Origin of the sequence: Streptomyces purpurascens (genome assembly GCF_045040895.1) — a bacterium.
Lineage (GTDB): Bacteria > Actinomycetota > Actinomycetes > Streptomycetales > Streptomycetaceae > Streptomyces > Streptomyces purpurascens.
Genome location: NZ_CP108341.1, coordinates 1,137,330 through 1,195,000 on the forward strand (window position 1 = coordinate 1,137,330; position 57,671 = coordinate 1,195,000).

At 70.8% G+C, this 57,671-nt stretch carries 45 protein-coding genes and 1 pseudogene (2 of these 46 cut by a window edge); 26 read left to right on the forward strand and 20 right to left on the reverse strand.

What is annotated here, in order from left to right; translation table 11 throughout:
• The 3 genes from OHU35_RS05180 to OHU35_RS05190 form a co-directional block, all read left to right on the forward strand.
• Positions 1-2,770, forward strand: partial view of a glycoside hydrolase family 48 protein gene (locus tag OHU35_RS05180; RefSeq protein WP_189724214.1) — the 3' portion only. 149 nt of this gene lie to the left of the window's left edge; only the last 2,770 of its 2,919 coding nucleotides appear in the window; its start codon lies off the left edge, out of view; the stop codon is at positions 2,768-2,770.
• Between the two features lie 310 nt (positions 2,771-3,080).
• Positions 3,081-4,103: a LacI family DNA-binding transcriptional regulator gene (locus tag OHU35_RS05185; protein WP_189724215.1), complete on the forward strand. Its 1,023-nt coding sequence runs from the start codon at positions 3,081-3,083 to the stop codon at positions 4,101-4,103.
• Positions 4,104-4,332: 229 nt separating this feature from the next.
• Positions 4,333-5,463 (forward strand): GH12 family glycosyl hydrolase domain-containing protein, encoded by a 1,131-nt coding sequence (locus OHU35_RS05190; RefSeq protein ID WP_189724216.1) that lies wholly within the window; start codon positions 4,333-4,335, stop codon positions 5,461-5,463.
• A 95-nt stretch (positions 5,464-5,558) separates the two neighbouring features.
• On the opposite strand, the gene OHU35_RS05195 is transcribed toward OHU35_RS05190, so the two are convergent.
• Positions 5,559-6,512 carry an expansin EXLX1 family cellulose-binding protein gene (locus tag OHU35_RS05195; protein WP_189724217.1) on the reverse strand — a complete coding sequence of 318 codons (954 nt, stop codon included), beginning with the start codon at positions 6,510-6,512 and terminating at the stop codon, positions 5,559-5,561.
• Between the two features lie 405 nt (positions 6,513-6,917).
• Here OHU35_RS05195 and OHU35_RS05200 point away from each other — a divergent pair, with 405 nt between their 5' ends.
• Positions 6,918-7,991, forward strand: a complete 1,074-nt coding sequence (locus tag OHU35_RS05200; RefSeq protein ID WP_189724218.1) for an AraC family transcriptional regulator — start codon at positions 6,918-6,920, stop codon at positions 7,989-7,991.
• Between the two features lie 14 nt (positions 7,992-8,005).
• Here the strand turns inward: OHU35_RS05200 and OHU35_RS05205 are convergent, their stop codons facing one another.
• From OHU35_RS05205 to OHU35_RS05215, 3 genes are read right to left on the reverse strand one after another with little or no spacing between them, the layout of a single operon-like run.
• Positions 8,006-9,418 (reverse strand): aldehyde dehydrogenase family protein, encoded by a 1,413-nt coding sequence (locus tag OHU35_RS05205; RefSeq protein WP_189724219.1) that lies wholly within the window; start codon positions 9,416-9,418, stop codon positions 8,006-8,008.
• Positions 9,415-10,293 (reverse strand): SDR family oxidoreductase, encoded by an 879-nt coding sequence (locus tag OHU35_RS05210; RefSeq protein ID WP_189724220.1) that lies wholly within the window; start codon positions 10,291-10,293, stop codon positions 9,415-9,417. Before OHU35_RS05210 ends, OHU35_RS05205 begins: the two co-directional genes overlap by 4 nt.
• Entirely contained in the window at positions 10,290-11,636 is a 1,347-nt protein-coding gene (locus tag OHU35_RS05215) for an NAD(P)/FAD-dependent oxidoreductase (protein WP_189724221.1), read from the reverse strand. Before OHU35_RS05215 ends, OHU35_RS05210 begins: the two co-directional genes overlap by 4 nt.
• Before the next feature lie 735 nt (positions 11,637-12,371).
• Here OHU35_RS05215 and OHU35_RS05220 point away from each other — a divergent pair.
• Positions 12,372-13,997: a glycoside hydrolase 43 family protein gene (locus OHU35_RS05220; RefSeq protein WP_189724222.1), complete on the forward strand. Its 1,626-nt coding sequence runs from the start codon at positions 12,372-12,374 to the stop codon at positions 13,995-13,997.
• Between the two features lie 52 nt (positions 13,998-14,049).
• Complete coding sequence (locus OHU35_RS05225; protein WP_189724223.1) at positions 14,050-16,083, forward strand: non-reducing end alpha-L-arabinofuranosidase family hydrolase; 2,034 nt, start codon at positions 14,050-14,052, stop codon at positions 16,081-16,083.
• A 43-nt stretch (positions 16,084-16,126) separates the two neighbouring features.
• Here OHU35_RS05225 and OHU35_RS05230 read toward each other — a convergent pair whose 3' ends face one another.
• A complete protein-coding gene (locus OHU35_RS05230) occupies positions 16,127-18,553 on the reverse strand; it encodes a SpoIIE family protein phosphatase (RefSeq protein ID WP_189724224.1) in 2,427 nt (808 codons plus the stop codon).
• A 172-nt stretch (positions 18,554-18,725) separates the two neighbouring features.
• Here OHU35_RS05230 and OHU35_RS05235 point away from each other — a divergent pair, with 172 nt between their 5' ends.
• Positions 18,726-20,198: an aldehyde dehydrogenase family protein gene (locus OHU35_RS05235; protein ID WP_189724225.1), complete on the forward strand. Its 1,473-nt coding sequence runs from the start codon at positions 18,726-18,728 to the stop codon at positions 20,196-20,198.
• A 7-nt stretch (positions 20,199-20,205) separates the two neighbouring features.
• Here OHU35_RS05235 and OHU35_RS05240 read toward each other — a convergent pair.
• The 5 genes and pseudogenes from OHU35_RS05240 to OHU35_RS05260 form a co-directional block, all read right to left on the reverse strand.
• Positions 20,206-20,317, reverse strand: a pseudogene (locus tag OHU35_RS05240) (transposase); the annotation flags it as partial.
• The gene (locus tag OHU35_RS05245) at positions 20,311-21,912 is read right to left on the reverse strand and encodes an ATP-binding protein (RefSeq protein WP_189724226.1); all 1,602 of its coding nucleotides are present in this window, start codon (positions 21,910-21,912) and stop codon (positions 20,311-20,313) included. The pseudogene OHU35_RS05240 and the gene OHU35_RS05245, both read right to left, overlap by 7 nt.
• Positions 21,909-22,661, reverse strand: coding sequence for a response regulator transcription factor (locus OHU35_RS05250; protein ID WP_189724227.1), 753 nt, complete (start codon positions 22,659-22,661; stop codon positions 21,909-21,911). Before OHU35_RS05250 ends, OHU35_RS05245 begins: the two co-directional genes overlap by 4 nt.
• A gap of 30 nt (positions 22,662-22,691) precedes the next feature.
• A complete protein-coding gene (locus tag OHU35_RS05255) occupies positions 22,692-24,863 on the reverse strand; it encodes a glycosyltransferase family 39 protein (protein ID WP_189724228.1) in 2,172 nt (723 codons plus the stop codon).
• A gap of 50 nt (positions 24,864-24,913) precedes the next feature.
• Positions 24,914-26,191: a bifunctional glycosyltransferase family 2/GtrA family protein gene (locus tag OHU35_RS05260; protein WP_189724229.1), complete on the reverse strand. Its 1,278-nt coding sequence runs from the start codon at positions 26,189-26,191 to the stop codon at positions 24,914-24,916.
• Positions 26,192-26,600: 409 nt separating this feature from the next.
• On the opposite strand from OHU35_RS05260, the gene OHU35_RS05265 reads away from it, so the two are divergent.
• The 9 genes from OHU35_RS05265 to OHU35_RS05305 all read left to right on the forward strand — a co-directional run bounded on the left by OHU35_RS05265 (position 26,601) and on the right by OHU35_RS05305 (position 36,534).
• Complete coding sequence (locus tag OHU35_RS05265; protein ID WP_372498773.1) at positions 26,601-26,687, forward strand: putative leader peptide; 87 nt, start codon at positions 26,601-26,603, stop codon at positions 26,685-26,687.
• A gap of 240 nt (positions 26,688-26,927) precedes the next feature.
• The gene (locus OHU35_RS05270) at positions 26,928-27,911 is read left to right on the forward strand and encodes an acyl-CoA dehydrogenase family protein (RefSeq protein ID WP_189724230.1); all 984 of its coding nucleotides are present in this window, start codon (positions 26,928-26,930) and stop codon (positions 27,909-27,911) included.
• Between the two features lie 6 nt (positions 27,912-27,917).
• Entirely contained in the window at positions 27,918-28,124 is a 207-nt protein-coding gene (locus OHU35_RS05275) for a hypothetical protein (RefSeq protein ID WP_372498774.1), read from the forward strand.
• Positions 28,125-28,172: 48 nt separating this feature from the next.
• A complete protein-coding gene (locus tag OHU35_RS05280; protein ID WP_189724232.1) occupies positions 28,173-29,804 on the forward strand; it encodes an ABC transporter substrate-binding protein in 1,632 nt (543 codons plus the stop codon).
• The gene (locus tag OHU35_RS05285) at positions 29,801-30,754 is read left to right on the forward strand and encodes an ABC transporter permease (RefSeq protein ID WP_189724233.1); all 954 of its coding nucleotides are present in this window, start codon (positions 29,801-29,803) and stop codon (positions 30,752-30,754) included. The genes OHU35_RS05280 and OHU35_RS05285 overlap by 4 nt, the downstream gene beginning before the upstream one ends.
• A 2-nt stretch (positions 30,755-30,756) precedes the next feature.
• Entirely contained in the window at positions 30,757-31,605 is an 849-nt protein-coding gene (locus tag OHU35_RS05290; protein WP_189724234.1) for an ABC transporter permease, read from the forward strand.
• Positions 31,605-33,323 (forward strand): ABC transporter ATP-binding protein, encoded by a 1,719-nt coding sequence (locus OHU35_RS05295; RefSeq protein WP_189724235.1) that lies wholly within the window; start codon positions 31,605-31,607, stop codon positions 33,321-33,323. The genes OHU35_RS05290 and OHU35_RS05295 overlap by 1 nt, the downstream gene beginning before the upstream one ends.
• Complete coding sequence (locus tag OHU35_RS05300; RefSeq protein ID WP_189724236.1) at positions 33,320-34,687, forward strand: LLM class flavin-dependent oxidoreductase; 1,368 nt, start codon at positions 33,320-33,322, stop codon at positions 34,685-34,687. Before OHU35_RS05295 ends, OHU35_RS05300 begins: the two co-directional genes overlap by 4 nt.
• Before the next feature lie 197 nt (positions 34,688-34,884).
• Entirely contained in the window at positions 34,885-36,534 is a 1,650-nt protein-coding gene (locus OHU35_RS05305) for an alpha/beta hydrolase (RefSeq protein ID WP_189724237.1), read from the forward strand.
• A 54-nt stretch (positions 36,535-36,588) separates the two neighbouring features.
• Here OHU35_RS05305 and OHU35_RS05310 read toward each other — a convergent pair whose 3' ends face one another.
• A complete protein-coding gene (locus tag OHU35_RS05310; protein ID WP_189724238.1) occupies positions 36,589-36,999 on the reverse strand; it encodes an MmpS family transport accessory protein in 411 nt (136 codons plus the stop codon).
• Between the two features lie 154 nt (positions 37,000-37,153).
• On the opposite strand from OHU35_RS05310, the gene OHU35_RS05315 reads away from it, so the two are divergent.
• Positions 37,154-38,341: a spermidine/putrescine ABC transporter substrate-binding protein gene (locus OHU35_RS05315; RefSeq protein ID WP_189724239.1), complete on the forward strand. Its 1,188-nt coding sequence runs from the start codon at positions 37,154-37,156 to the stop codon at positions 38,339-38,341.
• Between the two features lie 139 nt (positions 38,342-38,480).
• On the opposite strand, the gene OHU35_RS05320 is transcribed toward OHU35_RS05315, so the two are convergent.
• Positions 38,481-38,942, reverse strand: a complete 462-nt coding sequence (locus OHU35_RS05320) for a hypothetical protein (protein WP_189724240.1) — start codon at positions 38,940-38,942, stop codon at positions 38,481-38,483.
• Between the two features lie 508 nt (positions 38,943-39,450).
• A complete protein-coding gene (locus OHU35_RS05325; RefSeq protein ID WP_268249324.1) occupies positions 39,451-39,795 on the reverse strand; it encodes a Hint domain-containing protein in 345 nt (114 codons plus the stop codon).
• 334 nt (positions 39,796-40,129) lie between these two features.
• Between OHU35_RS05325 and OHU35_RS05330 the strand changes: the two genes are divergently transcribed.
• Both OHU35_RS05330 and OHU35_RS05335 read left to right on the forward strand, forming a co-directional pair.
• Positions 40,130-41,002, forward strand: a complete 873-nt coding sequence (locus tag OHU35_RS05330) for an alpha/beta fold hydrolase (protein WP_189724242.1) — start codon at positions 40,130-40,132, stop codon at positions 41,000-41,002.
• Between the two features lie 198 nt (positions 41,003-41,200).
• Complete coding sequence (locus OHU35_RS05335) at positions 41,201-41,926, forward strand: hypothetical protein (protein ID WP_359895234.1); 726 nt, start codon at positions 41,201-41,203, stop codon at positions 41,924-41,926.
• Positions 41,927-42,159: 233 nt separating this feature from the next.
• Here OHU35_RS05335 and OHU35_RS05340 read toward each other — a convergent pair whose 3' ends face one another.
• The 3 genes from OHU35_RS05340 to OHU35_RS05350 all read right to left on the reverse strand — a co-directional run bounded on the left by OHU35_RS05340 (position 42,160) and on the right by OHU35_RS05350 (position 45,672).
• Positions 42,160-42,420 carry an RNA-binding protein gene (locus OHU35_RS05340; RefSeq protein ID WP_308400957.1) on the reverse strand — a complete coding sequence of 87 codons (261 nt, stop codon included), beginning with the start codon at positions 42,418-42,420 and terminating at the stop codon, positions 42,160-42,162.
• Complete coding sequence (locus tag OHU35_RS05345) at positions 42,417-42,899, reverse strand: hypothetical protein (RefSeq protein ID WP_267943538.1); 483 nt, start codon at positions 42,897-42,899, stop codon at positions 42,417-42,419. Before OHU35_RS05345 ends, OHU35_RS05340 begins: the two co-directional genes overlap by 4 nt.
• A gap of 316 nt (positions 42,900-43,215) precedes the next feature.
• Complete coding sequence (locus OHU35_RS05350) at positions 43,216-45,672, reverse strand: SpoIIE family protein phosphatase (protein WP_189724243.1); 2,457 nt, start codon at positions 45,670-45,672, stop codon at positions 43,216-43,218.
• 249 nt (positions 45,673-45,921) lie between these two features.
• Here OHU35_RS05350 and OHU35_RS05355 point away from each other — a divergent pair, with 249 nt between their 5' ends.
• The 6 genes from OHU35_RS05355 to OHU35_RS05380 all read left to right on the forward strand — a co-directional run bounded on the left by OHU35_RS05355 (position 45,922) and on the right by OHU35_RS05380 (position 52,684).
• On the forward strand, positions 45,922-47,271 hold the full coding sequence (locus tag OHU35_RS05355) for an MFS transporter (RefSeq protein ID WP_189724244.1): 1,350 nt from the start codon (positions 45,922-45,924) through the stop codon (positions 47,269-47,271).
• Positions 47,272-47,293: 22 nt separating this feature from the next.
• Positions 47,294-47,953, forward strand: a complete 660-nt coding sequence (locus OHU35_RS05360; RefSeq protein ID WP_189724245.1) for a response regulator transcription factor — start codon at positions 47,294-47,296, stop codon at positions 47,951-47,953.
• Between the two features lie 26 nt (positions 47,954-47,979).
• Positions 47,980-49,371, forward strand: coding sequence for a HAMP domain-containing sensor histidine kinase (locus OHU35_RS05365; protein WP_233878629.1), 1,392 nt, complete (start codon positions 47,980-47,982; stop codon positions 49,369-49,371).
• A complete protein-coding gene (locus OHU35_RS05370) occupies positions 49,368-50,372 on the forward strand; it encodes a TAXI family TRAP transporter solute-binding subunit (RefSeq protein ID WP_189724247.1) in 1,005 nt (334 codons plus the stop codon). The genes OHU35_RS05365 and OHU35_RS05370 overlap by 4 nt, the downstream gene beginning before the upstream one ends.
• 54 nt (positions 50,373-50,426) lie before the next feature.
• On the forward strand, positions 50,427-51,371 hold the full coding sequence (gene sigJ / locus OHU35_RS05375; protein ID WP_189724248.1) for an RNA polymerase sigma factor SigJ: 945 nt from the start codon (positions 50,427-50,429) through the stop codon (positions 51,369-51,371).
• A gap of 101 nt (positions 51,372-51,472) precedes the next feature.
• Positions 51,473-52,684: an NAD(P)/FAD-dependent oxidoreductase gene (locus OHU35_RS05380; RefSeq protein WP_405504878.1), complete on the forward strand. Its 1,212-nt coding sequence runs from the start codon at positions 51,473-51,475 to the stop codon at positions 52,682-52,684.
• 50 nt (positions 52,685-52,734) lie between these two features.
• Here OHU35_RS05380 and OHU35_RS05385 read toward each other — a convergent pair whose 3' ends face one another.
• Positions 52,735-54,108, reverse strand: coding sequence for a hypothetical protein (locus tag OHU35_RS05385; protein WP_405504880.1), 1,374 nt, complete (start codon positions 54,106-54,108; stop codon positions 52,735-52,737).
• An 81-nt stretch (positions 54,109-54,189) separates the two neighbouring features.
• On the opposite strand from OHU35_RS05385, the gene OHU35_RS05390 reads away from it, so the two are divergent.
• Positions 54,190-55,422, forward strand: a complete 1,233-nt coding sequence (locus tag OHU35_RS05390) for a molybdopterin-dependent oxidoreductase (RefSeq protein WP_405504881.1) — start codon at positions 54,190-54,192, stop codon at positions 55,420-55,422.
• Positions 55,423-55,738: 316 nt separating this feature from the next.
• Here OHU35_RS05390 and OHU35_RS05395 read toward each other — a convergent pair whose 3' ends face one another.
• The 3 genes in view from OHU35_RS05395 to OHU35_RS05405 are tightly spaced (each overlapping or abutting the next) and all read right to left on the reverse strand, a layout consistent with a single transcriptional unit that may run on beyond the window.
• Positions 55,739-56,503, reverse strand: a complete 765-nt coding sequence (locus OHU35_RS05395) for a class I SAM-dependent methyltransferase (protein ID WP_405504883.1) — start codon at positions 56,501-56,503, stop codon at positions 55,739-55,741.
• Complete coding sequence (locus OHU35_RS05400; RefSeq protein WP_359895223.1) at positions 56,500-57,117, reverse strand: DUF2064 domain-containing protein; 618 nt, start codon at positions 57,115-57,117, stop codon at positions 56,500-56,502. The genes OHU35_RS05395 and OHU35_RS05400 overlap by 4 nt, the downstream gene beginning before the upstream one ends.
• Positions 57,114-57,671: the 3' portion of a glycosyltransferase family 2 protein gene (locus OHU35_RS05405; RefSeq protein ID WP_189724254.1), read on the reverse strand. Its footprint extends 147 nt past the window's final position; only the last 558 of its 705 coding nucleotides appear in the window; its start codon lies beyond the right edge, outside the window — the gene reads right to left on this strand; its stop codon occupies positions 57,114-57,116. The genes OHU35_RS05400 and OHU35_RS05405 overlap by 4 nt, the downstream gene beginning before the upstream one ends.

Genomic DNA, 57,671 nt, shown 5'->3' on the forward strand with positions numbered 1-57,671 from the left:
CTGGGGTTCCGGTTTCACCGCCGACCTCACCCTCACCAACCGTGGCACGACCGCGATCGACGGCTGGACCCTGACCTACGGGTACACGGGCAACCAGAAGCTCGCGAACGGGTGGAACGGCAGCTGGGCGCAGGCCGGTCAGACCATCACCGTCAAGAACGCCTCGTACAACGGCACCATCGCCCCGGGCGCAGCCGTCTCCGCGGGAGCACAGTTCAGCTACAGCGGCAGCAATGCCGCGCCGACCGACTTCGCCGTCAACGGCACCAGGTGCATCGGCGCCCACCAGCCGCCCATCACCGTGCTGACGAGCCCGGCCGCCGGCGCGGTCTACTCGCGGGGTGACGCGGTGCCGCTCGCGGCGACCGCCGGGGCCGCGGACGGCGCGACGATCAGCAAGGTGGAGTTCTACGACGACACCACACTGCTGGGCACGGACTCGAGCGCGCCCTACACGCACTCCGCCTCTGGTTTGACCGCGGGCAGTCATTCCCTGCTGGCGAAGGCGTACGACAGTCAGGGCGCGTCGGCGGAGTCCACCCCGGTCGGCATCACGGTCGCCGCGGGTCCCGCCGTGGTGGCCTCGATCACCCAACTCGCCGTCCAGCAGGGCGAGACGGCGACGTACGACGTGAAACTCTCGACCCAGCCGTCGGCCGCCGTGACCGTGACGACCGCACGGACGGGCGGCAACACGGGGCTGTCCGTGACCGGTGGGGCGTCACTCACCTTCACCCCGTCGAACTGGAGCACCGCGCAGAAGGTGACCGTCACGGCGGACTCCTCCGGCACGGGGGCGGCGACCTTCGAGTCGACAGCCACCGGGCACGGCAAAGCGACGGTGACGGTCACCCAGATCGCGGCGTCCAAGGCGTACGACGCCCGTTTCCTGGAGCTCTACGGGAAGATCACCAACCCGGCCAACGGCTACTTCTCCCCCGAGGGCATCCCCTACCACTCGGTCGAGACGCTGATCGTCGAGGCCCCGGACCACGGGCACGAGACCACCTCGGAGGCGTACAGCTATCTCCTCTGGCTGCAGGCCATGTACGGGAAGGTCACCGGCGACTGGACCAAGTTCAACGGCGCCTGGGAGATCATGGAGAAGTACATGATCCCCACCCACGCCGACCAGCCGACCAACTCGTTCTACACCGCCTCCAAACCGGCGACGTACGGGCCGGAGGAGGACACGCCGCAGCAGTATCCGACGCCGCTCGACCCGTCCGTGTCCGTCGGCTCGGACCCGCTCGCCGGTGAGCTGAAGTCGGCCTACGACACCGACGACGTCTACGGCATGCACTGGATCCAGGACGTCGACAACACCTACGGTTTCGGCAACACCCCGGGCGGCAAGTGCGAGGCCGGCCCGACGGAGACCGGACCGTCGTACATGAACACCTTCCAGCGCGGCCCGCAGGAATCGGTGTGGGAGACGGTGCCGCAGCCGACCTGCGACGCCTTCAAGTACGGCGGCAAGAACGGCTACCTGGACCTGTTCACCGGGGACAAGTCGTATGCCAGGCAGTGGAAGTACACCACCGCCCCGGACGCCGACGCGCGTGCGGTCCAGGCCGCCTACTGGGCGGACCTGTGGGCGAAGCAGCAGGGCAAGGGATCGGCCGTGTCGGGCACGGTCGCCAAGGCGGCCAAGATGGGCGACTACCTGCGCTACGCGATGTACGACAAGTACTTCAAGAAGATCGGCAACTGCGTGGGGCCCGCGTCCTGCCCGGCCGGCACCGGCAAGGACGCCTCGCACTACCTGATGTCCTGGTACTACGCCTGGGGCGGCTCCACCGACACCAGCGGAGGCTGGGCCTGGAGGATCGGATCCAGCTTCGCCCACAGCGGCTACCAGAACCCGCTGGCCGCGTACGCGCTCAGTGCCCACGCCGACCTGAAGCCCAAGTCGTCGACCGGCGCGGCAGACTGGGGCAAGTCGCTCCAGCGGCAGCTGGAGTTCTACCGCTGGCTGCAGTCGGACGAGGGCGCCATCGCCGGCGGCTCGACCAACAGCTGGGCGGGCCGCTACGCGACCCCGCCGGCCGGGAAGTCGACGTTCTACGGCATGTACTACGACCAGCAGCCCGTGTACCACGACCCGCCGTCCAACCAGTGGTTCGGCTTCCAGGCGTGGTCCATGGAGCGGGTCGCCGAGTACTACCAGCAGACAGGGAACGCGCAGGCCAAGACGGTCCTCGACAAGTGGGTCAAGTGGGCGCTGTCCAAGACCACGATCAACCCCGACGGCAGCTACCAGATCCCGTCGACGCTCCAGTGGTCGGGCCAGCCCGACACCTGGAACGCGTCGAGTCCCGGCGCCAACAGCGGACTTCACGTCACCGTCGCCGACTACACCGACGACGTCGGCGTGGCGGCCGCGTACGCCAAGACCCTGACGTACTACGGCGCCAAGTCCGGTGACGCGAAGGCGAAGTCCACGGCGAAGGCGCTGCTGGACGGCATGTGGGACCACCACCAGGACAGCCTCGGCATCGCCGTCCCCGAGACCCGCAGCGACTACAGCCGGTTCGACGACAGCGTCTACGTGCCGAGCGGCTGGAGCGGCAAGACGCCGAACGGCGAGACCATCGACTCGTCCTCGACGTTCTCCTCGATCCGGTCCTTCTACAAGAACGACCCGGCCTGGTCGAAGATCGAGGCCTACCTCAAGGGCGGCGCCGCGCCCGTCTTCACCTACCACCGGTTCTGGGCCCAGGCGGACATAGCCCTGGCCATGGGCTCGTACGCGGAACTCCTCGAGTAGCCCCCGCCGGCGATCCGCGTACGCGACCCCGTCACCAGGCGACGGGGTCACCCGGCCGGGCGGCCCCACCGCACTGGGGGCTGCCCGGTCCTCGCGCTCGATATTCCCCCACGCAAACGCGAGTCACCGGAGCCGTAGGCAGCGAGTTCCGATTTCGACGACCAGCGAGGGACGCCCATAACCCCACTCGCAACGGGAGCGCTCCCAACCCTCGTGCGCAGGGCGATCACCTGTTCCCGTGCCCCTGGTCAAGTCGTGTGCGCCCTTGCCTCCGGCCGGTAAGATCGGTGATCTCGTGGGGGAGGTGGTCATGGGCAGACGGCGCCCGGGGACACCGACGCTGGAGGAGGTGGCCGCCCGTGCCGGGGTGGGGCGGGGCACAGTCTCCCGTGTCATCAACAATGCGGCGGGGGTGAAGGAGTCGACGCGCCGGGCCGTGCGGCGGGCCATCGAGGAACTGGAGTACGTGCCCAATCTCGCGGCCCGTTCCCTGGCGGGGCGGCGGGCCGATGCCGTCGCCCTGGTCGTGACGGAACCGGACTGGCGGTCGTTCGCGGAACCCTTCTTCTCCGAGATCGTGCGCTCGCTCGGGGACGCGCTGTCGGACACCGGGATGCAGTTGCTGCTGACCTTGGTTCGCTCGGACGCGGAGCGGCAGCGCTTCCTCGAGTACGCGCGCGGCGGCAGGGTCGACGGCGTCCTGCTCCTGTCCGTGCGCGCCGGCGATCGGCTGCCGGACATGCTCGCCGAGGCCCGGTTGCCGACCGTGTTGCTGGGGCGCCGTTCGGGCGAGGAGTACGTCAGCTACGTCGACGCGGACAACATCGGCGGCGCCCGCAGCGCCGTCTCCCAACTTCTGCGACAGGGCCGCAGAGTGGTCGCGACCATCACGGGCCCGCTCGACATGTACGCCGCCCAGTGCCGGCTGCGCGGCTACCAAGAGGCCCTGACGCTGGCAGGTCTGGAGGGCGAGCAGACCCTTGTCGCGGAGAGCGACTTCACGGCGGAGAGCGGCCGTCGCGCCATGGCCGAACTCATCGAACGGCACCCGGACATCGACGGCGTCCTCGCCGCATCGGACACCACAGCCGCGGGAGCCCTGGAGGCACTGCGCGCGGCCGGACGCAGGGTGCCCGAGGATGTCGCCGTGATCGGTTTCGACGACTTTCCGCTGGCTCAGCGGACCACCCCGCGACTGAGCACGGTGCGGCAGCCGATCGAGGAGATCGGGCGGGCCATGGTCCGGCTGCTCCTGGAGGAGATGGAGGAGGGCGCCGTGGCCTGGCGCCATGTCATCCTCCGTACGGAGCTGGTGCTACGCGAGTCGACCTGACACGGCCGGCCCGTCTCGGGAGCGCCCCCCGCTCCCCCGTGCTGTGTCACAGGGCCCCTTGCCTGACCTGCGTCGCTGAAATCGGTTCGACGGGTTCATACGGGCAGTCTTGTCATGGACCTGAACCATCCCTACAGTCCCTGCCGAACCCACGATTGGGAGCGCTCCCATTCACAAGGTTGTGGGAGCACCTCCCTTACCCCCCTCATCGCCTCCGAAGAGGATCCGCATGCGTCCTTCACCGCACCATGCCCACAGCGCGCGTGGCCTGCTCGGCGCGCTGCTCACCTCGCTCGTCTCGCTCGCCGCGCTTCTGACCACAGCGTCGCCGGCGCAGGCCGACACCACGATCTGCCAGCCCTTCGGCACCACGACCATCCAGGGCCGCTACGTGGTCCAGAACAACCGCTGGGGCACCAGCGCCACCCAGTGCATCGCCGTCACCGACTCGGGGTTCCGGATCACCCAGGCCGACGGATCCGTCCCCACGAACGGCGCTCCGAAGTCCTACCCGTCCGTCTACAACGGCTGCCACTACACCAACTGCTCGCCCGGCACCAAGCTTCCGGCCCAGCTCAGCACCATCTCCTCCGCGCCCACGAGCGTGTCCTACGGCTATGTGAACGACGCGGCGTACAACGCCTCGTACGACATCTGGCTCGACCCCACGCCCCGCACCGACGGCGTGAACCGGACCGAGATCATGATCTGGTTCAACAAGGTCGGATCCATCCAGCCCATCGGCTCCCCGGTCGGCTCCGCCGGCGTGGCCGGGCGCGACTGGCAGGTGTGGTCCGGCAACAACGGCTCGAACGACGTGCTGTCGTTCGTCGCACCGTCGGCGATCACCAACTGGAGCTTCGACGTCATGGACTTCGCCCGGCAGGCCGTCTCCCGGGGACTCGCGCAGAACAACTGGTACCTGACGAGTGTTCAGGCGGGATTCGAGCCCTGGCAGAACGGCGCGGGCCTCGCCGTGAACTCGTTCTCCTCCACCGTCAACACAGGCTCCTCCGGTGACCCCGGCGGCCCCGGCGGCCCCACGGCCTGCCAGGTGGCGTACGCGACGAACGACTGGCAGGGCGGCTTCACCGCCGACGTCACCATCACCAACACCGGCTCCTCCCCCGTCCGAGGCTGGACGCTCGCGTTCACCCTCCCCTCCGGCCAGCGGATCACCAATGGCTGGAACGCGAACCTGTCCGGGGCGTCAGGAGCCGTCACAGCGAGCAACGTGGCCCACAACGGAGAGGTGCCGGCCGGTGGCCGGGCGACCTTCGGTTTCCAGGGCACCTCCGGCGGCGCCTTCGCCAAGCCCTCCGCCTTCAGCCTGAACGGCAGTGCCTGCACCACCGCGTGACACAGTGACACACCCTCACCCTCCGGGGCCCGCCTGATTCCTCCACGCCGACCGGCGGGCCCGGGAGGCAGAGGGGCCCGGTGTTCGCGGCGGATTCAATGCCGTGCGAACTGGACCCGCGTCGGCTGCGTGGCTTCCGGCCGCAAGGCGATCCCGTTGATGGTCAGTCGTTCGCCGTAGATGTCGGTGATTCTGATCGCGCCGCCGCACCCGCCACCGTCGGGGGAGAGGAAGTAGTTGTAGTCGGTGCGGGTGAGTTGGCGCCAGCCGTTGCCGGTGCGGACCTCCAGCCGCGCGAGCGGGTTGCGGTGGCCGATGGCCTGGACGGCACACCAGTAGGGGCTGGATCCGGTCTTGTAGCGGATCGAGATCGTGCCCGGTGTGTCGGGGCTCAACAGGCTCCAGGTGATGGCGATCCGGCCGGTCGAGGTGGGGGCCAGTTCGGCGAAGGCCTGCTCGCTGAGGTCGAGTTGCCCTGGTGCACAGGGCAGTGGGCATTCGTTGGTGATCCGGACCGTGACGGAGGCGCCGTTTGCCGCGCGGACGAGCACGTGGGCCCCGCATGCCTTGGACGTCTCGTAGTCGGTGGTGTTCATCGCCGCGATCATCATGTCGCCGCTCGGGCCGTACGAGCAGGCGCCGTCCCCGGTCCCGGCCTTGTAGACGGTGGCGACTCCCCGGTAGGTGGCCTTGGGCCGGATCCGTCCGGCCAAGGATGATGTGGCGGGAGCCGTCCGCGGGGAGGCCGATGCCGGCGCCGTCGACGCGGTCGCGGAAGCGGTCGGAGTCGTAGGGCCGGCCGACGGGGTCGCGGAGGCGGCGGACGGGGAGGCTGGGGAGGGCTTCCGCTCCGGCGATGCCGGGGGGCTGGTCCTCTGGGAGTCGGCGACAGCCGTGGCCGGGGCCCGCCCGGCCTCCTCCTCGCGGTCGGGCTGCATCGTCATGACCAGACAGACGAGAAGACCTGTGACGACCAGTCCCGTGGTGGTGCCCACCAGCAGCCCGCGTCTGCGCCTGCGCTGCCGCGCGGCCCGGCGTGTCTCTTGCATGTTCATCCGTTCGGAAGAGCGTGTCGGCGTTGCGCTACTCAGTGGCCGCAAGAGGCGAAAAAGTTGCCGCCGATGTCCGGTCGGGTCGGGTTCGGGCATGAACGGCCAGGTAGGAGCGCTGGGCGGAATCGTTGTGCCGTCCGCCCGTTCCGTGTTCCGTGACGGCAGGGACGGTCGTGAACACGGCGGCGACGGACACGTCTTGCGCGGCGAACGCCAAGGTCGCACCCCTCAGTGCGCCGATCTTGGAGACCGGGTGCCCGGCACCCACCGGGAGTGGAGCATCGACGGACGCGACAGGCGGGCTCAGGACGCCGGGGGCCGTACAGGGGACTTCGGAGGCCACCGAGCGCGACCGGTGGTGCCCGCTGCCTACGGTGGGGGTTCGAGGAGAAGGTGAGTGCGATGTCCTTTGCCCCAGGTCAGGCTGACCCTCCCGGGACCAGCCGCAGCACGTCGGCGACGATCCAGCCGAACATCCTGCGCTATCTCGTCGTGGTCGCCGACGAGCGCGGCGTCGATCTGCGGCCCCTGTTGCAGCGACTGGGACTCGACGAGACGGTCATGCGCTCCGCCGCGCTGCGGGTGTCGTACCGCCAGGGCAGTGCGGTGATCCGCCGTGCGCTGGAGCTCACCGGGGACGAGCGCCTGGGGCTGAGGGTCGGCACGGCGCAGCACCTGACCGCGTGGGGCCTGCTCGGTTTCGCCCTGATGGCCGGCGACACGCTGCGGCACGCCATCGAGACCGGGGTGAAGTACCAGAACCTGTCCGGGGCGATGGTGGTCTGGTCGGCCGGTGCGGGTGAGGAGGACGACGCCTTCGTGCTGCGCGCCGATCTTCCCGATCCCGCCATGGACCCGGCCGTGGCCGTCTTCCTGAGCGAGGAGGCGTTCGCCTCTGTGGTCACCCTGTCCCGGCTGACGGTCGGTCCGGCCTTCGCGCCGAGGCTGGTGGAGTTCTCCTTTCCGCCACCGCGCCGACGCGACCTGTACGGTGCCCTGTTCGGCTGTCCGGTCCGCTTCGGCGCCCCCGCCAACCGCATGGTCATCGACCCCGCGTGGGCCGGTACCCGGATGCCGGGCCGGGATCCGGTGAGCTACGCGTCGACGCTGGAGACGCTCGACGCGCAGATGTCTTCCCGCCGTGACCAGCAGGATCTGCTGGAGGTGCTGGAGATCTCCGTCGCGCAGGGCCTCCCGGTGGTGCCCTCGTTCGGTGAGCAGGCGCGGCGGCATGCCACGAGCGAGCGGACGCTGCGCCGTCGGCTGGCGGACTGCGGCACGACGTACGAGGCACTGGTCGAGGGGGTGCGGCGGGAGCGCGTCGAACAGCTCCTGCTCCGCCCGGAACTGACCCTGCGCGACATCGCGCGCCGGGCCGGGTTCTCCGACGAACGGGCGCTGCGCCGTGCGGTACGCCGCTGGCACGGCACCTCCCCGGTCCAGTTGCGGGAGCGGATGCGTTCGGATCGCCCTTGAGGCCGAGGTCGAGGTCAGCGGGTGCGGATCCAGATCGTCTTCTCCCGGGTCCATTGGTCGAAGGCGTCGGTGGACTTCTCCGCTCCGCCGAATCCCGACTGCTTCCAGCCGCCGAAGGGGGTGGTGATCTCGCCCTCGCTGTAGGCGTTGACGGAGACCACGCCGGCCTCGATGCCGCGGGCCAGCCGCAGCGCGGTGTCGAGGTCGCGGGTCCAGACCGAGGCGGCGAGTCCGTACTCGGTGGCGTTGGCCCTGCGAACCGCCTCGTCCTCGGAGGTGAAGGTCTCGACGGTGACGACGGGGCCGAACAGCTCCTTGGTGAGGACGTCGCTGCCGTCGGGGGCTCGGGTGATCACGGTGGGCGGGTAGTAGGCGCCGCGCGGAGGCAGCCCGTGGGGCAGCCCCCTGGTGTGGATCTGCGCTCCGCCGGCGCGCGCGGCCTCCACGGCTCCCCCGACCCGGTCGAAGGCGGCGTGGTCGATGAGCGGCCCCAGCTGCGTGCGCGGATCGGCCGGATCGCCGATGACGAGCTCTCTCGCCGCTGCCGTGAACCGCTCCAGGACCTCCTCGGCGATGCCGCGGTGAACCAGAACCCGGGAGCCGGCCGTGCAGTTCTGCCCCATGGTCAGGAACGCGGCCTCGATCATGTCGTCGATGAGCTCGTCGCCGTAGGAGAGCGCGTCGGCCATCAGCACCTGGGGGCTCTTGCCGCCCATCTCCAGCGAGACGCGCTTGAGGTTGCTCTCGGCCGCGTCCTTGAGGATGCGCCGGCCGGTCGCGTTGGACCCGGTGAAGGAGAGCGCCCCCACAAGGGGGTTGCGGGCCAGGGCCGCCCCGGTCTCGTGGCCGTACCCGGGCAGCACCGTGAGCACCCCGTCGGGCAGGCCGGCCTCCGCGGCGAGTGCGGCCAGGTGCAGGGCCGAGCGCGGGGTCGCCTCGGCCGGCTTGACCAGCAGACAGTTGCCTGCGGCCAGGGCCGGTCCGACCTTCCACGCGGTCATGGCCAGCGGGTAGTTCCACGGCAGGATCGCCGCGACGACCCCGACCGGTTCGCGGCTGATGAGACCGAGACCGTCGGGCCCGCTCGGCGCGACCCGGCCGAAGACCTTGTCGGCCGCCTCGGCGAACCAGCGGACCGACTCGATCGCGCCCGGTACGTCACCCGTACGGCACTCCGTGATCGGCTTGCCCGCGTCCTCGCTGTCCAGCCGGGCGAGGATCTCGGCGTCGCGTTCCATCAGATCGGCCAGCCGCAGCAGCACCGCGCCGCGCTCCCGGAGCGGCAGCCGGGACCACACCCCGGCGTCGTGGACCCGGCGGGCCCGCTCGGCGGCCTTGGCGACATCGTCGGCGCTCGCGGCGGGCAGGGTGGTGATCGGCTCACCGGTGGCGGGGTTGACGACCTGGAGCACCTCTTTCGTGGTCATGCTTCCTCCACCAGTTCCCAGCGCCCATCGGTCCGGCGGGCCAGTCCGCGTCGGCGGAGCTCCTGCAGATAGCGCGCCATGCCTCGGTCACCGCGCTTGCGGAACAGTGGGAAGGCCCGGGGCAGCAGGTTCGGCATGAGCATCGCGCATCGCACCAGACGGGACTCACCGGGCCGGGGGTAGGCCTCCAGCCGGGGCTTGTCCAGCAGCCTCACCACGGCCGCGACGACATCGGCGGGCTGCTGGGGCCGGTCCTGGAACTGCAGGGAGTTCCCGCCGTCCACGGCCTCCTGGCGCAGCATCCGGGTGTCGGTCGCCGACGGCATGACCGACCCGGCCAGAATGCCCTTGCTCCTCAGGTCGATCCCGATGGCCAGCATCGCTCCGCGCAGCCCGAACTTGGAAGCGGTGTAGATCGGCGTCTCGCCCAGGGGGAGGATCCCGCCGAGGGAGACCGTGGTGACCACCCGGGCGTCCCGGGAAGCCATGAGAAGAGGAAGGGCGAGCCGGGTCACGACCAGCGGTGAGGTCAGGTTGAGGGTGATCTCCCGCTCGATGCTCTCGACACTGCGGACGTCGAAGCGTTCCGCGCTGGTCATGCCCGCGTTGTTGACGAGCACGTCGAGGCGGCCGTGGTCATCGGCGACCGCCTCGAACAGCCGCTCCACCTGGGCGCGGTCCGTCAGATCACAGCCGATGCCCGTATGCCCGGCGCCGGGAAGGTCCGCGGCCACCTTCGCGGCGCGGGCCCCGTCGATGTCGACGACGACGCAGCGGGCGCCGCCGGTGGCGAAGCGACGGCACAGCGCGCTGCCGATGCCGCCCGCACCGCCGGTCACCAGCACGATTTTGCCGGAGAAGTCGAACCCGCTCACGCCGCCGCCTCCGCGCGCCGCAGGGACCGCACCGGCGGCGGCTGGCCCTCGGTACGCCAGCCCATCTCACCCGCGACCTTGCCCAGGTATTTCACGAAGGCCCCGCTGTCGACGTAACCGGTGTGCCGGGGCGAGTCGACGAACTTCAGCCCACCGGTCAGATCCGGGCGGTCGGCGCGGATCAGGCGGGCGAACCGCTCCGCGTTCGGCAGCCGGTGCCGCGCGTCATGGAGGTATCCGGCGATCAGCTGCGCCTGGGAGTCGAAGAGCTGGTACGCGCCGGAGTTGGTCTCGACGAAGCCGATACCGAACAGGCCCTCGTGCTCGCGCGAGAACGACGACAGGTACAGGTCGGGGTGCTGCTCGTCGCCGAAGTACCGCTGCGCGACGGGCACTTTGTGGACGTAGCCGGTGGCCAGCAGGACGAGATCGAAGTCGTCGCTCGTGCCGTCGGTGAAGTGCACGGTCCTGCCCTCGGTGCGGGCGATCCCGGGTTTGGCGGTGATGTCGCCGTGCTGGAGGTGGTGGATCAGCATCGAGTTGATCGCCGGGTGGGTCTCGAACAGCTTGTGGTCCGGCTTCGGCAGCCCCAGCCGCGTCGGGTCGCCGTTGATGATCCGCAGGAGGGCTCCGAAGAGCCGTTGTGCCAGCCACATCGGCAGGTGCGGCCCACTGTTGGCGATGGTGTCCACCGGCCGGCCGAACAGGTGCTTGGGGATGAACCAGTAGCCGCGCCGCATGCTGATCACCGCGTGGTCCGCGGTCCGGGCCGCGTCGCACGCGATGTCGCAGCCGGAGTTCCCCGCGCCCACGACCAGGACCCGCTTGCCCCGCAGTTCCTCCGCGCCGCGATACCCGACGGTGTGCCGGACCTCGCCGCTGAACTCCCCCGGCAGCTCGGGGACGTTGGGGTGCCACTGCGAGCCCGTACACACGACGACCTGCCCGTGCGTGCTTTGCCGCCCGTCGGCCCGGGTGACCGTCCAGGTGCCGTCCGCGTTCTTCTCGACGTTGTCGACCCCGACGCCGAACTCGATGCGCTTCGTCAGCCCGTAGGCGTCGGCGAAGGACCTCAGGTACGACAGGATCTGCCGGTGGGGCGGGTAGTCCGCGAAGTGGTCGGGCATCGGGAAACCGCCAAAGCCCGACAGGGTCCTGCTGGAGATGAAGTGGGCCGACTCGTACATCGGGCTGCCGGGATTGTCGATGTCCCAGATACCGCCGGGCCCGGTGTGCCGCTCCAGGTGTGTGTACGGCAGATTCCGCTCCGCCAGGGCCCTGGCGACGGCGAGTCCGGCAGGTCCCGCCCCGATCACGCACGTGTCGAACTGGCTTTCCTTCATGGGCCCGTCTCCTCGTTCATCCCGATTCAGGGGTGCTGAGGGAAACGTATTCACCCGCCGTCCGGCCGGAACTGACCTGCGCGGCCACGGACCGGACCTCAGCGGCCGCGCGGGCCGGGTCCTGGAAGCGCTGTCACCGCCGGCACCGTCCCGCGGCGCGGCGATGCGTCCTTCGTGTCAACACCTTTCGACTCGTCGGCTGCTGGATCAGGACACCCCGAGAATACGGCTCGAACCTGTCGGCCGATCCCGCGCGCGCCGGTCACGGTTCATGCGCAGAAGAGGTGGCGCCACCCGGGAAACACGTCATGACCTGCATCGACCCGTACCCGCGGAAGGGCGCAGAAGAGCGCGAACGCGACGGTCCGTCACCGTGAAGGGCAGGGACCAGGTGGGTGCACCCCGAGACGCGACCGGTGTTCGACCGCTCTGGAGCACCCCGGCGGGAGCGAAACATTTCGATGTGGAGAGCGAATCATGCGAGGGGTATTGACGGCGTTCACCGGCCTTCTATCATCCGGAATGCTCGATGTGTCGACAGGCGTCCGAGATCGCGAACCGGGGTGGACACACCCGGCCACTGCACACCGGTGACAAGAAGCAGGCCCCCGCGCCATGCACGTCGGCACAGCACCCACTCCTCAGTCGTAAGGCTCACGGCGGTTGCACGCGTCAACCGCAACGGCTCGGCCGCACAAGGAGAACGACATGGATATGTCATGCTCTCATCAACCCATGGGTCGCCGTCGAGCGCTGGCCGCAGCCACCGGACTGGTGGCGAGTGCCTCCCTCCCCCTGGCGGGTGCGTCCCGGAGCGCCGCCGCCTCCGGCTCCTTCCGGGGACCGGCCCTCGCGTCCGCGGCGGCGTACACCAACCCGGTCATCTGGCAGGACTTCGCGGACATCGACGTGATCCGCGTCGAGGGCACCTACTACGCCTCGGCCTCCACGATGCACTACTCGCCGGGCGCCCCCGTCCTGCGCTCGTACGACCTGGTGAACTGGGAGATCGCCGGTCATTCGGTACCCGTCCTCGACTTCGGCGCCAAGTACGACCTGAACGGTGGCCGTGGCTACGTCCGCGGCATCTGGGCGTCGTCGCTGGCCTACCGCCCGAGCAACAAGACCTTCTACTGGCTCGGCCAGATCGACTTCAGCAGGACGTACCTCTACACCGCCACGGCGGTCGAGGGGCCGTGGAACAGACTCACCACGATCAGCACGCCGTACTACGACGCCGGGCTGCTCGTCGACAGCGACGACACCCTGTACGTGGCCTACGGCAACACCACCATCAGCGTGGCCCAGCTCTCGCCCGACGGCCGCACCCAGGTCCGCACGCAGCAGGTGTTCAGCACCCCGTCGAGTGTCGGCACCCTGGAGGGGTCCCGCTTCTACAAGATCAACGGGCAGTACTACATCTTCCTGACCCGCCCGGCCAACGGCCAGTACATCCTCAAGTCGTCGAGCGGACCCTTCGGTCCGTACACGCTGCGACAGGTCCTGCTCGACCTGCGCGGACCCATCCCCGGCGGCGGCGTCCCGCACCAGGGCGGGCTGGTGCGGACGCAGAGCGGCGCCTGGTACTACCTGGCCTTCGTGGACGCCTACCCCGGCGGCCGGGTGCCCGCCCTGGCACCGGTCACCTGGACCGCGGACGGCTGGCCCGTCGTGCAGCTCGTGAACGGCGCATGGGGCACCTCGTATCCCAGCCCGGCCGTGCCCACACCACCCCGCCAGGTCACCCCCATGGTCGGGGTCGACACCTTCGACGGCACGACCCTCAAGCCGAGGTGGGAGTGGAACCACAACCCGGACAACACCAAGTGGTCGGTCGGCAACGGACTGACCCTGCGGACCGCGACCGTCACCAACGACCTGTACTGGGCCCGCAACACGCTCACCCACCGCATCCAGGGTCCTGCCTCCACCGCCACGGTCGATCTCGACTTCTCGGCGATGCGGGACGGCGACCGGGCCGGGCTCGCGCTGCTGCGTGACTCCTCCGCCTGGATCGGTGTCAAACGCGACGGTGGCGTGACGCGGGTGGTGATGCTCAACGGGCTGACCATGGACGGCAACTGGAACACCACCGGCACGGGCACCGAGGTCGCGAGCGCGGCCGTGTCCGGCAACCGCGTCCGGCTGCGCGCGGCCGCGGACATCCGCCCCGGCTCGGCACGCCCCGGAACCTTCTCCTACAGCACGGACGGCACCACCTTCATCCGCCTCGGGCCCGCCTTCTCCATGGGCAACGACTGGCGCTTCTTCATGGGCTACCGATTCGCCCTCTTCAACCACGCCACCCAGGCGCTCGGCGGCGCGGTCCGCGTCCCGCGGTTCGAGCTGTCCACGCCCTGACCCGTCCCACCGATCGCACCCCCAACCCCCCGCCAACCGTACGAGGAGAACCATGAACCCGCTGAAACGGCTCGGCCGTCGCCGAGCCTCGGTGTTGTCCCTGCTGGCCGTGGCCGCCCTGGTGGCGCCAGAGGCCGCGACCGCCGCGCCCGACGCCGTCCGGGCCTCCACGCTCGGCGCGCAAGCCTCCCAGTCCGGACGGTACTTCGGGACAGCGGTGGCCGCCGGAAAGCTCGGTGACGGCGTGTACACCGGCATCCTGGACCGCGAGTTCAACTCGGTGACAGCCGAGAACGAGATGAAGTGGGACGCCACCGAGCGATCCCGCGGCTCGTTCACCTTCGGCCCCGCCGACCAGATAGTGAACCGCGCTACGGCCCGCGGTCAGCGCGTGCGCGGCCACACGCTGGTGTGGCACTCCCAACTGCCCGGCTGGGTCAGCTCCATCACTGACGCGAACACGCTGCGCAGCGTGATGAACAACCACATCACCACGGTGGCGAACCGCTACAAGGGCCGGATCCACTCCTGGGACGTGGTCAACGAGGCCTTCGCCGACGGCGGCAGCGGCCAGCACCGCCCCTCGGTGTTCCAGAACCTGCTGGGCAACGGGTTCATCGAGCAGGCCTTCCGCACCGCGCGGTCGGCCGACCCGGCGGCCAAGCTCTGCTACAACGACTACAACATCGAGGACTGGAACGCCGCCAAGACCCAGGGCGTGTACCGCATGGTGCGCGACTTCAAGTCGCGCGGCGTGCCCATCGACTGCGTCGGCCTCCAGGCGCACTTCGGCACCGGCGGTCCTCCCGCGAGCTTCCAGACGACGCTGTCGAACTTCGCCGCCCTCGGCGTGGACGTACAGATCACCGAGCTGGACATCGCACAGGCACCGGCGAACGCGTACGCGAACACGGTCAGGGCCTGTATGAACGTGGCGCGCTGCACCGGCGTCACCGTCTGGGGCATCCGCGACAGCGACTCCTGGCGCCAGGGGGAGAACCCCCTGCTGTTCGACCGCAGCGGCAACAAGAAACCGGCGTACCAGTCGACGCTCACCGCGATGGGCGGCTCGGCCGCGACGACGCGAGCCGACGCCCGGCCGGCTGACTCCCGTTCGCCCCGGTCCGCCGCCGCGCTGCCCTCCCGCTTCTCCTGGAGCTCCAGCGGGACGCTGATCTCGCCGAAGTCGGACGCCACCCACAACATCGCCGGCATCAAGGATCCGACGGTCGTCCGGTACAACGGCAAGTACCACGTGTTCGCCAGTACCGCGAGCGCCTCCGGATACAACCTGGTGTACCTGAACTTCAGTGACTGGTCGCAGGCCGGCTCGGCCACGCACCACTACCTGGACCGCAGCGCCATCGGAGCCGGGTACCGGGCAGCGCCGCAGGTCTTCTACTACGCGCCCCAACGACTGTGGTACCTCGTGTACCAGACGGGCAACGCGTCCTACTCCACCAACCCCGACATCAGCAATCCGAACGGGTGGAGCGCACCGCGCAACTTCTACTCGTCGATGCCCGACATCATCAAGCAGAACATCGGCAACGGCTACTGGGTCGACATGTGGGTGATCTGCGACAGCGCCAACTGCTACCTGTTCTCCTCGGACGACAACGGGCACCTGTACCGCTCCCAGACGACCGTCGGCCAGTTCCCGAACGGCTTCACCAACACCGTCATCGCGGCCCAGGACTCCAAATACGCCCTGTTCGAGGCGAGCAACGTGTACAAGGTGCAGGGCACCAGCCAGTACCTGCTCCTCGTCGAGGCCATCGGATCGGACGGCCGACGCTATTTCCGCTCCTGGACGACGAGCAACCTCGCCGGCTCCTGGACGCAACTGGCCGCCTCCGAGAGCAACCCCTTCGCCAAGTCGAACAACGTCACCTTCCCGTCCGGAGCCTGGACCAGGGACATCAGCCACGGCGAGATGCTCCGTGCCGGTTACGACCAGACACTGACCATCCCCGCCTGTCGGCTCCAGTACCTCTACCAGGGCATGAACCCCAACGCGAGCGGCGACTACAACACCCTCCCGTGGCGGCTCGGCCTCCTCACCCAGACCAACTCGACCTGCTGACCGGCGCCTGCCTCCCTGAACCGGTACGCAGGTGCTTCCCGCCTCAGTCGGCGGGAAGCACCTGCTCGGCCCAAATGATCTTGCCGTTGGTGATCTGACGGGTACCCCAGCCCTGGGTGAGCTGGGCGACGAGAAGCAACCCGCGTCCGCCTTCGTCGGAGGTCCGCGCCCGGCGAAGGTGGGGTGCGGTCGTGCTGCCGTCGGACACTTCGCAGATGAGCGTGCGGTCGTAGATCAGTCTGAGCTCGATGGGAGGCCGGCCGTACCGGATGGCGTTGGTGACCAGTTCGCTGACGACCAGCTCGGTGATGAACACGGCATCGTCCAGGCCCCACTCGGACAGCTGCCGGCAGGCGACCTTGCGCGTCTCGGCGACCGCGGCGGGGTCCTGCGACACCGGCCAGGTCGCCACGTGGGAGGCGTCGAGGGCTCGGGTGCGGGCCACGAGGAGCGCCACATCATCGGAGGGGCGATCCACGAGCAGGGCACGCAGCAAGGCGTCACACGTGGCCTCCAGATCCTGGGCCGGCCGCCGCAGCACCTCGCGCATGGCGGCGATCCCTTCGTCGAGGTCACGGCCGCGGGCCTCGACGAGCCCGTCCGTGTACAGCACGAGCAGGCTGCCCTCGGCCGGCTCCAGCTCGGTCGACTCGAAGGGCAGGCCGCCCAGGCCGAGGGGAGGCCCTGCCGGAACCTCGAGGAACTCGACGGTGCCGTCAGGTGCCACGAGGGCGGGCACCGGGTGGCCGGCGCGGGCGATCGTGCAGTGCCGGGAGACCGGGTCGTAGACGGCGTACAGACAGGTGGCGCCGATGTCGCCGTCGAGCAGGGCCATGGGGTCGCCCTCACCGGCCGAGCGGTTGACCAGGTCGTCGAGATGGGTCAGCAACTCGTCGGGGGGAAGGTCGACATCGGCCAGCGTGCGCACGGCGGTGCGCAGCCGCCCCATGGTCGCCGAGGCCTGGATGCCGTGACCCACGACGTCACCGACGACCAGAGCGACCCGGGCGCCGGACAGCGGAATGACGTCGAACCAGTCGCCGCCGACACCGGCCCGGGCGCTGGCGGGCAGATAACGGGAGGCGACGTCCAGGGCCGCCTGCTCGGGGAGATGTTGCGGCAGCAGGTTGCTCTGCAACGTGAGGGAGGTGTCACGCTCGCGGGTGTAGCGCCGGGCGTTGTCGATGCACACGGCGGCTCGGGCGGTGATCTCCTGGCCCAGCAGCAGATCGTCCTGCTCGAAGCGCTGGGGCCGGCGGTGGCGGGAGAACGTGGCCACTCCCAAGGTGAGACCACGCGCGCGCATGGGTACCGCCAGCACCGAGTGGAACCCGAAGTGCCGCATCCGTTCGGCCCGTTGCGGGGCCGTCCGGTCCAGATCCTCCAGGGCGGCGGGCGTGATGTGCTCGATGACCGGCCGCCCCGCTGCCAGGCAGTCCGCCGCGGTGGAACCCTCCGGGTAGGCCGCCACCGTCCCGTACGGCACCACGGCTTCGGGGCGGCCCCGCAGAACCGACTGAGAGGCGACCCGGCGCAACATCACCGGACCGTGCGGAGAGCCCTGCGGCGGGTCCTCACCTCCCTCGATCCCCGGCAGGAGATCGACCGTGACGAAGTCCGCGAAGCGCGGGACGGCCACGTCGGCGAGTTCCTGAGCGGTACGGGGCAGGTCCAGGGTGCTGCCGATCCGCAGGCTGGCGTCGTCGACCAGGACCAGTCGCTGCCGTGCGAGGTACTGCTCCGTCACGTCGTGCGCCGACAGCAGGACACCTTCGAGTCGCCCGTCGGCGTCCCGCACAGGGACGAGGGACAACGACCACACGCTCTCCCGCTCATGGCCGGCGAGGTGCAGCGCGGCTCCGAGCTCCTGGAGTCGGCCGGTCTCCAGCGCGGTGCGCATGCCCTCCTCGGTCCGTTCACTCTCCGGGTCGAGGACGATCTCCGTCACGCGCAGGCCGCGCATCTCTCGCTCGGACAGCCCCACCACACGTTCCATGTCCGCGTTCGCCCAGCGCAACCGCAGTCCGGTGTCGTACAGGGCCATCGTGGAGGGAGCCTGGGCGAAACTGCGCCGCACGAACGCGTCGTCCTCAGGCGTCGGTGCCGGCCGGGTCACCGGTGACACCAGCAGCCAGTCGTCGGCCCCGTCGTTCTCCCGGTGATGGGCCAGCAGTCCGACGGTGAGCCGGTGACCGTCCCGGTGCAGCAGCGTGGCCGTGCCGCTCCACCTCGGCAGGCCGGTCAGCGAGTCCAGCACGTGCGCCGGAGCGGCGTCCGCGAGCAGCACGGCCCCGCTCCGGCCGATCATCTCCGGGGCCCGATGTCCGAGCAGTCGCCGGGCCCCTTCGTTCCACGCGGTCACCACACCGTGGCCGTCGACGACGACCCTGGCCGTGGCCGCCTCGTCGACACCTTCCTGCGACCAAGCGCTCGGCGGGCCCTCGTCCCGGGCGGACGCGGATCCGATCATGACGTCATCTCGCCTCAATCCCGCCCTGGGGCCGTCTGCCCGGGAGCGTCCCGAACCCGAGGTGCGCCGCACCATCACTTATTACGACACTAGACAACAAGGGTCGCAGATGTACGCAAACGAGTCCTCATGGCAGGGCTGCGGCACCGATCCCGGGCGGAGGGCGGCATCCATGGCTGTCAACGGCACGAAGTGGCCGGACCGAGCCGAGTGGGCCGGGAAGATCTACAGCGCGGGCTGGCGCGAGTCCGAGGGCGGCACGCGCCAGGTGATCGAACCGGCCACGGGGCACGCCTTGGCCGAGATCGGGGTCGCCTCCCCCGCGGACGTCGCTCGGGCCGGCGCTCGGGCCGTCCAGGCCGCCGGCGACTGGTCGGCGGCGGCTCCTTCCGACCGGGTCGAGGTCCTGCTGCGCGCCTCCGCCACCCTGCGTGAACGCAGCGACACTTTCCGCGACTGGATCGTCCGCGAGTCGGCCGGCGTCCCCGCCAAGGGCGACTACGAGATCATCGCCGCCCTCGCGCAACTGACGCACGCCGTCGGACTGGCGTCCCTGCCACGGGGTGAGGTCCTGGCTGCTCAGGCCCCCGGGGGAACGAGTCTGGCGTGGCGGGTGCCGATCGGCGTGGTCGGTGTCATCAACCCCTGGAACGCGCCGCTCCTGTTCGCGATGCGCGCACTGGCACCCGCCCTCGCGCTGGGCAACACCGTGCTGCTCAAACCCGACCCGCTCACCCCGGTGTCCGGGGGTGTCCTCGTCGCGCGGCTCTTCGAGGACTCCGGACTGCCCGACGGGGTGCTGCACGTCCTGCCGGGCGGCGCGGAGACCGGGCAGGCGGTCGCGGCGGATCCCCATGTCGCCATGGTCGCGTTCACCGGCTCCGTCGAGGCCGGACGCATGGTGGCCCGAGTGGCGGGTGAGGGGCTGAAGCGGGTCTCCCTGGAGCTCGGCGGCAAGAACGCGCTCGTCGTGCTCGAGGACGCGGACGTGGAGGCGGCCGCCCTGGCCGGAGCCGTGAGTACCTTCGGATACCAGGGACAGGCCTGCGTCGCCGCCGGCCGCCACCTGGTCCACGCCGATCTGGCCGAGGCGTACACCGACGCGCTGGTCGGGCACGCGCGGGCCATGCGCGTCGGCGACCCCCGCGTGGAGGGCGTCAGCGTCGGCCCGGTCATCAGCGAGCGGCAGGCCACCAGAATCGAGCGCATCGTCGACGAGAGCGTGGCCGTCGGGGCCCGGGTGCTCACGGGCGGCCGACGCGACGGACTCTTCTACCCGCCCACCGTCCTGGACCACGTCGGCCGGGCCATGCCCGCCTTCACCGAGGAGATCTTCGGCCCCGTCGCCCCGGTCATTCCCTTTCACAGCGAGGCGGAGGCCGTCGAGATCGCCAACGACACCGCGTACGGTCTGACGGCCGCCGTGCACTCCGGCTCCGTCCCGAGGGCGACCGCTGTCGCCGAGCGGCTGCGCACCGGCATGGTCCACATCAACGACGTCTCCGCCAAGGACGCCGCGAACGCCCCCTTCGGAGGCATGGGCATCTCCGGCAACGGCTCCCGCATCGGCGGCACAGCCAGCCTGGAACAGTTCACCCAGTGGCGCTGGATGACGGCACCGGGGCCGGGGAGCCCTACGAGCTAGTGCCGCGTCAGGCGACATGCGCCCTGTCGACGACGGTGCGGAGGCGTTGGTCGCCGGCATGACGGTTCCGCCAGAGGACGTAGCGGCGGATTGCTGCCCTGTGCCTTGTGGTCTACGTGCGTCCAAGCCGGTTCTTGCCGCAGTGGCCGGTTGGGCGGCGGGTGATGACATCCCGGGGCATCGGATTGACGTCCGGCTCCGATCCGCGCAGGTGTCCGGTGCTCACCAGGGGGAGCACCAGGCGAAAGACGCACCCGGAACCAGCTCCGGTGTCGAGTTCGAGGCGGCCGCCGTGCCCCTGGGCGATCGCCGACGCGATGGCGAGACCGAGGCCGCTGCCGCCTTGGTCGCGGGAACGGGAGGGGTCGACGCGGTAGAAGCGCTCGAAGACCCGGTCGGCCTCCTCGGACGGCAGGCCCGGACCTTGGTCGGCGACCTCGATCACACAGATCGCCGTGTCCTCGGCCAGGGGTGGGGCGGCGCTGGTCCGGCCCGGACGATCGATGCCGCCCGCCGCCGCCCCTGCGTGGGCGGTGCCCACGCGCACGTCGACCGGTGTGCCGAGCGGTGTGTGGACGAGGGCGTTGGACAGCAGGTTGTTGACCACCTGGAGCAGGCGGTCGGGGTCGCCGACGGTCTCCACGACCTCGAGCTCGGTGTCCTCAGCCGGGGCATCGAGGGGGCTGAGGGTGACGCGGTGGTCGCTGCCCGCACGTACTGCCGCCGCGCTCACCGCGTCGGCCGCGAGCGAGAGCATGTCTACGCAGACCCTGCGGTAGGCGGGTTCCTGATCGAGCTTGGCGAGCAACAGCAGGTCGTCGACGAGGAGGTTCATGCGCTCGGCGTTCTTGGCGATCTGTTCGTCGCCTTCCCCGCGTTGGGCGGTGGGGCGGTCCGGGTGACGTAGGGCGAGTTCGGCGAAGCCCTGGACGGCGGTGAGGGGCGTACGAAGTTCGTGGCCGGCGTCGGCGACGAAGCGGCGCAGCCGGGCTTCCGAGAACTCCCGCTGCCGCAAGGCCTGTTGGAGACGGTCGAGCATGTCGTTCAGCACGGTGCCGAGGCGTCCGGTCTCGGTGTGCGGGTCGGTGTCGGGCAGGCGCAGGCTGAGGTCGCCGGCGGTGATGTCCAGGGCCGTGTGTTCCATCTGGGTCAGGGGGAGCAGACCGAGCCGGACCACCCAGCGGCCGAGGGCGACCAGACCGACCACGGCGACGGCCAAGACCGCCGCGTTGAGGGCGAGAAGTTTGTCCGTGGCGCCCTCAACGGTGTCGAGGGGCAGGGCGACGACATAGCTGGTGTCGTCGGATCCGTCCTTCCACAGCACCCGCCAGTGGCCGTCGCCGGACTCGGCGGCGAGCGTGGCCTGGCGCCCCGGTGTCAGGTTCAGCTCGTTCGTCAAGCTCGGGAGCCTGGGCCCTGGCTTGTCCCCGCTGCCGAGCGTGCCCCGCTCCGCGCCCGAGGACCCATAGAAAGTGATGCGGAAGTCCGAGGGCAGGGTGACGGAGTCCGGGGCCGGCCGGGCTGGCAGACCGGCTCGGGCCGGGAGGGCGAACTCCGTCAGCTGCTGGTCGACCCGGTCGAGCAGCCAGGAGCGCAGGACCACGAACCCGATGGTCTGCGCGGTGAGCACCGTGGCCGCGGCAAGCAGGGTCACTCCCCACACGAGGCGGCCGCGCAGCGACCGGTGCCGCAGCGTTCGCCAACGGCGGTTCATCCGTCGCCCTCGGTGCTGTGGTGACCTCGGGGAAACCGCAGGCAGTAGCCCACCCCGCGCACGGTGTGCAGCAGGGGCGGCTCGAAGCAGTCGACCTTGCGGCGCAGATATTTGACGTACGTCTCGACGATGCGGCCGTCACCCGCGAAGTCGAACCCCCACACATGGTTGAGGATCTTCCTCTTGCTCAGGACCCGCGTGGAGTTCTCCATCATGTAGGCGAGCAGCCTGAACTCGGTCGGCGACAGCGAGATGTACTCGCCGGCCCGGTGCACCTCGTGGGCGTTCTCGTCCAGTTCCAGGTCGGCGAATCGCAGAACACCGCACTCGGGGCCTTCCGCGCCGGATGCGTGCCCGGGGTCTGTGCGGCGCAGGATGGCGTGGATGCGCAGCAGCACTTCCTCGATGCTGAACGGCTTGGTGACGTAGTCGTCACCGCCGGCCGTCAGGCCTGCGATGCGGTCGGTGACCTCGCCGCGGGCCGTGAGGAACAGCACGGGGGTTCGCACCCCCGTCGCCCGCAGCGTACGGGTCACCGCGAAGCCGTCCAGGTCGGGCAGCATGACATCGAGGAGGATCAGATCGGGGCGGAAACCCTCGACATCCCGCAGAGCCTCCTGCCCGGTGGCGCAACTGGCCACCTCATAGCCGGACAGCCGCAGCGCGGACTCCAGCAGCATGCGAATACTGGGGTCGTCCTCGACCACCAGGAGGCGGTGCGGGGCACGCGCGGCGGGCTGTTCGGCCATGATGCGGGGTCGTCCGTTCTGCCTCTGTTGCTACTTCGCGGCGCAGTCGTACAAGGTCGTGCCCATCAGGCCCATCATGCCGCCCGATGCCTTGCCGCCGCCGTCGGAGCTGGTCGTGCTGCCGCCGTACTCCTGGGCCGGGACCTTGGTGCAGTTCTCGGTGATCCAGGTCGATCGCTTCGAGGCCGCGCTGTCCGTGCCGCCCATCATCGCGCCGATGCCCCCGGACTCGGAGCCGAGGACGTACCGGAGTTCGCCGCTCTTGGTCCACTGTTCCAGCTGCTGTTCGGAAGGCGCGTTGTCAGTGCCGATGAAGCCGCCCATACCGATGACCGTGGCGTCGCTGTTCAGGATGAAAGTGGCTGCGCCCTGGGCTGCGCCATCGACCGCGAGGGTGATGCGGGCTCCCTTGGAGTGCTCGGTGGCGTAGACGAGGATCTTGCGCTGGTCAGATGTGAGATCGGCGCCTTTGCCCATGCCGGCCATGGCCCCCATGCCGCCGCGCGCACCGGAGTCGCCGCCGGTTCCGGGGAACGAGGGCATCGTGCCGCCGGCGCCCGATCCTGAGCCGCCGCCGGGCATGCGCGGCCCTCCGCCGCCAAGGCCCTCAGGCAACTCCATGCCCTGAGGCAACTCGAAACCGCCGTCTTCTTTTCCGCCGCCACGGAACGAGCCCCCGCCGCCGAAGGACATCTGCGTAGGACCGGCCGTCGGGTTGGCGCCGCCCATCGCGGAGCCCGACTCGCCCGGCACGGTCATCGCCCACGCGCCCGGCGCGAACAGGACCGCCAGCACAGCGCCGCCCAGGGCCACCGGCACCAGTCGCACCGTCCACGCCGCCGCGATCAACAGCCCGACGGCGGCCAGGCCCAGCACCACCACGACCCAGGCCAGCCACCCGTGCCACGACGGCTCCCGGCGGATCACGACGGCAGCCCAGACGACGGTCACGAGCACAGTCCCGGCGCCGACGGGCAACGCCCAGCGCGCCCCGGCCCGATGTGCCCGCGCCAGCGCCGTCGCCAGGCCGGCGGTCAACGCGGCAATGGCGGGAGCCAGTTGGGTCGTGTAGTACGGGTGGAAGGTGCCCTCCTGCGTGGAGTACACCAGGCCGCACACCACCAGCCAGGTGCCCCAGAGCACCCACCCGGACCCGGCGAGGGCCTTCCCCGCCGAGCTCTTCCCTCGCCGGCGCAGCGCGGCGGCGGTCACCGCGACGGCCAGCGCCACGCCGCTTGCGGGCAGCAGCCAGCTGATCTGCCCGGCCACCTGGTCGTTGAAGAGCCGCAGCAGACCCGCCTCGCCGCCGAAGGCGCCACCCATGCCGCTCATGCCGCCCGAGCTGTCACTTTCGCCGAAGATGCGGCCGAGTCCGTTGTAGCCGGTGACCAGGTCCCAGGCGCCGCCGTCGGTGCTGCCTCCGATGTACGGCTGTTCCCCCGGCCACCAGGCCACCATCGCCACCCACCAGAGCGAGGACACTGCGCACACGGCACCGGCGATCAGCAGGCGCCCGACGCGGGCGAGCCATGTCCCGGTCGCGCCGACCAGCCACGCGGCCGTGAGGGCCGGGAGCACCATCCAGGCCGCCATCATCTTCGTGAGGAAGCCGCAGCCGACCAGGAACCCACAGGCGCACAGCCACCACGTGCCGCGCCGACCCGCCTGTGACTGCAGGGCGCGGGTCAGGGCGTAGGCGGCTGACACCAGGAACAACACCAGCAGCGGGTCCGGGTTGTTGTCGCGGTTGATGGCGACCGTGATCGGTGTCAGTGTCATCACCAGGGCGGTGAGCAGCGCCGTGGCCTCACCGGCCCAGCGCCGTACCGTGCGGTGCAGCACGAAGACGGCGGCAACGCCCTCCACCACCTGGGGAAGGAGCAGCGCCCATCCGCGCATGCCGAAGATCTTGCTGCTGACGACCTGCGGCCACAGCGCGGCCGGAGGCTTGTCGACCGTGATGACTCCGGCCGGGTCGAAGGAGCCGAAGAGGAAGTTGGTCCAGCTCTGGCCCATCGACTTCACGGCGGCCGAGTAGTAGCTGTTGCCCCAGCCGAGCGAGCCGAGGGCCCAGCCGTACAGCACAGCGGACAGGACCAGGATCGCGGCCAGGGCTGCCTGGGGCGTCCAGCGCGGCAGGCCGCGGCCGGTATCCGGGAGACGCGTGACCGTGCTCGCGTGCGCCTCGGTGGTGGAGGTCATGGTGGATTCGCTCTCGGGGAGTCGGGCGGAGGAGATACAGGGGTGCGAGGTCAGCGCGGGCGGCGGCGGAACACCGCCAGCCGCAGGGCCAGGAAGCGGATTCCGGTCACCAGCACCGAGGAGACGGCCAGGACCAACGTCTCTGCGGCGGCCGACGCGTCCGGGACCGCGTCGCGGAACAGCAGCACCGCACCCGAGGTGATCAGATACCCGACGACGAACAGCGCACCGGCCCCCAGGTGTGCGCGTCCGGCGCCGATGTCGTCCGCCGAGTAGCGGAAGGTGAGACGGCGGTTGGCTTCTGTGTTGAGGAGCGTGAGCACGAGCAGCGAGACGAAGTTGGCGAGGGCGGGCTGCCACCAACCGCGCAACAGCCAGTACAGCAGGGCCTGTCCGGCGGTCGATGCGATGCCGATGCTGACGAAGCAGCCGACCTGCCACGCGAGTTGAGAACGTGCCATGTCCGGGGCGAGAACGGCGTCGGGGTGCTCGGCTGCCGGCTCCGGGCGGGGCGGAACCGGGACTCGGGCCGCGCCTGACGCCTTCAACCGGGCCATGTGCCACAGGCCTTTGAGGTCGTCCGTGGCGGTGCCGACGACGTCGACACGGGTGTCCACGTCCTCCACCCAGTCGACCGGGACCTCGTGGATGCGCAGCCCGTTGTGCTCGGCCAGGAGCAGCAGTTCGGTGTCGAAGAACCAGGCGTCGTCCCGCGTCTTTGCCAGCAGCGGGCGCAGCACCTCGGTGCGGGCGGCCTTGAACCCGCACTGAGCGTCGCTGAAACGGGCGCCGTGGGTGAACCTGATCAGCCCGTTGTAGCAGCGGGATATCAACTCGCGGCGCGGGCCGCGAACCGTGCGGGCACCCGGCGCGAGACGACTGCCGATCGCCAGGTCGGAGTGGCCGCTGGCCAACGGGGCGATCAGGGGCAGCAGTCCGTCCAGGCCCGTGGACAGATCGACGTCCATGTAGACAACGATGTCCGCGCCGCTCGTGCCCCATACCGTGCGCAGAGCCAGACCACGGCCCTTGCGCTCCAGATGGACGACGCCCACGCCCGGCAGCTCCTGCGCCAGCTCCCGGGCCACGGCGAGGGTGTCGTCGACGCTGGCGTTGTCCGCCACCGTGATCTGCCACGGGTAGGGAAGTTCGTCCCGCAGACGGGCGTGCAGGGTTCGGATACAGCCGGGCAGGGCCCGTTCCTCGTTGTAGACCGGAATGACGATCTCGACGGTCGGCGTGCGCGCAGCGGTCGAGCCAGTGGCATCAGCCGGCGACGGCGACTGGAAGCGTCGCTCCGTACGCAGGCCACTGCTGGTATGCGTCATGGATTCCTCGGGGGGCTGTGGGGGTCGGTGGAGGCGGCTCCCGTACGCGCACCTCGGTCCGGCGGTGCGCGAGGTCGACTATGACCGGCGCGGCAGGGGAAATCCGGGGAGAAGTCTGGGAATTGACGGGGAGTCCGCTGTCACTCCGCCGATGGCAGGTGGCGGAGCACGCCGACGATCCTCGCCGGGCGACCTGAGAAGCCGGGGTCAGCAGCCCGGGAACCGGCCGAGAGAATCCTGTGGAACCTGTGAGACCGGGACATGCCGGGGCCGATCGGGATCCCCTGTCAACTGGCGGGCGGAGCCGATGGCTTGGCTACCCGTCGGCGTTCCGTGGAAGGGAATCCCGATAGCCTCTTCGTCAAAGCCGTCTCGACTGCGGGAACGGCCGTCTGGTTCAATGTCGATCATGTTCGACCGGCAGAAGCTCACACAGCGACGTCATGTCGATCTGTCGCGTGTCTCGAGTGCCGTCTGTCGCAGCGCCGCCGCGTAGGTCGCGCGTCACCTTCCTGACATCCCCGAACGGCCCCGACGACGCGTCGCGGCCCGCGAGATCCGGTCCGAAGGTGACGGCAGGCCCGAAGGGCTGAACACGCCCTCTCCGCAGGCCGGCCGCCCCGCGCCCACCTCCGCGCGCTCCCCCATCCCGTTTCGCTGCGGCACTACGCCGTGCCGTCTTCCGCCCCCGCGCGCTCGCCGACACGCGCCCCGCTCCGCCCTCGGAGGCCTCTTCATGCCCTCTCGCGTCCCTCCGCACGCCCTCTCCGTGGCGCCGCCCGGGCTTCTCGACCGCATCCGCGCCGACGCCGCGCCGCTGGAGGCCGCGCGTGAACTGCCCTACAAGAGCGTCGACTTGGTCCGCGACAGCGGGCTGGGCGCGTTGCGTGTGCCTCGGGAGCACGGTGGCGCGGGCGGGTCGCTCGTCGAGCTGTTCCGCCTGGTGATCGATCTGGCCGAGGCCGACTCGAACGTGGCACAGGCACTGCGCCCGCACTTCGGTTTCGTGGAACTGCTCATCAGCCAGGGCACCGTGGACGAGCGTGCCCGCTGGTATCCGTCGGTCGTCGCCGGTGAGCTGTTCGGCAACGCCGCGTCCGAGCGCGGCACCGCGCACCCCGGTGAGATGCGCACCCGCATCACGCGGGACGGCGCGGCGTTCCGCGTGGACGGCACGAAGTTCTACTCGACCGGCGCGCTCTTCGCCGACCACGTCGTCGTGATCGCGCTCGACGACGAGGACCGTCGCGTACGGGTGGTGCTGCCGCGCTCGCGCGAGGGCGTCGAACTGGTCGACGACTGGGACGCGCTCGGCCAGCGCACCACCGCCTCCGGTACGACACGACTGCGGCAGGTGGTCGCGTACGACGACGAGATCGCGGTCGACGCGACCGGCCGTCAGCGGCGGACCCATCTGGGCCCGTACTACCAGCTGTTCCTGGCCGCCGTGCACGCCGGGATCGCCAAGGCGGCCCTGGCGGACGCGGTGACGTACGGCCGCGAGAAGGCGCGCGCCGTGCAACACGCGAGCGTTGGCCGGGCAGTCGACGACCCGCTGGTGCAGCTCGCCGTCGGCGACATCGCGGCCGGGGCGCTGGCCGCCGAGGCGGTGGTGCTGCACGCCGCCGCCGTGATCGACGCGGCGCTCGCGGTCCCCGCCGACGACGACATCGCCGGCGCCCCGGACGCCCTGCACGAGGCGGCCGCCACGGTCGCCTAGGCCCAAATCACCGCCTCCCGCGCCGCGTTGAACGCGGGTGAGCGCCTCTACGACGTCGGCGGGGCGTCCGCCACGCTCCGCGAGCACCACCTGGACCGGCACTGGCGCAACGCCCGCACCGTCGCCTCCCACAACCCGATCGCGCACAAGGCGCGGGTGTCCGGCGACTGGCTGCTCAACGGCACCCCTCCCCCGCTCAACGGCTTCTTCTGACCGGCCGCACCGCGTCCTCACCGCGCACGCAGACCCCCCGGAGTCCCCGTGAAACCGCCCTCCCGTCTCCTCCTCGCCCTCCCGCTCCTGCTCCTCGCCACCGCCTGCGGAACCGGCGAAGCCACCACGTCCGTCACCGCGCGGCCCGCCGCGGGCGGCACCCTCACCTACGCCACCGACCGCGAACCCACCTGCCTCGACCCGCATGTGGCCGGCGACATGCCGCAGGCGTACGTCGCCCAGCAGGTCCTGGACTCGCTCGTCGCGCTCGACGCCAAGGGCAGGGCCCAGCCGTGGCTGGCCACGTCCTGGGACATCGCGAAGGGCGGCCGGACCTACACCTTCCACCTGCGCCGTGACGTCCGGTTCACCGACGGCACCCGTTTCGACGCGGCGGCCGTCAAGGCCAACTTCGACCACATGGTCGACCCCGACACCCAGTCCGGCACGGCGGGCGGCTATCTCGCTCCCTACCGGAGGACCGATGTGGTCGACGAGTTCACGGCGCGCGTCCATCTGGACCGCCCGTACTCGCCGTTCCTGAACATGCTCGCGCAGGCGTTCCTCGGCATCCAGTCGCCGAAGGCCCTCGCCCGGGGCAAGGAGGCGAACTGCGCGGCGCCCGTCGGCACCGGCCCGTTCATCGTGCGGAAGTGGAACCGGCAGTCGGACGTCGTCCTCGTCCGCAACCCGCGCTACAACTCACCGCCGCCGTACGCGAAGCACTCCGGACCGGCTTACGCGGACAAGGTGATCTGGCGCTTCATTCCGGAACCCGCGACGCGGTTCGCGGCCGTGCAGTCGGGGCAGGTCGACGTGATCGACGCGCTGCCGCCGGAGGACCAGCGGACCGCCGAGCACGACGACCGCCTGAAGGTCGTCGTGCGGGACCGCCCGGGCAATCCGACGAATCTCGCCCTGAACACCTCCCGCGCGCCCTTCGACGACCTCCGCGTCCGCAAGGCGTTCCTGTACTCGGCGGATGTCGCCGACGGCCTCAAGAGCGTGTTCTTCGGCCAGTACCGACGGGCGGGCGGCCCGCTCAGCTATGTGACACCGCACTACTCGGACGCGTACGAGAACGCCTGGCCCTACGACCCGGAGAAGGCCAACGCACTGTTGGAGAAGGCTGGTTGGGGCAAGCGCGACGGCGACGGCTACCGCGTCAGGAACGGCGTACGCCTCACCGCCGAGGTACTCCTCAAGTCGGACATCACCCCGAACCAGCTGGCCCTGATGGAGCAGGTCCAGGCCACCGCCAAGGACGTCGGCTTCCAGCTGAAGCTGCTGCGGCTGGACGCCGCGAGCGTCAACACCCGTTATCAGGCGGGGAAGTACGACCTGCGCGACGGCTACTGGAACACCAACACACCCGATGTGCTGCACACCGTCTTCGGCAGCGAGTACGCCGTGAGGAACGGGATCCACTCCAACGCGACGTACGCGAAGGACCCCGCCCTCGACAAGCTGTTCCGGGCCGCTCAGGCGACCACGGACCCGGCCGAGCAGCAAAGGCTCTACGGCGCGGCGCAGCGGTTGATCTCCGCGGGCGCCTACCAGTTGACCCTCTACCCGCAGACGACCCGCCTCGCCGCGCACAACGGCTCGGTCCGCGGCGCCGCCCTCGAACCGGCCCTTTCCCTGCCCTACCTCTACGACGCCTGGGTGAGCTCCCGATGACGACACCTCCCCTCTACCGCCGGGTCCTCGTCCGAGTGGCGGGCGCCGCGCTCGTCCTGTGGGCGGCGGCGACGGTCACGTTCTTCGCGCTGCATCTGGTGCCGGGCGACCCGGTGCTCGTGCTGCTCGGCGGCGGTTCCGGAGCCAATCCGACACCGGAGACGATCGCCGCGACGCGCCACGCGTACGGCCTCGACCAGCCGCTGTACGTCCAGTACGCGCAGCACCTCGGGCGGCTGCTCACCGGCGACCTGGGCGTGTCGACCTCCTTGAAGGAGTCGGTGGGCACGGTCATCACCGAGCAACTGCCGTCGACGCTCCAGCTCACCGCCCTGGCCCTGCTGTTCGCATGGCTGATCGCCGCAGCCGTGATCCTCTTGTCGACCGGCGAGGGGGCCGTCGGGCGGGCCCTCGGCTCGGGTCTGGAGACGGTCGCCGCGGGGCTTCCGCACTTCTGGCTCGGGGTGGTGCTGCTGTACGTGTTCGCGTTCCGCCTGGGCTGGTTCCCGGTCGCGGGCGGTACCGGGTTCATCGGCCTGGTGCTGCCCGCACTGACCCTGGCCGTGCCGCTCGCCGGCTATCTCGGGCAGGTGACGCGCGTCGCGCTCCTCACCGCCCTCGACCAGCCGTTCGTCACGTCGGCGCGGCTGCGCGGCATGAGCGCGGGGGCCGTGCGCGCCCGGCGTGCCCTGCGCCACGCGCTGCTGCCGCCGCTCACCCTGTCGGGCTGGGCGGTCGGCGCGCTGTTCTCCAGCGAGGTCGTCGTGGAGGCGGTGTTCGCCCGCCAGGGCGTCGGCCGGGCGCTCCTGAACGCCGTGATCGCCCGTGACCTGCCGCTCGTCACCGGGATCGTGCTGCTCATCGCCACGGTGTACGTCCTCGTCAACCTCGCCGTCGACCTGCTGTACGCGGTGGTCGACCCGCGCGTCCGTACCCCCCGGGAGATCTGACCGTGACCGCCCTGACCACGTCCCTGGCCCCGGCTCGTACCCGGTCGCGGCCGCGCCCCGGCCTGTTCGCCGCCGGCCTCTTCCTGACCCTGGTGGTCGTCGCCGCGCTCGTCCCCGGCCTGCTCACGTCGTACGCGCCGGACGGGATCAAGCCCGCGGAGTTCTTCCGGTCCCCCTCCGCCGAGCACTGGTTCGGCACGGACCAGAACGGCCGCGACGTGTACACACGCGTCGTGTACGGCGCGGGGCAATCCCTCCTCATCGGCCTCGGCGCCACCGCGATCTCCCTGGGCCTCGGCATCCTGCTCGGCCTGAGCGCGGCGCTCGGCGGGCGCCGTGTGGACTTCGCCGTCGGCCGTGTCCTCGAAGTCCTCTTCGCCTTCCCGGGGCTGCTGCTCGCGCTGCTCTTCATCGCCGTGTTCGGCACGGGCGCGGTGACGGCGGCGATCGCGGTCGGGATCGGCGAGGCCGCCGGGTACGCCCGGCTCATCCGCTCCCAGGCCACCACCGTCGTCCGCTCCGGCTACGTCGAGGCGGCGCGCGGCCTCGGGCACTCCCCCGCGCGCGTCGTGCGGCGCACCGTCCTGCCCAACGTACTGCGGCCGCTGGCCGCCCTCGCGACGCTCGGCATCGGCCAGTCCGTGGTGTGGGCGTCGTCGCTGTCGTTCCTGGGCCTCGGCGCGCAGCCGCCCGCGGCGGAGTGGGGCGCGATGCTCGCGGACGGCCGCACCTTCCTCCAGTACGCCTGGTGGACGTCGTTCTTCCCGGGCCTGTTCATCGTCCTGACCACCCTGTCCACGACCGTTCTCGGCCGCCGTCTGCAGGCGTGGCTCGACGTGAGGAGCAGCTGATGACCTCCAGCACCCCTGACATCCATGACGCGTTGATATCCGCGCGGAACCTGACCGTCGGCTTCGGCGACCGCGAGGTCGTGCGCGGCGTCTCCCTCACCGTGCGGCGCGGCGAGACCGTCGCGCTGGTCGGCGAGTCGGGCTCCGGCAAGAGCGTCACGGCCCGCACCCTGGTCGGCCTGACCGGCGCCGGTGCGCGGGTGTCGGCGGACGGGCTGACCTGGCAGGGCGAGGACGTCCGCGGCTGGGGTGAACGGCGCTGGCGCCGCGTCCGCGGCCGGGGCATCGGCTTTGTGCTCCAGGACGCGCTCGTCTCGCTCGACCCGCTGCGTCCGGTCGGCAAGGAGATCGAGGACGCACTGCGGCTGCATGGCGGCGGCGACCGGGCCACGCGGCGGGCCCGGGTCCTGGAGGTGATGGCGCAGGTCGGCACCCCGGACCCCGAACTGCGTGCCGCCCAGCGTCCGCACGAGCTGTCCGGCGGGCTGCGCCAGCGTGCCCTGATCGCCACCGCGCTCGCGCTCGACCCGCCGCTGCTCATCGCCGACGAGCCGACGACGGCCCTGGACGCGACGGTGCAGGCCCAGATCCTCGACCTCCTGGCGGCGGCCCGCAGCCGGGAGCGCGGTCTGCTGTTCATCACCCACGACCTGGGGGTCGTACGACGGCTCGCGGACCGGGTGGCGGTGATGCGCGGCGGCGAGATCGTCGAGGAGGGAGAGGCGGCCGCCGTACTGGAGGACCCGCAGCACCCGTACACGAGAACCCTGCTGGCCGCGGACCCGGCTCGCCATGCCAAGGGCACGCGCCTCACGCCGGGGCCCGCGCCCGCCGGTCCGCAGTCGCCCGAGGAGGGGAACAGCACCCATCCGACCGAAGAGGCGCCCCGACACGCCCCCGTCCCACGCCGGACCGGCGGGCGACCCCACGAGGCCGTGCTCACGGCCGACCGGATCCACAAGACCTTCGGCAGCCGGGACGCCGTGCGTGACGTGTCGTTCGCGCTCGCGGCGGGCCGCACCCTGGGCATCGTGGGCGAGTCGGGGTCCGGCAAGTCGACCACGGCCCGGATCGCGCTCGGGCTGACCCGCCCCGACGCGGGCACGGTCACCCTGCACGGCGAACCGTGGAGCGAGCTGCCGGAGCGGGAGCGGCGCCCGCGCCGGCACGGCATCCAACTCGTGCACCAGGACGCGCTGTCCGCGTTCGATCCGCGCTGGACCGTGCGCCGCTCGCTGATCGACGCCGTACGACTGCGGCGCGCCGGACACCCGGTGCCGGCGCCCGACGAGGCCGCGCGCCGGGTGACCGAACTCGCCGCGCAGGTCGGCCTCCCGGACGACACCCTCGACCGACACCCGCTGTCCCTCTCCGGGGGGCAGCGCCAACGCGCCGCTCTGGCACGGGCGTTGGCGCCGAGCCCGGCCGTCCTGGTCCTCGACGAGCCGGTGTCCGCGCTCGACGTCTCCGTACAGGCACAGGTCCTCGACCTGCTCGCCGAACTGCAGGAGTCCCTCGGCCTCGCCTACCTGTTCATCTCCCACGACCTCGGCGTCGTACGGCATGTCAGCGATGACGTCCTCGTGATGAAGGACGGCCGCGTCGTGGAGTCGGGCCCCGCCGAGGACCTCTTCTCCGCACCCGGACACCCCTACACCCGAACCCTGTTGGATGCCGTGCACCCGCACCCCGCCGCCACCGCCGGAGCCACCCGATGACCGACGCCTCCGCGCCCCGCCCGCTGCGCTTCAACGCCTTCGCCATGAACTGCGTCTCGCACATCAACCACGGCCAGTGGGTCCGCGACGACACGAACCAGACCTCGTACACCGACCTGGAGACCTGGACGGAGCTCGCGCGCACCCTGGAGCGCGGGTACTTCGACGCGCTCTTCCTCGCCGATGTCATCGGGACGTACGACACCTACCGCGGCTCCCGCGACACGGCGGTGCGCGAAGGGCTCCAGATCCCGGTCAACGACCCGTCGTTGCTCGTCGCCGCCCTCGCCCACGCCACCGAGCATCTCGGCCTCGCCTTCACCCAGTCGGTCCTCCAGGAACCCCCGTACAACTTCGCGCGCCGTCTCTCCACCCTCGATCACCTCACCAAGGGCCGCGTCGCGTGGAACATCGTGACGTCGTACCTGGAGTCGGCGGCGAAGGGACTCGGCCTCGACGGACTTCCCCTCCACGACGAGCGGTACGAGCGGGCCGAGGAGTACACGGACGTGCTCTACCAGCTCCTGGAGGGGAGCTGGGAGGAGAGCGCCGTCCTGCGTGACCGCGAGCGACGCGTCTACGCGGACCCGGCCCGTATTCACGACGTCCGCCACGAGGGCCGCTTCTACCGTGTGAACGGCCCCCACCTCTCGGAGCCGTCCCCGCAGCGCACGCCGATCCTCTTCCAGGCCGGATCGTCCGAGCGGGGGCGGGAGTTCGCGGCGCGGAACGCGGAGGCCGTGTTCCTCGGGGCGGTGTCCCCGGAGGGCGCGCGGACCCAGGTGGAGGACGTCCGGGCGCGGGCGGTGGCGTACGGCAGGCAGGGCGGCGACATCCTCTTCTTCCAGGGGCTGACCCTGATCGTGGGCAGCACCGAGGAGGAGGCGGAGCGCAAGCTCGCCGACTACCGGGAGCACACGAGCCTCGAAGGTTTCGCCGCGCACATGTCGGGCTCGCTCCAGCTCGACCTGTCGCAGGTGGACTTCGACGCCCCGGTCGGCGAGATCGACACGAACGGCGTGCAGGGCTTCGTGCGGTCGCTGGTGGAGGGTGCGCCGGACAAGACGTGGACGTTCGGCGAGGTGCTGCGGGCGCGCGCCTGGACGCGGCCGGTCGCCGGGGTGCCGGAGCGGATCGCCGACGAGCTCGAGCGCTGGCGGGACGCCGGCGTCGACGGCGTCAACCTCGCGTACGTCACCAGCCCCGGCACCTTCACGGACTTCGCCGACCAGCTGGCGCCGGTGCTGCAGAAACGCGGCCTGCTGAAGACGGCGTACGAGGAGGGGACGCTGCGCCAGAAGCTGTTCGGCCGGGGCGACCGTCTGCCCACCTCCCATCCGGCGGCCCGCCATCGGCGCGGTTGAGATCCGTCAGACCGGCATCCTGCCCCCGGTCGAGGACGAAGGCGACGGGGGCCTTGCCCTACAACTCGGGGACCACGTGCGGCTGTTGTGTCATTCCCAGGGTGGAGGGGAGTGCAGCCCCAGCGAGTGATCCGCGTGCGTGGCCGGTTCCGGAAGGATCTTTTCCGTCCGAACACGCGACCGGAAGGATCGATATCGTGCGCAGACGACGTCTCGCGCCCCTGTTGGCCGTGAGTGTCACGGCAACACTGGCTCCCGCGCTCGCCACCTCGACGGCCACCGCCGCTCCGGCCGCCACCCCGTCGACCGCCTCTTCGTCCGCCGCCGCCAAGGGCGCGCTGGACCGGTATGTGCAGCAGAAGCCGCAGTGGAAGCGGTGCGAAGCCGACGCTCCGGCGGAGTTCGAGTGCGCCACGATCAAAGTCCCGCTGGACTACCGGGTTCCCGGGGGCAAGCGGATCGACTTAGCCATATCCCGGATCAGGAGCACCGCGCCCGACAAGCGCCACGGCGTCCTGTTCTCCAACCCCGGCGGCCCCGGCGGGCCGGGGCTCTACACGCCGCTGGGGCTGCAGGAAAGACTCCCCGAGCCGGCACAGCGGAAGTACGACCTCATCGGCTTCGACCCGCGCGGTGTGGGACGGAGCAGCCCGGTCTCCTGCGGTCTGGAGCCGGAGGAGGAGAACTGGCTGCGGCCGTACAAGGAGGAGACGTTCGGCAAGGACGTCGCCTGGGCACGCGCCGTCGCGAACAAGTGCGAGGAGAAGGCGGGCGACACGCTCGCGCACATCACCACGCGCAACACCGCGCGCGACATGGATCTGCTCCGGGCGATCCTCGGTGAGAAGAAGATCTCGTACGTGGGTTACTCGTACGGCACCTACCTGGGCGCCGTCTACACCCAGCTCTTCCCTGGCCGGGCCGACCGGTTCGTGCTGGACAGCGCGGTCGATCCGGCGCGCGCCTGGCGAGGGATGATTCAGTGGTGGGCGGAGGGCGCCGAGCCCGCGTTCGACCGGTGGACCGGGTGGGCCGCCGAGCGTTCGGAGAAGTACGGCCTCGGTGACACCCCGAAGGAGGTCGACCGGACCTTCTGGGGCCTGGTCGCGCAGGCCGACGAGAAGCCCATCGAGGTGGAGGGGCAGCCGACCACCGGTGATGACATCCGCAGCGGTATGCGCGGTGCGGTCTTCAGCCCGCAGGAAGCCACCGAGGCGATCGTGGAGCTGAAGAAGGCCGCGGCCGGCGAGCCCGCCTCCGCGAGGAAGCTCGCGGCGTTCACCGGATCCCAGGGGACCGGGACGGCAGGCGCCGCCGCCGATGCCGCCGAGGTGCCGTCCGACAACATGACGGCGAGCTTCTGGGCCGTGGTGTGCGGCGACAACTCGTCCGCGTGGTCCCGCGATCCTGAGAGCTACCGGCGGGACGCCATCGAGGACAAGGGCCGGTACCCGCTCTACGGCGACTTCGCGTCCAGCATCAAGCCCTGTGCGTTCTGGGACGAGTCCGTGGAACCGGCGACCGAGGTGAACAACAAGGTCCGCTCCCTGGTCGTCCAGAACGAGTGGGACTCGCAGACCCCGCTGCCCAGCGGTCAGGCCCTGCACGCCGCCCTGAAGGGATCGAAAATGGTCACCGTCCTCGGCGGCGAGGGCCATGGCGTCTACCCGAACGGCAACGCGTGCACGGACGGCACGGTCACCGGCTACCTGCTCTCGGGCAAGCTCCCCGCGAAGGACGTGACCTGCGAGGCGACGGCCGACTCGAACGCGGAGGCACGGAAGAACCGGCAGCCGGACGCACTCCCCGGGTCCCCGCTCCCAGAGCGCGCCCCGGACCGTTTCTGATCCCGGTCGCATGGCGGGACCTCCTGGCGGGGTCCCGCTCAGACCTCCCCCGAGTTACCCCGTGACCGGGGACTCCGCGGTGCAACCGCCCGCGGTCACCAGGCCCTTGGCACTCTGCTCCTCGAGGACCTTGCCCTTGTAGGTGATCTTGCACGCGACCTGCGCGCCTTCGGGATCCGCGGCGACCGGCATGACCGCCGCGGGCATGATGCCGCGCAGCTTGACCGTCTTCTTCCAGGGCAACTCGGGCTTCGACACCGACTCGATCTTCGGCTCCAAGGCCTTGCCACCACCGCCGTGGAACTCGATCGAGTCGACGTTCTTCCCCGTCACCTCGTAGGTGACCTCGTACGTCTCGTCCACGGCCTTGTCGACCTGGTCGACCGCCTCGGAACAGGAACTGAGGCCGAACGCGAGACCGGCGACGGCGACGGAACAGACGGCCGCGCGGATGGTGCGGTGCATGGAGATCCCCCCGGATCGTGAAGGTCGAGCCCGCAGCCAACCGCAAGGGAAACGTAGAGTCAAACGGTTTCACGGCCCAACGATGCGCAGGTCAGACGACTTCAAGACGCGATGTCGATTGTCCGTTGGTGGAAGGGCGCGGCATGCTGCCCGAATGCCCCTGAAGACGATCCCTCCGCTCTCCCGCCGCACCCTGCTGCGTGCGCTCGGTTCCGGCGCGGTGTTCGGCGGACTGGCCGGGTGTGGTGTGCCTGCCGCGTATGTGCGGCCCGGCGACCGGGCCGCCGCCGATCTCTCCGCCACCGATCGGCGGCTGATCTGGGCGAACTGGCCGCTGTACATCGACACCGACGACGAGGACCAGGCGCGGCGACCGACCCTGGAGGGCTTCCAGAAGCGCACGGGTGTATCGGTGGACTACGTCGAGGAGATCAACGACAACGACGAGTTCTTCGGCAAGATCAGTCCGGCGCTGATGAACCATCAGTCCACCGGGCGCGATCTGATCGTCATCAGTGACTGGATGTGCGCGCGGTTCGTACGGCTCGGCTGGGTTCAGGAGATGGACCGGGCGCGGCAGCCCAACGTGACCGAGTACCTGGATCCGCAGTTGCGTTCGCCGGCCTTCGATCCCGGCCGCAAGTGCACGGTGCCGTGGCAGTCCGGGATCACCGGGATCGCGTACAACCGGCGCAGGACCGGCCGGGAGATACGGCAGGTCTCCGATCTGTGGGCGAGCGACCTCAAGGGCCGGGTCACGCTGCTGTCCGGCTTGGACGAGGCGTTCGCGCTGCTGATGCAAGGCAACGGCGTCGACATCACCCAGTGGACGGCCGACGACTTCCACACGGTCTGCGACCAGGTGGAGGAGCAGGTGAGCCGGGGTCAGATCCGGCGCTTCACCGGCAACGACTACATCAAGGATCTGTCGAGCGGGGACGTCCTGGCCTGTCAGGCGTACTCGGGCGATGTGATCCAGCTCCAGGCGGACGACCCGGACATCGAGTTCGTCGTCCCGGAAGGGGGCGCCGAGCTGTGGGCCGAGTCGCTGATGATCCCCGACCTCGCCCGCCACAAGGCGAATGCCGAGTGGCTGATCGACTACTACTACGACCCCGAGGTCGCCGCCGAACTCGCCGCCTGGGTCAACTACGTCTGCCCGGTCCCGGCCGCCCAGGAGGTCCTCGCCTCCGCCAAGGACGAGGAGACGGCCGCGCTCGCCGAGAACCCGCTGATCTTCCCCGACGCGGAGCTGCGCGGCCGGCTCGCCGTCGCACGTGACATCACGTCGGCGGAGCGGGTGGAGTTCGGGAAACGGTGGAACGGGATCGCGGGGTTGTAGAGCCAGCCCGATAGCCCTATGTGACGAGGATTTTTAGTTGGCACAAAAGAGGGATAGTTGGCACCAGATGTAGTGCACGCAGAGTCTTGCCGTGGGTGGGCGTTCCATCTCTCTTCCCCCCGCCTCAGCAGGGGTTACATCACTTTCGCGCGTTGGTCGCGGCGTGCGCGCGGGTCTCCTCGGCGACAACATCGCGCATGGAAATGTCCAGCGTTTGGTCACGATCGCATGCGTCGGCGAGTCGCGCAGCGTAGAGATGCAGACGCCGCCGCAGGCGCGCTCGTGCGCCACGTAGTTCGAGGGTCATCGGATTGAGAGCGCAGGCGCTCAGCGTCAGCGCGTCACCGCCAGCCTTGCGGACACCCGTGACGATCGGGCTGTACGAGACGTCGGCCTGGTTGGTTTCTGCCCAGACGAGGGCCGACACGACGCGCTTGTCACTCATCGCTTGCATGCGCTCCAGTCTGGGCAGTCCGTCAAACAGCGCATCCCAGTCATTTTCGGGAAAACGCCAACTCGCCTCCCTACGACGGCGTTTCGCGTAGTCGATACGGGCTTCATCCGCATCAAGGTCGGCTGCGATCTGCTCGACGGTGGTCACGAACAGGGGCCAGAGTCTGGTCGCTGTGAATCTGTGGCCCAGGGCGTTCAGGGTGTATCTGGCGACGCCGCTGCTGATTCCCAGCGGTTCCGCGCACTCGGGCCAGGTGAGGCCAGTGACGAGTTCTGCAAGTTTGAACGAAGCGCCCCTGCGCAGGAGCCGATGGTCGCGGTAGGTGGCGTCGGGGAGGCGCTCGCTGAGGTCTGCGAAGTGCTCGTCGAACCAGAGGCGGGGGAGGAAGGGCGGCGCCTCTTCGACGCGGTAGCTGTAGGTGCGTGACGCCTTTCGGAGCTTGTTGCGGATGCGGAAGCTCGGTTCCCGGCGTGACGTTGCACGCGTTAGTGAGCGTTTCGTTCGCTTATCCGGTGTTCCGTGGAGAATTCAAGCTGCCCAGTCATGGACGTCCGGCCGGTGATCCGCCGGGAACACGGCCTATGCGCCAATCGGGAGACCGGCTATGCGCCGGATTCCTTCCAAGAGCTCCCGTCTCATTTAGAAAGCGACCGGTTCACACAGAAGGGGGAACTCGCACCCCGACGCCCCCTACACCTCCGCACACGCCCTGCCCAGGCCGGCCGCCCGCGCGTACCCAAGGCAGTACCGTTCTCCAGCCGCGGTCCACCACGTAAAACTTGTGACCCGCGGTGCTGGCCAGCGTCCCACCGTCGGCGACGGTGATGTCCACCAGGCGCTCGGTGTCGTGCCGGAAGGTCGCGGTGACTTTCTGGGTCCGCAGTTCCCCGGATGCTGGGTCTGCGGCTTTCACCAGGTCCCCGGCCGCCACCTGGTTGATTGGCTTGTGTGAACCGTCCGCCATCAGCACCTGGGTGTCTCCCGGGAAGCTGTTGCGCACGCAGGAGGTAAAGGCGTCCTCGTAGATGTTGACCTGCTGCGAGATCTTGGTGAGGGTTGCGGGGTCGCGGGAGCCGACCGGGGGGCGGCGCCGACCGAGGCGGCTACGTCGACGATGCGGCCGTCCTCGAGGACGACGGGGGTGTGCAGCATGCAGACCAGCTGCGCGAGGCGCCGCTCCAGCCGGGCGGCGGGCAGCGCCAGGACGACGGCTCTTCTCTGAACTGCCGGTGAGGGCTCGTCTCAGTTGGCCCGGCACCAGCCCCTCGATCACGCAAGTACCCTGCGAGAGAGACGATACGATACGTATCGTCTTTGACGAGAGGAGTAACAACGTGGAACGGTTCGTGGATGCAGCGCCCAGCGTGCGCCTTTGGGTGGAGGACCGCGGTGCCACTGATCTGCCACCACTACTAATGATCATGGGCGCTCAAGCATCGGGCCTGGGGTGGCCGGACGAACTCGTGGACAAGCTCGCCACCCGCCATCACGTCATCCGCTACGACCACCGCGACACCGGCCGTTCCACCTGGTCGTTCGACCAGCGGCCCTATCCACTCACCGAACTGGCACAGGACGCCGTCACGGTGCTGGACCGCCTTGGGATTGAACAAGCTCACGTCGTGGGCATGTCCCTGGGCGGCATGCTCACTCAGCTCCTCATCGCGGACCATCCTGGCCGCTTGCTCAGCGCCACTCTGATCGGCACGAGTGCGCTCAGCACCACCCCCTTCGTGCACCCCGACGGAACTCGGACCTCGCCCGAAGATCTCCCTGGAATTGCCCCCCAGCTGCTGGAAATGTGGGCCCGTCCCGTGGAAGACCATGGACTGGAAGCCGAGTTGGAGCGGCGGACTGAACACTGGCGAGCCCTGGGCGGCAACCAGCTTCCCTTCGACGCCGAGTACGCCCGTGCCCTCGAACTGAAGATCATCAAGCACACCGGGCACTACGCCACCAGCACCGCACACGCCCGTGCCGACACCTCCGGCATGGACCGCACCGAGCAGCTCGCCCAGACCAGCGTGCCCACCCTCGTCATCTCTGCGCCGGCCGAACCCGTCACCCCGCCACCACACGCCCACCACCTCGCCCAGGCGATCCGCGGCGCACGCATCGTCGACATCCCCGGCATGGGCCACGCCCTTCCGCGCGCGGTACATACCTCCCTCGCCCGCGCCATCCTGAACCACACGACAAAAGCCTGATGCGGCAAGGTCAGGCGGGTGCCAAACTCGCGCCATCAACTTGAGGGTCCGGTGGCAATGCTTGTCCGCTTCGCGAGTTGGCTGAAGCTGGGCATGCCGAGATCGATCACCTGACACTGGCGAATCTGTTCTGCGTCGAGCTGGGCGTTGTCCCGGATCTCGACGAAGCGGTGTCTCTGAGCCGGATCCGGTCGGAGCATGGAAAGTCAAGCGATCGGCGGACCCGTCCGGGCAGGCCGGACGCGTGTCCTCACCTCCGAAGACAGGGTGTCGATGCATCTGCATCCAGGCGAGACCGAGGCCGTTGGCTGGCGGGTGGTGACCCTGCTCGCCGCCGTCCGGCAGCTGCGCGATGCTTCACCCGACGTCATCGGACGTCCGCGGGTGATCGCAGTCGACGGCCGGGGCGGCGCCGGCAAGACGACCCTGGCCAAGCGGCTGCGCAAAGTCGTGCCCAACTCCGCCATCGTGCACACCGACGACGTCGCCTGGAACCACGCCTACTTCGACTGGGGCGCCGTGCTGGTCGAGAACATCCTGCAACCCCTGCGCCGGGGTGATGCAGTGGACTTCCGCCCTGATGCCTGGATCGCCCACGACCGGCCCGGATCGATCACCATCCCCGCCGGTGCCGACTTCATCTGGGTCGAGGGCACCGGCATCATCCGCGAAGAGCTTGCCCCGTGGTTGGACGCCTCGGTGTGGATGCAGGGTGACCTCGATGAGCAAAAGCGCTTGTTGGCCGCTCGCGACGGCGACTCCCCCGAGCAGGTGGAGCACGTGGCGAAGTGGCTGCTGGAGGAACTGCCGTTCATGTTGCGAGAAAAGCCGTGGGCCCGAGCCACCATGATCGTCGCTGGCCCTCCTCAGATCGACCATGACCCGAACACCGAGTTGGTCGTCGCCTCGCCGACCAGCCCTTAGACGGTGTCCTATGCACCCAACCGCTTGCCGCATCGGGGTGCGCCTCTTGCCGCGTGTGAGGCCTGCGCCCGGTCGTGCCCGGGCGAACTGTTGCGGGTTATCCGCCGACCGCGAGGACGGCGGTGATCAGGAGTAGCGCGAGAGCGGCGAGGATGCGGTGCCCGGAACGCGAAAGGCCCCCTGGCCGCGTCCCTCGTCGGAGGGGGGGCGGCCAGGGGCCTCATTTGCTGGGGTCAGTCGACCAGTTCGATACCGATGGCCAGGCACCCCAGCCGTTCCTTGTCCGGCGGGTAGATGCGCCGGATGTTGGCCAGTTGCTCCTCACGGGGCGCTTCGGGGTTCACCTGGGAGGGCCCTTCGGCGTCCAGGAGTTCCTCGAACGAGGCGTACTCGGCAACGCGTGTCACCCGCGTCATGCATGACCGGTCGGTGCCCTTCGCCGCGAACCGGATCAGGTCACCGGCGGCCAGGCCGTCGAACTTCGGGTACTTCACCCGGACTTCCCGGGTCTTGCGGCCGGTGGCCACTTTCTCCGCCCACCCGCAGGAATGCGGGCAGGGCACCCGCAGGTGCGGCACTCCCGTGGAGGGAGCCAGCCAGAGGCTTGCAGCGTCCAGACGCGGCAGCACCCGCAGCCACGTCTCCCGGAACAGGGCGGTCGCCTGCTGCTGCGGTAGTTCTCCACGCCGTATGGCACGGCCAGCCGCTCGGAGAGGGCGTCGAACAGGGGTTGGTAGAGGGTGCCGACCAGGCGGGCGATGCCGTCGGTGCCGAGGGCCTGGGCGTAGGCCCGCTGGTAGCGGTTCCCCGAGCTTGGGTCGGTGACCAGCTCGTGCGGCGCGTTGTCCAGTGCCGAGAACCGGACCTCCACGGGCAGGCTGTGGCGGTCGTGGAGCCGGGCGGCCGTGGCGAACGCCATCGACTGCACCAGCGAGGTTCCGGCGTGAGGGGCGCCGTTGATCTGGGTGCCCACGGTGCTCTGGATGCATCACCGTACAGATCATCAGCAGAGAAGCTGCATCGGGACCTGACTCCGTCGGACCACACAGGGACCTTCGCCCGCGAGATGAGGCTGGCCCCGTGATCCCAGCGAAACACCCCCTGACCTGCGATGTACCAAAGTGCCAACTATCTCTCTGATTCCCTACTTCCAGTGGCAGAACCTAGTTGGCATCAGCGCAGGTCACGAAAGTTGCCTAGTGCCAACTAGCGGTCCTGGTCACACCCTATGTGGGCCCCCAGCCCGGTGGGACGCGGTTGGCTTGTCCGACGCCCCCGCCACACCCCGGTCACATCGCGGCCGGCCCGGATTCGCCGGTCGACAGGGCCTGTTCCGCCCAGATGGTCTTCCCGCGGCGTGCGTGGCGGGTGCCCCACCTCCGGCTGAGCTGAGCGACCAGGAGCAGGCCGCGTCCGCCTTCGTCGTAGGTGAGGGCGCGGCGGAGGTGTGGTGCGGTGCTGCTGGAGTCGGACACCTCGCAGATCAGGTTGCGGTCCAGGATCAGGCGCAGTTGGATGGGCGGCTCGCCGTAGCGGATGGCGTTGGTGATCAGTTCGCTGACCACGAGTTCGGTGACGAACGCGTCCTCTTCCAGGTTCCACTGCTGCATCTGCCGTATGACGCTGCGCCGGATCCGGGCGACCTCGGACGGTTCCGGCAGTACGTCCCAGGTGGCCACATGGCCGGAGTCCAGGGCCTTCGTCCGGGCCAGCAGCAGCGCCACGTCGTCGGCCGCGCGGTCCGGGAGCAGGGCCTGCAGCACCTCGTCGCAGGTGCTCTCCAACGAGGATCCCGCTCGGGCCAGCGTCTTGAGCAGGTCGTCGACCCCCTGGTCGATGTCGCGCCCACGCGTCTCGACGAGACCGTCGGTGTACAGCGCGAGCAGGCTGCCTTCGGGCAGCTCGATCTCGGTCGACTCGAACGGCAGACCGCCCAGCCCCAGTGGGGGTCCGGCGGGAAGATCCAGCAGAAACGGTTCGCTGCCGGGGATGAGCAGCGCCGGCGCGGGATGGCCCGCGCGTGCCACGCAGCAGCGTCGGCTGACCGGGTCGTAGACGGCGTAGAGACAGGTGGCGCCGATGTCGGCGACGCTGCCGGGTGCGTCCTCGCCCTCGGCCGACAGCCGGTCCACCAGATCGTCCAGGTGCGTCATGAGCTCGTCGGGCGGGAGGTCGACGTCTGCCAGGGTGCGCACGGTCGCGCGCAGCCGCCCCATGGAGGCCGAGGCCTGGATCCCGTGACCCACGACGTCGCCGACGACAAGGGCCACCCGGGCGCCGGAGAGCGGGATGACGTCGAACCAGTCGCCTCCCACACCGGCCTGCGCGCTGGCCGGCAGATAGCGCGAGGCGGTCTCGACCGCGGGCTGCCGGGGATGTCCCTGCGGCAGCAGGCTGCTCTGCAGGGTCAGCGCGGTGGTGCGCTCCCGGGTGTAGCGACGGGCGTTGTCGATGCTCAGAGCGGCCCGGGCGGTGATCTCCTGGCCCAGGAGCAGGTCGTCCTCCGTGAAGGGTTCCGGACTCCGGTGCCGGGTGAAGGTGGCCACGCCGAGCGTGATGCCGCGGGCCCGCATCGGAACCGCCAGGACCGAGTGGAAGCCGAAGCGCCGTACCCGTTCCGCCCGATCCGGGGCCTGGCTCTCCCACCTGGCCACCCCGGTCGGGGTCACCTCATGGATCAGGGGTTGTCCCGAGGCGAGGACCTCGGCCGCCGGTGACACGTTCGGGTAGACGGCGACCGTACCCAGCTCCACCACGGCTTCGGGGCAGCCCGGAAGCACCGACTGGTTGGCCACCCGGCGCAGCATGACCGGACTGGGCAGGGTCATGGCGCGCAGTTCCTGGTCGTCCTCGATGTCGGGGAGCAGGTCCACGGTGACGAAGTCCGCCAGCTGCCCGACGGCGACGTCGGCCAGCTCCTGAGCGGTCTGGGTCAGGTCGAGGGTGGTGCCGATACGGACCCCGGCCTCGGCGACCAGGGCGAGGCGCTGCCGGGCCACATGCTCCGCGGTCGTGTTGTGGGCGGACAGGAGGACGCCCTGCACCATGCCGTCGGGGTCGTGCACGGGCGCCAGGGTCACCGACCACAGGCTCTCCCACCGATCGCCGGTCAGTTGCAGGGCGGACCGCAGGTGCTCTCGTTCGCCGGTCTCCAGGACCCGCCGCATCAGGTGTTCGGTGCGGTCGCTCTCCGCGTCGAGGACGATCTCCGACACCCGTAGCCCGCGCATCTCGGCTTCGGTCAGGCCCATCACGCGTTCCATGTCCGCGTTGGCCCGCAGCAGCCGCAGCCGCGTGTCGTAGAGCGCCGTGGTGCAGGGGGACTGGGTGAGTGACCACCCGAGCAGGCTGTCCTCGTCGAGCTCCGTGCGGGAGCGGGCGACCGGCGAGACGAGAAGCCACTCATGGCCGTGGCCGTCGCCGGAGGAGCCCCGCTCACGGCGGTGGGCCAGCAGACTCACCCGGACGAGGCGGCCATCCCGGTGGCGGAGGGTCACCGCGCCGTTCCACCGGCGTAGTCCCGCGAGGGACCGCAGCGTGTCGACGGGCGGCTCGTCGGCGAGCAGCACGGTCGCGGAACGGCCCGTGACCTCCGGCTCCCGGTACCCCAGCAGCCGCCGTGCGCCTTCGCTCCACCCGGTCAGCCTGCCGTGTGCGTCCACGACCGCTCTGGCCGTTGCCGCCTCTCCGTCGGCCTGCACCGGCTCCGCCACCGGCTCGTCCCCGGTGGTTCCCGGTTGCCTCATCGCGCCATCCTGCCCAAAGCAGCACCGGACCCTGATCGCTATACACGGCATTGAGTGCAAACCAGGATAATTGAGTATTCATCTGTGGTCACCATCTGGCGAGGTACCGTGCGGCTCCTGACGGCAGACGTCCCGGCCTCAGCGGCCGGGAAGCCCTAAGGGACTGTAAGGACTTGGCTCCCGACATTGAACGGCCCTGTTCACGCCGTCGACTCTGTGTGCTTCCGGGCCGCAGACAAGGGAGTTCCGATGGCCACACAGACCACCGCCGAGCGTGCGCGGAAACCGCGCCGCGACGAACGCAGGGTCGTCAGCAATATCGTGCGCGGATCGATCGGCAACCTGATCGAGTGGTACGACTGGTACGCGTACACCGCGTTCAGCGTCTACTTCGCGTCCGTCTTCTTCCCCTCCGGCGACCAGACCGCTCAGCTGCTGAACACCGCCGCGGTGTTCGCCGTCGGCTTCCTGATGCGGCCGATCGGCGGCTGGGTGCTGGGCCGCTACGCCGACCGCCGTGGCCGCCGCGCCGCGCTGACGCTGTCGGTGACGCTGATGGCGGCCGGTTCGCTGATCGTCGCGCTGACCCCGTCGTACGGCTCGATCGGGGTCGCCGCGCCGATCCTCCTGGTCACCGCGCGGCTGCTGCAGGGGCTCTCGGTGGGAGGTGAGTACTCGACCTCCGCCACCTATATGTCCGAGGTGGCCACGCCCGGCCGCCGCGGCTACTACTCGAGCTTCCAGTACGTCACCCTCATCGCCGGCCAGCTGACGGCGCTCGGCCTGCAGATCGTCCTGCAGCAGGTGCTCAGCCCCGCGCAGATGGATTCCTGGGGCTGGCGGGTCGCGTTCGTCGTCGGCGCCGCCGGGGCGGTGATCGTGCTGTGGCTGCGGCGCGGCATGGACGAGTCCGAGAGCTTCGAGCGCGCCGCGTCGGAAGGCGAGAAGGAGGAGGGCGGCCCGGCCCGCGGCAGCCTGCGGCTGCTGCTGTCCTACCCGCGCCAGTGCCTGGTCGTCGTGGGGCTGACCATGGGCGGCACGCTGTTCTTCTACACGTACACGACCTACCTGCAGAAGTTCATGGTCAACACCAGCGGCATCGCCAAGCCGACGGCTGCCTGGATCAACTTCTTCGCACTGCTCGTGTTCGTCCTGCTCCAGCCGGTCATGGGCCTGCTCTCCGACCGGGTGGGGCGGCGTCCCCTGCTGATCGCGTTCGGCGTGCTGGGCACCGTCGTCGTGGTGCCCTCGCTGACCCTGCTGTCGCACACCAGCGACCCCGTGTACGCGTTCCTGCTCATGGTCGGGCCGCTGGCCGTCAGCTCCCTGTACACCTCGATCAGCGCGGTGGTGAAGGCCGAGCTGTTCCCGACCTCGATCCGGGCGCTCGGCGTCGGCCTGCCGTACGCACTGACCGTGGCCGTGTTCGGCGGTACCGCCGAGTACATCGCCCTCTGGTTCAAGAAGGCCGGACACGAGAACTGGTACTTCTACTACGTGACCGCCTGTGTCCTGATCTCGCTGCTCGTCTACATTCGGATGCGCGAGACCTCCGACGCGTCGCCACTGGACGAGGACGATTCCCGGTCTCGCGACTGACGAGGCGGGAAAGGAGGCAGTCGTGCGGGTGCTGCTGGCCGAGGACGACGACGGTGTGGCGGGCGCGCTGACCGAGGCCCTGTACGACAACGGCCACGCGCCGGCCAGGGTGAAGCGCGGCGAGGACGTCCTCGCCCGCCACCGGCAGGCGGACCTGCTGCTGCTCGACCTCGGCCTGCCCGACCTGGACGGCCTGGAGGTGCTGCGCAAGCTGCGCGCGGTCAGCCCCCTGCCCGTGGTGGTGCTGACCGCGCGGGGCGACGAACGGTCGGTGGTGCGCGGCCTGCGACTGGGTGCCGACGACTACCTGGTCAAGCCGGTCCGGCTGGCCGAGCTGCTGGCCCGCATCGACGCGGTCGCCCGGCGGGCCGCGACGCCCTCGGCTCCGGCGCCCCGCACGGTGCGTGCCGGGGACGTCGAGGTCGATCTGGACGCCCGCCGGGTGCTGGTCGGCGGCGTGGAGGTGCGGTTGACCACCAAGGAGTTCGAGGTGCTCGCCGCGCTGGCGGCCCGGGCTGGCACGGCGGTCAGCCGGCAGCAGCTGATGGACGAGGTGTGGGGCGACGCCTTCCTCGCCGTGTCCCGCTCGCTCGACGTGCACCTCACCCAGGTGCGGGCCAAGCTCGGCCGCCCCGAGGTGCTGACCACCATCCGCGGCTTCGGCTACCGCTTCGGCGACTGAGCCGGTTCTCACGGCAGGCCCTGTTCATGCGCACCCGTGTCCTCACCGTGGTCCTGGCCTTCGTGGTCCTCGCCGTGGCCGGCTTCGCCGTCCCGCTGCTGGCCGTCACCTCGGCGCAGCGCACCCAGCAGCTCGTCGCGGCGCGCACCGCCGACCTCGACCGATTCGCCGGGCTGGCCGAGCAGGCCGCCGAGAGCGACGACACCGGCGCGCTCACCGCCGACGTGCGGCGCTACACCGAGCTGTACGGCGAGGCCGTCGTGGTCGTCGACGCCCGCCGCGCCCCGGTGGTGCAGACGGGCGGCCTGCGCGCCGCCGACCCGGCCGTCGCCCGGCTCGTCGACGCGGCGCTGCGCAACCAGCCCGTCTCCCCCGGTGGGACGCTGCGGCCCTGGTCCCGGGCCGACCGGCTGCTCGCCCGTCCCGTGGGCACCGGCACCAGGGTGTCCGGCGCCGTGGTGCTGCGGGCCTCGGTGCGGGTCGCCGCGGACGACATCGCCCTGCGCTGGGCGCTCGTCCTGGCCGGGTCCGGTCTGTTCGCCGTGGCCTGTGTGCTACTCGCCCGCCGGGCCACGCGATGGGTGGTGCGGCCGCTGCACCGCCTGGACCGCGCGGTCGGCACCCTGGCCGCCGGGCTGCCGCCCGAGCACGCGCGGGCCGGCGGCCCGCCGGAGCTGCGCCAGCTGGCCACCGGCTTCAACCGCATGGCCGACGGGGTCACCACCGCGCTGGAACAGCAGCGCCGGCTCGTCGCCGACACCTCGCACCAGCTGCGCAACCCCCTGGCCGCCCTGCGGCTGCGCATCGACTCGCTCCAGCCCCACCTGCGCACCTCCGCGACCCGCACCTACACCGGGGTGACGGCCGAACTGGAACGCATGGAGCATCTCCTCGACGACCTGCTCACCCTGGCGAACGCCGAGCACCGCGCCGGCGAACTGGCCGTCACGGAGGCGCGGGAGTCGTGCTGCGACGCGACGGCCGTTACCGCGGCCCAGGCCCGGCTGTGGCAGCCGGTGGCCGAACAGGCCGGAGTCCACCTGGAGTTCGTCCCCGGCCCCGCCGTCCTCATGGCCTGCCCGGAGGGGGAGCTGGCCCAAGTGGCCGACGTCCTCTTCGACAACGCGATCAAGTACGCGGGGAGCGGCGCGCGTGTGGAGACGCGCTGCCTCACCGAGGGCCCGGACGCCGTGCTCGAGGTACGGGACGACGGGCCGGGCCTCGCGACCGGCGAACTCCCCCGGGCGGGCACCCGCTTCTGGCGCTCGGAACGGCACCGCGAGGTGCGCGGCAGCGGCCTCGGTCTGGCGATCGCCGAGCGGCTGGTGGCCGGTCACGCCGGACACGTCGAGTTCACGGCGGCCGAACCGCACGGCCTGCGCGTCCGGGTCGTACTCCCGAAGGGGCACACGGCATGACCGGCCCCGCCCTCCCCATGGCCCGCCGCACCGCCCTGCGCGCCGCGCTCGCCGCGGCGGGCACCGGCCTGCTCGCGGGCTCCGCGGCGGCCGACACACGGCGCGCGGACCGCGGCCCGCAGGGAGATCTGCGCATCGCGACCGGCGAGACCGACGGCTTCTACACGGCCTTCGGCCGACTGCTCGCCGCCCAGGTCACGGCCGCCTACCCGCGGCTGTCCTGCGAGGTGGTCAACAGCGAGGGCAGCGTGGACAACGTGCGGATGCTCCAGGCCCGGCGGGCCGACGTGGCACCGGCCCTGTCGGACATCGCGTGGGCGGCGTACGGCGGCACCGCACCGTTCGACCGCCGCGTCCCGCTGCGCGCGATCGGCCGGGTCTACGAGAACTACGTGCAACTGGCCGTGCGCTCCGACGCTCCCATCCACACGGTGACCGACCTGGCGGGCCGCACCGTCTCCTTGGGCGCGGCCGCGTCCGGCGGTGCGGTGCTCGGTGACCGTCTGCTGCGTGCCGCGGGCCTGACCCCCGGCACCGACGTCCAGGTCAGGCATCTGCTGATGCCGCAGGCGGCCCGTGCGATGCGGGCCGGAACGATCGACGCCCTGCTGGTCGCCGGGGGCGTACCGCTTCCCGTGCTCTCCGGGCTCGACACGCAGCCCGGTATCCGCCTGCTGCCCCTGTCCGGCCTGCTGCCCAGGCTGCGCGCCGGCCTCGGCCCGGCCGGATCGGGTCTGGAGGCGGTGTCGGTGCCGGCCGGGGCGTACCGGAAGACCCCCGAAGTCCCCACCATCGGCGTCGCCAACCTCCTGCTCTGCCGTCCCGACCTCCCCGCCCCCGTCGCCGCCGCCCTCACCCACGTCCTGGTCCGCCGGGCCACCCGCCTCGTCCCGGCCCCGGCCCTCGGCACGCAGTTCCTCGACGCCCGCAGCCTGATCTCCACGGGCGCCGTCCCCCTGCATCCGGGGGCGGTCGCCGCCTATCGCGAACTGCACGGGTAGCGGCGGCGCTTCGCTTCCGTCCCTCAGCAGCCGCGCGCGGGCTAAGATCCCGTCATGGCCCTGACCATGAACGACGTGGACCGGTTCGAGGCAGCGAGGCCCCGCCTGGAGGCCATCGCCTACCGTCTGCTCGGTTCCGCGAGCGAGGCCGAGGACGCCGTGCAGGAGACCTTCCTGCGCTGGCAGGCCGCCGTCGTCGACCGCATCGAGGTCCCCGAGGCCTGGCTGACGAAGGTGCTCACCAATCTGTGCCTCAACCAGCTCACCTCGGCCCGAGCGCGGCGCGAGACCTACGTGGGCCAGTGGCTCCCCGAGCCGGTGCTCGCCGGGGACCCCATGCTCGGCCCGGCCGACACAGCCGAACAGCGCGAATCGGTCTCGTACGCGGTCCTCGCCCTGCTGGAGCGCCTCTCCCCCAACGAGCGGGCGGTGTACGTCCTGCGGGAGGCGTTCGCCTACCCGCACCGGGAGATCGCCGAGATCCTCGACATCACCGAGGCCGCCGCCCAGCAGATCCTCCACCGCGCCAAGAAGCACGTCGCCGACGGCAAGGCCCGCACCGAGGTCGACGAGGCCGCCGCCCGGCGGATCGTCGACGAGTTCCTCGCGGCCGCCACCAGCGGCCGGACCGAGCCGCTCGTGCGGCTGCTCACCCAGGACGCCATCGCGGTCGGCGACGGCGGCGGGAAGGTCCCGGCCCGCGCCCGGGCGTTCGAGGGTGCCCTCGCCGTCGCGAAGTTCATGCGGGGCCTGTTCAAGCCCGGTAAGGCCAAGCGCGACCTGGTCGGCGGCTCACCCGACGTCTACGCCACGACCGCCAACGGCGACCCCGCACTCGTGGTGGTCCTCGACGGCCGGGTCATCGGCATCATGTGCCTGGAGGTCGCCCCCGACGGCATCGCCGCGTTCCGCAACCAGGTCAACCCCGACAAGCTCGAACGCGCGACCAGACGGTGGGCGGCCACCGACCACGGCGATCCCCTGCTCAGGGTCTTCTGACCCAGCCGACCCCATGTGACGTGCTTCACATCGCGTTCCTGTCAGGAAACGGCGGGCCGCCCGGTTCAAGGGGCGAGTCCCGCTCACGACAGGAGCCCGAAATGCAGCACCGCATCGTCGTCCTCGGAGCCGGCTACACCGGAGCCATCGCCGCCGGCCGCCTCGCCAGGCGGCTGCACCGTGAAGACGTCGCCATCACCCTCGTCAACGCCGAGCCCGACTTCATCGAGCGGGTCCGGATGCACCAGCTCGCGGCCGGCCAGGACCTCAGGCCCCGGCCCTTCAGCGAGATGTTCGCGGGCACCGGCGTCACACTGAAGCTCGCGAAGGTCACCGGCGTCGACGTCGACCGCAAGACCGTCGCCGTGGTCGACGCGAGCGGCCCCGGGGAGCCGGAGACCGAGGAACTGGCGTACGACACCCTCGTGTACGCCCTCGGCAGCGGCTGGAACGACCAGGGCGTCCCCGGCGTCGCCGAGCACGCCCACCAGATCGCCGGCCGCCCCGGCGCACTGCGGTTGCGCGAGCGCCTGGCCCGCCTGGACGCCGGAGAGTCCGTGGTCGTCGTCGGCGGCGGACTCACCGGCCTGGAGGCCGCGACCGAGATCGCCGAGGCCCGCCCGGACCTCGACGTCGCCCTCGCCGCCCGCGGCGAACTCGGCGACTGGCTCTCGGCCAAGGGCCGCCGGCACCTGCGGAAGGTCTGCGACAAGCTCGGCATCACCGTCCACGAGCACGCCTCCGTCACCGGCGTCGAGGCCGACCGCGTCACCACCGCCGACGGCGGGACGATCCCCGCCGCGGCCACCGTGTGGACCACCGGCTTCGCCGTCCACCCGCTCGCGCGGGCCACCACCCTGGACGTCACCGACACCGGCCAGATCCTGGTCGACGGAACGATGCGCTCGGTCTCGCACCCGGACGTGTACGCCATCGGCGACGCGGCCCTGGCCATGGGCCCCGGCGACAAGCCGCTGCGGATGTCGTGCGCCTCCGGCACCCCCATGGCGTGGCAGGCCGCCGACGCCATCGCGGCCCGCCTGACCGGCGGGAAGCTCCCGAGCGCGTCGATCCGCTACTTCAATCAGTGCATCTCGCTGGGCCGCAAGGAAGGCCTGATCCAGTACGTCACCGCCGACGACCGCGCCGTCCGGGCGGCCCTGACGGGCCGGCTCGCCGCCGCCTACAAGGAACTGATCTGCAAGGGCGCGGCCTGGGGCGTCGCCAATCCGATGCTCGGCCTGCCGACCCGCCGCCGCCACGTCGTCCGGCAGCCGGCCCGGGCGGATGCGCCGCTCAGGACAGCGGCCTGACCCGCACGGCGGCCCGGCGGCCACGTCGTCGCAAACGACGGCGTACGCGGTCACCACCCGGTGGACAGCAGATGGTTGAGCAGCAGCGCGAGCAGCGCCTGGGCGGTGAGCCAGGCGCGGGGGCGGGGCAGGAACGCGCACGCCGGGAGGAGCCACACAGCGAAGGGCAGCCAGATGCGTTCCGTCTCCGCCTTGCTCATCCCGGACAGGTCGGCGACCAGCAGGGCGAGCAACGCGGCGGCCACGAGGAGCGCGAGGCGGGTCTCGGCGGCCCGGTCGGGGGTGTCGGTGCGGCGGTGGAGCAGCACCGCACCCGTCCGGCGCAGGCCCGCCGCGGTCGCCAGGCCCGTGATGAGCACCGTGCAGGCCAGGTTGGCCCATACCCAGTAGCCATAGGGCCGGATGCCGCCCGCGCCCTGGTGGTAGCGCGTGACCAGCAGGTGGTACGCCTCCCACCAGTCGAACCCGGCGAGCGTGAACGCGGTGGGAACGACGGCCAGTCCGGCGAGCAGCGGCACCAGCAGGGCGGGGCGCTCCCGGATCCCGTGCCGGCCGAGCGCCAGTACCGCCGCCGCGATCAGCGCGACGAGTGTGAGGCCGTACGACAGGTAGCAGGTCAGTCCGAACAGCAGACCCGACGCCCCCGCCCACCGGAGCGACCGTCTCGTGACCGCCAGCGCCAGCAGCGCCACCGCCCACGCGGAGACCGCCGCGAAGTACGCGTCGGCCGAAGTGCCCGTCCACACGGCGGCCGGTGCCAGGACGAGGTAGGGCGCCGCCCTGCGGGCGAGCGCCTCGCCGGCCAGGACACGGATCGTGACCAGCACGGCGACGCAGGCCGTCGCCCCGGCGGTGACGCACCACATGCCCGCCCAGCCGCCGCCCCGCAGCCCGATCCGGTCCAGCAGGACGAAGGTGAGCGTGGCCGCGGGCGGGTGACCGGCGACATGGGCGGGCCAGTTGTCGGGGGAGTCGAGAAGGATGTGGTGGGTGAAGTCCCGCAACGCCGCCGGGATGTCGTCGAAACGATCGATGACCTGGAGGTACTCGTGCCGGGTGGTGAGCCTGTGCGCGATGCCCCGGTGCCAGCCGTCGATCAGGGCCAGGGAGCAGATCCACGCCATGGCCGTACCCCAGGCCAGGGGAAGCAGGGTCCGCCAAGGGAGGCGGGCCCCGAGAGCGGGGCCGTGGGCCACGGTGGCGATCGCGACCACCAGGGCCGCGGGAGTGCCCGGGCCCGTATGCGGGCCCCAGGACGCCAGTAGCGGGGGCCAGTCGACGAACAGCGTGCGGCTGGTGCCCTGGATGCGGCGGCCGATCAGTACGGCCGCCGTCACGAGCAGCGCGGCGGCCCCGGCGGCGTACAGGTCACGGCGGAGGGAGCGGTTCACAGTCGGAACGCTAGGTCGACGGGGTGGGCACATGCCGCTGTCCGGGCCGGACGTCAGCGTTTCGTCATGGGTCGCGCACCGTTTCCCGGGGTGGTCCGGGCCTAACGTCGGGACATGCGAGACGACCCACGGCTTCCTTCCTCACCGGGCTTCTGGCGCAGCCCCCTGCGCGGCCCCTGGTTCACCTCGGTGCTGGGCCTCGTCCTGCTCGCCGGCATCACCGTGCTGTTCGTGACGGGACTCGTCTCGTACGCCGCCTACAACCCGGGCCTGTCGCCGGTGAACGACCAGACCCCGGACAAGGGGATCCTCGGCTTCTACCTCTTCGCCTGGCCGACGCACCCGCACTGGCTGTACCGGCTCAACCAGGGCGTCCACGTCACCCTCGGCATCACCCTGATCCCCGTGCTGCTGGCCAAGCTCTGGTCCGTGGTGCCGAGGCTGTTCGCGCTGCCGCCGGCCCGCTCGCTCGCGCACGCCCTGGAGCGGATCTCGCTGCTGCTCCTGGTGGGCGGCGCGCTGTTCGAGTTCGTGACCGGTGTGCTCAACGTGCAGCTCGACTACGTCTTCCCCGGTTCCTTCTACCCGCTGCACTTCTACGGAGCATGGGTGTTCTTCGCCGCCTTCGTCGCCCACGCCCTGCTGAAGATGCCCACGGCTGTGCGCAATCTGCGGCACCTCCGAGAAGAGAAGAACGACCTGGTGACTCCGCGCCCCGCCGAGCCGACCGTCTCCCGGCGGGGTGCCCTGTGGTTCGTCGGGGGCGGCTCGCTGCTGCTGTTCGCGACGACGGCCGGGCAGAACGCCGACGGTCCGCTGCGGCGCACCGCCCTCCTCGCACCTCACGGCGGCGGCGAACCCGGCAGCGGCCCGAACGGGTTCCAGATCAACAAGACCGCCGCGTACGCCGGGATCGACGCGGCCGAGACGGGCGAGGACGCGTGGCGGCTCGTCGTGACGGGGCGGACCGGCACCATCCGCCTCAGCCGTGCCCAGCTCGCCGGACTCTCCCTGCACAGCTCCGCGTTGCCCATCGCCTGTGTGGAGGGCTGGTCGACGTCGGACCAGTGGTGGCGCGGGGTGCGGCTGCGCGACCTCGCGGCGCTCGTCGGGTACGACGACGACCCCCCGGACGTGTTCGTCGAGTCCCTTCAGGCACGCGGCGCCTTCCGCGAGGCCGCCCTGCGCGCCAACCAGGTGGCCGACGCGCGCTCCCTGCTCGCCCTGTACGTCAACGGCGAGGACCTGTCCCCCGACCACGGCCACCCGGCGCGGATCATCGTGCCCGCGGCGCCCGGTGTGCTCAACACCAAGTGGGTGGCCCGGATGACGTTCGGAGACCTGTGATGCGACGGCCGCAGATCCCGCTCGGAAGCCCCTTCCACCTTCTCCTGCTCGCCTGCTCGTTCGCGCTCGCCGCCTACGCGGGGGTGCGGCTGCTCGCGGACGACTGGTTCGGCGTGGCGCTGTGGTTCGTGGGCGCGGCACTGCTGCACGACCTGGTGCTGCTGCCGTTGTACGCGGCCCTGGACCGGGCGGTCGTACGAGGGCTCGGCGCGGTCCGCCGCCGGGAATGGACGATGTACGTGCGCGTACCGGCCGCCCTCTCCGCTCTCCTGCTTCTCGTGTGGTTCCCGCTGATCGGCGGCATGGTGGAGCGGCGCTACCGATCCGCCACCGGCCTGCCCGCGGACGTGTTCCTCGCCCGCTGGCTGCTGATCACCGCCGTCCTCTTCGGCGGCTCGGCACTGCTGCTGGGGATACGCCTGCTGCGGGAGCGCAGGGCGGTGAAGCACCGTCCGCCGGCCGTCCACTGACCGGCCCGCGTCCAGTCACGGGCGTACCGGAGCAGGGCGGGCGTGCCGAGCCGGGCCCAGGGGAAGGGGTCGTCGGCACCGTGTGGGTCCGTGAGGTCGACGACCCGTACCTGGGCGCGTTCGTCGATGTCCACCGGGGCGGTCTCGGCGATCAGCAGCCCGCCGGGGCGCAGGAGTTCGGCCACCCGGTCCAGCAGGGCACGCGGGTCGCCGCCGATGCCGATGTTGCCGTCCATGAGCAGGACGGTGTCCCAGCGGCCCTCGCCGGGCAGCGGCTCGAACACCGAACGCCGCAGCGCCTGACCGCCGAGCCGCACCGTCTGGTCCACGGCGGCCTCGCTGACGTCGATGCCGAGGACGACCCGGCCCCGGGCGGCGAGCTCCGCGACCAGCCGCCCGGGCCCGCACCCCACGTCCAGCACGGCCCCCTCGCACCGGTCCAGCACGTCCCGGTCGACGGCGTCGGCCCGGGCACACCAGCGTTCCACCTCCAGCGGCAGCAGCCAGCCGTCGCAGCGGCGCAGGAACAGAGGCCCGCGACCGGCGCGCAGGGCAGCGGCGTAGGGGTCGGCGGCCGCCCAGGCGAGGGCGGTGGCGGGCGCGGTGCTCATCGGGGAACGGCCGGCGCGTACCGGGCCAGCCGCGCGGCGAACCGGCCGTGCGGGGCGAGCGCGGCGACCGCCTCGGCGTCGGCGGCGGTGTCGACGTCCCGCAGCCGGGGCAGGTCCCGTACCCGCAGCCCGGCCAGGACGAGCCGCTCGCGTTGGACGGCGCCGGTCACCGGTGTGGACATCGGGACGCCGCGCAGCAGGGCGGGATCGGGTTCCGCCAGCCCCAGTGCCCAGAAACCGCCGTCCTCCGCCGGGCCGAACCAGGCGTCGCCCTCGCCGAAGTCGACGGTGAGCAGCCCGGGCGTCACCTGGGGCGTGTCCATTCCGATGAGCAGGGCCGGTCCGGTACACCGCGCGAAGGCGTCCGCCAGCCGCTCGTCCAGTCCTCCCGCGCACTGCCGTACGACCTCGAAGCCGGCCGGCAGCCAGGGGCCGGGCTGCCCGTCGAGGACGAGGAGCCTGCGGTCGGCCGGGGTCGCCACGACCGCGTCCAGGGTGTCGGCGAGGGACGCCTCGGCGAGGGACGCGGCCTCCCGGGGTGTGAACGGCGGGGTGAGCCGCGTCTTGACCCGACCGGGTCGCGGCTCCTTGGCGATGACGAGGAGTGTGGTCACCGTGCGTCCCTCTCGACGGCCGGGGCCCCGCCCGGCACTTCGGCCAGGACGCGACTCATGTCCCGTACGGCGTGCCAGGTGCCGCGCCACGTGCCCGTCACCTTCGAGGCCCCGGTGCGCGGCAGATACGGCACGTCGTACTCGGCGATCCGCCAGCCGGCATCGGCCGCGCGGACCACCATCTGGAGCGGATAGCCGCTGCGCCGGTCGGTGAGGTCGAGGGCGAGCAGCGGCTCGCGGCGGGCGGCGCGCAGGGGGCCGAGGTCACGCAGCCGCAGCCCGGTGCGGCGGCGCAGCATCCGCGCGAGCGCGAGGTTGCCGGCCCGGGCGTGCGCGGGCCAGGCGCCCCGGCCCTGCGGGCGCCGCCTGCCGAGCACGAGGTCGGCCTCGCCTTCGCGCACTCGGCGCACGAAGGGGATGAGGAGCGACGGGTCGAGGGAGGCGTCGCAGTCGCAGAAGCACACGACGTCGGCGGTGGCGGCGGTCAGCCCGGCGTGGCAGGCCGCGCCGAAGCCCCGGTGCGGCTCGCGTACGACGGTCGCGCCGAACGCGCG

Bases quoted from the DNA above. Each gene is read 5' to 3' on its own strand.
- OHU35_RS05185 (WP_189724215.1), top strand. From the start codon at position 3,081: ATGGGCAGACGGCGCCCGGGGACACCGACGCTGGAGGAGGTGGCCGCC.
- OHU35_RS05190 (WP_189724216.1), top strand. From the start codon at position 4,333: ATGCGTCCTTCACCGCACCATGCCCACAGCGCGCGTGGCCTGCTCGGC.
- OHU35_RS05195 (WP_189724217.1), bottom strand. From the start codon at position 6,512: ATGCAAGAGACACGCCGGGCCGCGCGGCAGCGCAGGCGCAGACGCGGG.
- OHU35_RS05200 (WP_189724218.1), top strand. From the start codon at position 6,918: ATGTCCTTTGCCCCAGGTCAGGCTGACCCTCCCGGGACCAGCCGCAGC.
- OHU35_RS05205 (WP_189724219.1), bottom strand. From the start codon at position 9,418: ATGACCACGAAAGAGGTGCTCCAGGTCGTCAACCCCGCCACCGGTGAG.
- OHU35_RS05215 (WP_189724221.1), bottom strand. From the start codon at position 11,636: ATGAAGGAAAGCCAGTTCGACACGTGCGTGATCGGGGCGGGACCTGCC.
- OHU35_RS05220 (WP_189724222.1), top strand. From the start codon at position 12,372: ATGGGTCGCCGTCGAGCGCTGGCCGCAGCCACCGGACTGGTGGCGAGT.
- OHU35_RS05225 (WP_189724223.1), top strand. From the start codon at position 14,050: ATGAACCCGCTGAAACGGCTCGGCCGTCGCCGAGCCTCGGTGTTGTCC.
- OHU35_RS05230 (WP_189724224.1), bottom strand. From the start codon at position 18,553: ATGATCGGATCCGCGTCCGCCCGGGACGAGGGCCCGCCGAGCGCTTGG.
- OHU35_RS05235 (WP_189724225.1), top strand. From the start codon at position 18,726: ATGGCTGTCAACGGCACGAAGTGGCCGGACCGAGCCGAGTGGGCCGGG.
- OHU35_RS05245 (WP_189724226.1), bottom strand. From the start codon at position 21,912: ATGAACCGCCGTTGGCGAACGCTGCGGCACCGGTCGCTGCGCGGCCGC.
- OHU35_RS05250 (WP_189724227.1), bottom strand. From the start codon at position 22,661: ATGGCCGAACAGCCCGCCGCGCGTGCCCCGCACCGCCTCCTGGTGGTC.
- OHU35_RS05255 (WP_189724228.1), bottom strand. From the start codon at position 24,863: ATGACCTCCACCACCGAGGCGCACGCGAGCACGGTCACGCGTCTCCCG.
- OHU35_RS05260 (WP_189724229.1), bottom strand. From the start codon at position 26,191: ATGACGCATACCAGCAGTGGCCTGCGTACGGAGCGACGCTTCCAGTCG.
- OHU35_RS05265 (WP_372498773.1), top strand. From the start codon at position 26,601: ATGTTCGACCGGCAGAAGCTCACACAGCGACGTCATGTCGATCTGTCG.
- OHU35_RS05270 (WP_189724230.1), top strand. From the start codon at position 26,928: ATGCCCTCTCGCGTCCCTCCGCACGCCCTCTCCGTGGCGCCGCCCGGG.
- OHU35_RS05285 (WP_189724233.1), top strand. From the start codon at position 29,801: ATGACGACACCTCCCCTCTACCGCCGGGTCCTCGTCCGAGTGGCGGGC.
- OHU35_RS05295 (WP_189724235.1), top strand. From the start codon at position 31,605: ATGACCTCCAGCACCCCTGACATCCATGACGCGTTGATATCCGCGCGG.
- OHU35_RS05300 (WP_189724236.1), top strand. From the start codon at position 33,320: ATGACCGACGCCTCCGCGCCCCGCCCGCTGCGCTTCAACGCCTTCGCC.
- OHU35_RS05310 (WP_189724238.1), bottom strand. From the start codon at position 36,999: ATGCACCGCACCATCCGCGCGGCCGTCTGTTCCGTCGCCGTCGCCGGT.
- OHU35_RS05315 (WP_189724239.1), top strand. From the start codon at position 37,154: ATGCCCCTGAAGACGATCCCTCCGCTCTCCCGCCGCACCCTGCTGCGT.
- OHU35_RS05335 (WP_359895234.1), top strand. From the start codon at position 41,201: ATGGAAAGTCAAGCGATCGGCGGACCCGTCCGGGCAGGCCGGACGCGT.
- OHU35_RS05350 (WP_189724243.1), bottom strand. From the start codon at position 45,672: ATGAGGCAACCGGGAACCACCGGGGACGAGCCGGTGGCGGAGCCGGTG.
- OHU35_RS05355 (WP_189724244.1), top strand. From the start codon at position 45,922: ATGGCCACACAGACCACCGCCGAGCGTGCGCGGAAACCGCGCCGCGAC.
- OHU35_RS05365 (WP_233878629.1), top strand. From the start codon at position 47,980: ATGCGCACCCGTGTCCTCACCGTGGTCCTGGCCTTCGTGGTCCTCGCC.
- OHU35_RS05370 (WP_189724247.1), top strand. From the start codon at position 49,368: ATGACCGGCCCCGCCCTCCCCATGGCCCGCCGCACCGCCCTGCGCGCC.
- sigJ (WP_189724248.1), top strand. From the start codon at position 50,427: ATGGCCCTGACCATGAACGACGTGGACCGGTTCGAGGCAGCGAGGCCC.
- OHU35_RS05380 (WP_405504878.1), top strand. From the start codon at position 51,473: ATGCAGCACCGCATCGTCGTCCTCGGAGCCGGCTACACCGGAGCCATC.
- OHU35_RS05385 (WP_405504880.1), bottom strand. From the start codon at position 54,108: ATGTGCCCACCCCGTCGACCTAGCGTTCCGACTGTGAACCGCTCCCTC.
- OHU35_RS05390 (WP_405504881.1), top strand. From the start codon at position 54,190: ATGCGAGACGACCCACGGCTTCCTTCCTCACCGGGCTTCTGGCGCAGC.
- OHU35_RS05395 (WP_405504883.1), bottom strand. From the start codon at position 56,503: ATGAGCACCGCGCCCGCCACCGCCCTCGCCTGGGCGGCCGCCGACCCC.